This is a genomic window from Hymenobacter amundsenii, assembly GCF_002204745.1.
Taxonomy (GTDB): domain Bacteria; phylum Bacteroidota; class Bacteroidia; order Cytophagales; family Hymenobacteraceae; genus Hymenobacter; species Hymenobacter amundsenii.
Genome location: NZ_NIRR01000002.1, coordinates 168,693 through 226,363, shown reverse-complemented (window position 1 = coordinate 226,363; position 57,671 = coordinate 168,693). Strand labels below are relative to the sequence as shown.

45 protein-coding genes and 1 pseudogene (2 of these 46 cut by a window edge) are annotated in these 57,671 nt (G+C 61.9%); 25 read left to right on the top strand and 21 right to left on the bottom strand.

The features are described 5' to 3' along the window. Positions 1 to 249: the 5' end (the start) of a T9SS type A sorting domain-containing protein gene (locus tag CDA63_RS03070; protein WP_088462976.1), read on the bottom strand. The gene continues 2,247 nt to the left of window position 1, outside the view; 249 of the gene's 2,496 nt are visible here — the first part of the coding sequence; the start codon lies at positions 247 to 249; its stop codon lies off the left edge, out of view. A gap of 124 nt (positions 250 to 373) precedes the next feature. Here CDA63_RS03070 and polA point away from each other — a divergent pair. From polA to CDA63_RS03055, 3 genes and pseudogenes are all read left to right on the top strand, one after another. Beyond that, positions 374 to 3,282, top strand: a pseudogene (polA, locus tag CDA63_RS03065) (DNA polymerase I). Between the two features lie 68 nt (positions 3,283 to 3,350). Further along, positions 3,351 to 3,779: a DoxX family protein gene (locus CDA63_RS03060; RefSeq protein ID WP_088462975.1), complete on the top strand. Its 429-nt coding sequence runs from the start codon at positions 3,351 to 3,353 to the stop codon at positions 3,777 to 3,779. A 31-nt stretch (positions 3,780 to 3,810) separates the two neighbouring features. Beyond that, on the top strand, positions 3,811 to 4,833 hold the full coding sequence (locus tag CDA63_RS03055) for a YpdA family putative bacillithiol disulfide reductase (RefSeq protein ID WP_088462974.1): 1,023 nt from the start codon (positions 3,811 to 3,813) through the stop codon (positions 4,831 to 4,833). A gap of 83 nt (positions 4,834 to 4,916) precedes the next feature. On the opposite strand, the gene CDA63_RS03050 is transcribed toward CDA63_RS03055, so the two are convergent. The 3 genes from CDA63_RS03050 to CDA63_RS03040 all read right to left on the bottom strand — a co-directional run bounded on the left by CDA63_RS03050 (position 4,917) and on the right by CDA63_RS03040 (position 8,638). Next, positions 4,917 to 6,362 (bottom strand): SGNH/GDSL hydrolase family protein, encoded by a 1,446-nt coding sequence (locus CDA63_RS03050; protein ID WP_088462973.1) that lies wholly within the window; start codon positions 6,360 to 6,362, stop codon positions 4,917 to 4,919. A 21-nt stretch (positions 6,363 to 6,383) separates the two neighbouring features. Then, positions 6,384 to 7,634 (bottom strand): OmpP1/FadL family transporter, encoded by a 1,251-nt coding sequence (locus CDA63_RS03045; protein WP_088462972.1) that lies wholly within the window; start codon positions 7,632 to 7,634, stop codon positions 6,384 to 6,386. Between the two features lie 185 nt (positions 7,635 to 7,819). Next, entirely contained in the window at positions 7,820 to 8,638 is an 819-nt protein-coding gene (locus tag CDA63_RS03040) for a cyanophycinase (protein ID WP_088462971.1), read from the bottom strand. A gap of 356 nt (positions 8,639 to 8,994) precedes the next feature. On the opposite strand from CDA63_RS03040, the gene mgtE reads away from it, so the two are divergent. Next, positions 8,995 to 10,380, top strand: a complete 1,386-nt coding sequence (gene mgtE, locus CDA63_RS03035) for a magnesium transporter (protein ID WP_088462970.1) — start codon at positions 8,995 to 8,997, stop codon at positions 10,378 to 10,380. A gap of 172 nt (positions 10,381 to 10,552) precedes the next feature. Beyond that, complete coding sequence (locus CDA63_RS03030; RefSeq protein ID WP_088462969.1) at positions 10,553 to 10,915, top strand: hypothetical protein; 363 nt, start codon at positions 10,553 to 10,555, stop codon at positions 10,913 to 10,915. 186 nt (positions 10,916 to 11,101) lie between these two features. Here CDA63_RS03030 and arfB read toward each other — a convergent pair whose 3' ends face one another. Next, positions 11,102 to 11,500, bottom strand: coding sequence for an alternative ribosome rescue aminoacyl-tRNA hydrolase ArfB (gene arfB / locus CDA63_RS03025; RefSeq protein WP_317044030.1), 399 nt, complete (start codon positions 11,498 to 11,500; stop codon positions 11,102 to 11,104). 79 nt (positions 11,501 to 11,579) lie between these two features. Further along, complete coding sequence (locus tag CDA63_RS03020; protein WP_088462968.1) at positions 11,580 to 12,005, bottom strand: hypothetical protein; 426 nt, start codon at positions 12,003 to 12,005, stop codon at positions 11,580 to 11,582. A gap of 125 nt (positions 12,006 to 12,130) precedes the next feature. Here CDA63_RS03020 and CDA63_RS03015 point away from each other — a divergent pair, with 125 nt between their 5' ends. Both CDA63_RS03015 and CDA63_RS03010 read left to right on the top strand, forming a co-directional pair. Next, complete coding sequence (locus tag CDA63_RS03015) at positions 12,131 to 14,182, top strand: M13 family metallopeptidase (RefSeq protein ID WP_088462967.1); 2,052 nt, start codon at positions 12,131 to 12,133, stop codon at positions 14,180 to 14,182. 130 nt (positions 14,183 to 14,312) lie between these two features. After that, complete coding sequence (locus CDA63_RS03010) at positions 14,313 to 15,020, top strand: head GIN domain-containing protein (RefSeq protein WP_088462966.1); 708 nt, start codon at positions 14,313 to 14,315, stop codon at positions 15,018 to 15,020. A gap of 187 nt (positions 15,021 to 15,207) precedes the next feature. On the opposite strand, the gene CDA63_RS03005 is transcribed toward CDA63_RS03010, so the two are convergent. Then, a complete protein-coding gene (locus CDA63_RS03005; protein ID WP_088462965.1) occupies positions 15,208 to 15,783 on the bottom strand; it encodes a hypothetical protein in 576 nt (191 codons plus the stop codon). 162 nt (positions 15,784 to 15,945) lie between these two features. Between CDA63_RS03005 and CDA63_RS03000 the strand changes: the two genes are divergently transcribed. Next, positions 15,946 to 16,893 (top strand): 3-oxoacyl-ACP synthase III family protein, encoded by a 948-nt coding sequence (locus CDA63_RS03000; protein ID WP_088462964.1) that lies wholly within the window; start codon positions 15,946 to 15,948, stop codon positions 16,891 to 16,893. Positions 16,894 to 17,045: 152 nt separating this feature from the next. On the opposite strand, the gene CDA63_RS02995 is transcribed toward CDA63_RS03000, so the two are convergent. Then, positions 17,046 to 19,130 (bottom strand): matrixin family metalloprotease, encoded by a 2,085-nt coding sequence (locus CDA63_RS02995; protein ID WP_165768172.1) that lies wholly within the window; start codon positions 19,128 to 19,130, stop codon positions 17,046 to 17,048. A gap of 169 nt (positions 19,131 to 19,299) precedes the next feature. Between CDA63_RS02995 and CDA63_RS02990 the strand changes: the two genes are divergently transcribed. After that, positions 19,300 to 20,010: a hypothetical protein gene (locus CDA63_RS02990; protein WP_088462962.1), complete on the top strand. Its 711-nt coding sequence runs from the start codon at positions 19,300 to 19,302 to the stop codon at positions 20,008 to 20,010. A gap of 39 nt (positions 20,011 to 20,049) precedes the next feature. On the opposite strand, the gene CDA63_RS02985 is transcribed toward CDA63_RS02990, so the two are convergent. The 3 genes from CDA63_RS02985 to CDA63_RS02975 all read right to left on the bottom strand — a co-directional run bounded on the left by CDA63_RS02985 (position 20,050) and on the right by CDA63_RS02975 (position 23,278). Next, positions 20,050 to 21,081: an LLM class flavin-dependent oxidoreductase gene (locus CDA63_RS02985; protein ID WP_088462961.1), complete on the bottom strand. Its 1,032-nt coding sequence runs from the start codon at positions 21,079 to 21,081 to the stop codon at positions 20,050 to 20,052. A gap of 193 nt (positions 21,082 to 21,274) precedes the next feature. Beyond that, positions 21,275 to 22,063, bottom strand: coding sequence for a hypothetical protein (locus CDA63_RS02980; protein WP_126546706.1), 789 nt, complete (start codon positions 22,061 to 22,063; stop codon positions 21,275 to 21,277). A 300-nt stretch (positions 22,064 to 22,363) separates the two neighbouring features. Beyond that, entirely contained in the window at positions 22,364 to 23,278 is a 915-nt protein-coding gene (locus CDA63_RS02975; RefSeq protein WP_088462959.1) for a DUF72 domain-containing protein, read from the bottom strand. 381 nt (positions 23,279 to 23,659) lie between these two features. Here CDA63_RS02975 and CDA63_RS02970 point away from each other — a divergent pair, with 381 nt between their 5' ends. The 4 genes from CDA63_RS02970 (at position 23,660) to CDA63_RS02955 (ending at position 28,192) form a co-directional block, all read left to right on the top strand. Next, positions 23,660 to 24,472, top strand: a complete 813-nt coding sequence (locus tag CDA63_RS02970) for a septal ring lytic transglycosylase RlpA family protein (protein WP_088462958.1) — start codon at positions 23,660 to 23,662, stop codon at positions 24,470 to 24,472. 149 nt (positions 24,473 to 24,621) lie between these two features. Continuing rightward, a complete protein-coding gene (locus tag CDA63_RS02965) occupies positions 24,622 to 25,206 on the top strand; it encodes a hypothetical protein (protein ID WP_088462957.1) in 585 nt (194 codons plus the stop codon). A gap of 98 nt (positions 25,207 to 25,304) precedes the next feature. After that, positions 25,305 to 27,797, top strand: coding sequence for a penicillin acylase family protein (locus tag CDA63_RS02960; RefSeq protein WP_088462956.1), 2,493 nt, complete (start codon positions 25,305 to 25,307; stop codon positions 27,795 to 27,797). Between the two features lie 41 nt (positions 27,798 to 27,838). Further along, positions 27,839 to 28,192, top strand: coding sequence for a hypothetical protein (locus CDA63_RS02955; RefSeq protein ID WP_088462955.1), 354 nt, complete (start codon positions 27,839 to 27,841; stop codon positions 28,190 to 28,192). A 172-nt stretch (positions 28,193 to 28,364) separates the two neighbouring features. Here CDA63_RS02955 and CDA63_RS02950 read toward each other — a convergent pair whose 3' ends face one another. Further along, the gene (locus CDA63_RS02950; protein WP_242434523.1) at positions 28,365 to 29,606 is read right to left on the bottom strand and encodes an alpha/beta hydrolase family protein; all 1,242 of its coding nucleotides are present in this window, start codon (positions 29,604 to 29,606) and stop codon (positions 28,365 to 28,367) included. Between the two features lie 252 nt (positions 29,607 to 29,858). Here CDA63_RS02950 and CDA63_RS02945 point away from each other — a divergent pair, with 252 nt between their 5' ends. From CDA63_RS02945 to CDA63_RS02930, 4 genes are all read left to right on the top strand, one after another. Beyond that, entirely contained in the window at positions 29,859 to 30,299 is a 441-nt protein-coding gene (locus tag CDA63_RS02945; RefSeq protein WP_088462953.1) for a BlaI/MecI/CopY family transcriptional regulator, read from the top strand. Then, the gene (locus CDA63_RS02940; RefSeq protein WP_088462952.1) at positions 30,256 to 31,983 is read left to right on the top strand and encodes a TonB family protein; all 1,728 of its coding nucleotides are present in this window, start codon (positions 30,256 to 30,258) and stop codon (positions 31,981 to 31,983) included. The genes CDA63_RS02945 and CDA63_RS02940 overlap by 44 nt, the downstream gene beginning before the upstream one ends. Then, positions 31,940 to 33,298 carry an energy transducer TonB gene (locus CDA63_RS02935; protein WP_088462951.1) on the top strand — a complete coding sequence of 453 codons (1,359 nt, stop codon included), beginning with the start codon at positions 31,940 to 31,942 and terminating at the stop codon, positions 33,296 to 33,298. Before CDA63_RS02940 ends, CDA63_RS02935 begins: the two co-directional genes overlap by 44 nt. Before the next feature lie 179 nt (positions 33,299 to 33,477). Next, a complete protein-coding gene (locus tag CDA63_RS02930) occupies positions 33,478 to 34,515 on the top strand; it encodes a hypothetical protein (RefSeq protein WP_199797481.1) in 1,038 nt (345 codons plus the stop codon). 219 nt (positions 34,516 to 34,734) lie between these two features. On the opposite strand, the gene CDA63_RS02925 is transcribed toward CDA63_RS02930, so the two are convergent. From CDA63_RS02925 to CDA63_RS02910, 4 genes are all read right to left on the bottom strand, one after another. Continuing rightward, positions 34,735 to 36,306, bottom strand: a complete 1,572-nt coding sequence (locus tag CDA63_RS02925) for a DHA2 family efflux MFS transporter permease subunit (protein ID WP_088462950.1) — start codon at positions 36,304 to 36,306, stop codon at positions 34,735 to 34,737. A gap of 168 nt (positions 36,307 to 36,474) precedes the next feature. Beyond that, entirely contained in the window at positions 36,475 to 37,575 is a 1,101-nt protein-coding gene (locus CDA63_RS02920; protein WP_088462949.1) for an HlyD family secretion protein, read from the bottom strand. Between the two features lie 93 nt (positions 37,576 to 37,668). Beyond that, positions 37,669 to 38,094 (bottom strand): universal stress protein, encoded by a 426-nt coding sequence (locus CDA63_RS02915; RefSeq protein WP_088462948.1) that lies wholly within the window; start codon positions 38,092 to 38,094, stop codon positions 37,669 to 37,671. A gap of 96 nt (positions 38,095 to 38,190) precedes the next feature. Beyond that, positions 38,191 to 39,516 (bottom strand): TolC family protein, encoded by a 1,326-nt coding sequence (locus CDA63_RS02910; RefSeq protein ID WP_165768171.1) that lies wholly within the window; start codon positions 39,514 to 39,516, stop codon positions 38,191 to 38,193. 222 nt (positions 39,517 to 39,738) lie between these two features. Here CDA63_RS02910 and CDA63_RS02905 point away from each other — a divergent pair, with 222 nt between their 5' ends. After that, the gene (locus CDA63_RS02905) at positions 39,739 to 41,838 is read left to right on the top strand and encodes a sigma 54-interacting transcriptional regulator (RefSeq protein ID WP_088462946.1); all 2,100 of its coding nucleotides are present in this window, start codon (positions 39,739 to 39,741) and stop codon (positions 41,836 to 41,838) included. Between the two features lie 6 nt (positions 41,839 to 41,844). Here CDA63_RS02905 and CDA63_RS02900 read toward each other — a convergent pair whose 3' ends face one another. Beyond that, positions 41,845 to 43,233, bottom strand: a complete 1,389-nt coding sequence (locus CDA63_RS02900) for a thioredoxin domain-containing protein (protein WP_088462945.1) — start codon at positions 43,231 to 43,233, stop codon at positions 41,845 to 41,847. A gap of 217 nt (positions 43,234 to 43,450) precedes the next feature. Between CDA63_RS02900 and CDA63_RS02895 the strand changes: the two genes are divergently transcribed. Both CDA63_RS02895 and CDA63_RS02890 read left to right on the top strand, forming a co-directional pair. Further along, positions 43,451 to 44,782, top strand: a complete 1,332-nt coding sequence (locus tag CDA63_RS02895; protein WP_088462944.1) for an AAA family ATPase — start codon at positions 43,451 to 43,453, stop codon at positions 44,780 to 44,782. 223 nt (positions 44,783 to 45,005) lie between these two features. Further along, the gene (locus CDA63_RS02890) at positions 45,006 to 46,055 is read left to right on the top strand and encodes a 5-methylcytosine restriction system specificity protein McrC (RefSeq protein WP_088462943.1); all 1,050 of its coding nucleotides are present in this window, start codon (positions 45,006 to 45,008) and stop codon (positions 46,053 to 46,055) included. 102 nt (positions 46,056 to 46,157) lie between these two features. Here CDA63_RS02890 and CDA63_RS02885 read toward each other — a convergent pair whose 3' ends face one another. Further along, positions 46,158 to 48,470, bottom strand: a complete 2,313-nt coding sequence (locus CDA63_RS02885; RefSeq protein ID WP_165768170.1) for a T9SS type A sorting domain-containing protein — start codon at positions 48,468 to 48,470, stop codon at positions 46,158 to 46,160. Between the two features lie 231 nt (positions 48,471 to 48,701). Between CDA63_RS02885 and CDA63_RS02880 the strand changes: the two genes are divergently transcribed. The 4 genes from CDA63_RS02880 (at position 48,702) to CDA63_RS02865 (ending at position 55,141) form a co-directional block, all read left to right on the top strand. Further along, the gene (locus CDA63_RS02880; RefSeq protein WP_088462941.1) at positions 48,702 to 50,351 is read left to right on the top strand and encodes a TldD/PmbA family protein; all 1,650 of its coding nucleotides are present in this window, start codon (positions 48,702 to 48,704) and stop codon (positions 50,349 to 50,351) included. Between the two features lie 216 nt (positions 50,352 to 50,567). Continuing rightward, a complete protein-coding gene (locus CDA63_RS02875; RefSeq protein WP_088462940.1) occupies positions 50,568 to 51,902 on the top strand; it encodes a TldD/PmbA family protein in 1,335 nt (444 codons plus the stop codon). Positions 51,903 to 52,066: 164 nt separating this feature from the next. Beyond that, positions 52,067 to 53,716, top strand: a complete 1,650-nt coding sequence (locus CDA63_RS02870) for a TldD/PmbA family protein (RefSeq protein WP_088462939.1) — start codon at positions 52,067 to 52,069, stop codon at positions 53,714 to 53,716. 99 nt (positions 53,717 to 53,815) lie between these two features. Beyond that, positions 53,816 to 55,141: a TldD/PmbA family protein gene (locus CDA63_RS02865; RefSeq protein WP_088462938.1), complete on the top strand. Its 1,326-nt coding sequence runs from the start codon at positions 53,816 to 53,818 to the stop codon at positions 55,139 to 55,141. Positions 55,142 to 55,229: 88 nt separating this feature from the next. Here the strand turns inward: CDA63_RS02865 and CDA63_RS02860 are convergent, their stop codons facing one another. After that, positions 55,230 to 55,889: a porin family protein gene (locus tag CDA63_RS02860; RefSeq protein ID WP_088462937.1), complete on the bottom strand. Its 660-nt coding sequence runs from the start codon at positions 55,887 to 55,889 to the stop codon at positions 55,230 to 55,232. 170 nt (positions 55,890 to 56,059) lie between these two features. Between CDA63_RS02860 and CDA63_RS02855 the strand changes: the two genes are divergently transcribed. Further along, positions 56,060 to 56,683 (top strand): DUF4159 domain-containing protein, encoded by a 624-nt coding sequence (locus CDA63_RS02855; protein ID WP_088462936.1) that lies wholly within the window; start codon positions 56,060 to 56,062, stop codon positions 56,681 to 56,683. A gap of 21 nt (positions 56,684 to 56,704) precedes the next feature. Here the strand turns inward: CDA63_RS02855 and CDA63_RS02850 are convergent, their stop codons facing one another. Then, positions 56,705 to 57,379, bottom strand: coding sequence for a hypothetical protein (locus tag CDA63_RS02850; protein ID WP_126546705.1), 675 nt, complete (start codon positions 57,377 to 57,379; stop codon positions 56,705 to 56,707). An 83-nt stretch (positions 57,380 to 57,462) separates the two neighbouring features. Continuing rightward, a protein-coding gene (locus CDA63_RS02845; protein WP_088462934.1) for a hypothetical protein crosses the window boundary here: on the bottom strand, positions 57,463 to 57,671 show its 3' end. 415 nt of this gene lie beyond the right edge of the window; 209 of the gene's 624 nt are visible here — the last part of the coding sequence; the start codon falls outside the window, past its right edge; it ends in the stop codon at positions 57,463 to 57,465.

The following is a 57,671-nucleotide window of genomic DNA, read 5'->3' as shown; positions in this document are numbered from 1 at the left end:
CCCGGCATCGGGTTGGCCGGAAGGCAGGTAGCGGGCCAGCCCGGGGCTGGCATGACTTTCAGCCCGCGAAAAACCGTTGGCCAGCACCCGGGCGCCGTCGCTTTGCTGAAAGGCCACGTAGGCGGAGGCCGCCATGTACAAGGCGGGTGGTGCAAAGGTGGGGTCGGGGGTTTGGGCCCAGGAGGTAACCGCCAACAACAGGCAGCCCAGCAACACGCCCAGCACCCGACGAACTTGATAAACAATCATTCTATAAAGAAAGTAGAAGCCCAGAGTAGAAGCCGTAACAAGGTACCTACTTGCTTCGCAGCTACCAAGTGCCTTCCCCCTGAACTTATCCTGACAGCCCCGCCTTCCGTACCTTCGCTATCCTATGACCGACTCCGCCGAAACGACCGCCGCCGCCCTGCCCCACAAGCTGTTCCTGCTCGACGCCTTTGCCCTGATTTACCGCGCCCACTTCGCTTTCAGCAAGAACCCGCGCGTGAATTCCAAGGGCCTGAATACCGGCGCTATCCTGGGCTTCACCAACACGCTGGTCGAGGTGCTGCAAAAGGAGAAGCCGACTCACATTGGGGTGGCATTTGATGCAGCCAAGAAGACGTTTCGCCACGAGCAGTACCCCGAGTATAAGGCCCAGCGCCAAGCCATGCCCGAGGATATCGGCCTGGCCATTCCGTATATCAAGCAGATTATCAAAGCCTTCCATATCCCCATTCTGATGGTGGAAGGATTCGAGGCCGACGACGTGATTGGCACGCTGGCCGGCCGGGCCGAGCAGCAGGGCTTTGGCGAGGTGTTCATGATGACGCCCGACAAGGACTACTGCCAGCTCGTGACCGACTGCGTAAAAATCTACCGGCCGGCCTTTATGGGCAACGCCGCCGAAATCCTCGACGTAGCCCACGTGCTCCAGCGCTTTGAGATTGAGCGCGTCGAGCAGGTGATTGACATTCTGGGCCTGCAGGGCGACGCTTCCGACAACATTCCGGGCATCCCGGGCATCGGCGAGAAAACGGCCAAGAAGCTGATTCAGGAATACGGCTCGGTGGAAGGGCTGATTGCCAACGTGGATAAGCTCAAGGGCAAGCAGCAGCAGAACGTGCGCGAGTTTGCCGAGCAGGGCCTCATGAGCAAGGAGCTGGCCACCATCCACCTCGACGTGCCCATCGAATTCGAGGCCGACAAGCTCATCCTAGACCAGCCCGATATGGAGGAACTACGCCGCCTGTTCGACGAGCTGGAGTTCCGCCAGCTGGCCGCCCGCGTACTTGGCGACGGGGCCGGCAGCGCGGCCGGTGTTACCACCGGCGGCACTCCCACCCCGCGCGGGCCCGGCGGCCCAAAGTGGCCGACGCCGGCCAGGGCAGCCTGTTTGGCGCGTCGTCTGATGCGGCCGTGGCTATCGGGGCCGAGGAGGGCAGCACCGGCACGGCCGGCGCGCCTACCGGCCCCCGCCGTACGCTCGAAGACGTGGCCCACCAATATCACCTGATGGATACGCCCGAGCTTCGGGCCGAGCTGCTGAAGTTTCTGTTGTTGCAAACCGAGGTCAGCTTCGACACCGAAACCACCGGCCTCGACACTATGACGGCCCGGCTCGTGGGCCTCTCGTTCTGCTGGCTGCCCGGCGAGGCCTACTACGTGCCCGTGCCGCAGGCAGACGACGCGGCGGCCCAGGCGCTGGTAGACGAGTTCCGACCGTTTTTGGAGGCTAAAGGCATTACCAAAGTCGGCCAGAACATCAAGTACGACCTCACCATCCTCAAGCATTACGGCGTTGAGATTCGGGGGCCATTGTTTGATACCATGCTGGCCCATTACCTGCTGGAGCCCGACATGCGCCACGGCATGGACGTGCTGGCCGAAACCTACTTGCACTACTCGCCGGTACCCATCACGGCCCTCATCGGCCTCAAGGGCAAGAACCAGAAAACCATGGCCGACCTGCCGCCCGCCGAGGTGTCGGATTACGCCTGCGAAGATGCCGACGTGACGCTGCAGCTCAAGCACGTGTTTGAGCCGCTGCTCAAGGAAGTGGGCCTGCTCGATTTGCTGAACGAGGTGGAAAACCCACTGGTGCCGGTGCTGGCCGCCATCGAGTACGAGGGCGTGCAGATTGACTCCGAAGCCATGGGCGAGTATTCGGCCGAGCTGCAGGGCTACATCACGGAGTTGGAAGGCCAGATTTACCAGGAGGCCGGCGAGGAGTTCAACATCGGCTCGCCCAAGCAGCTGGGCGAAATCCTGTTCGATAAGATGGACCTGGGGGGCAAGAAAATCAAGAAAACCAAAACCGGCCAGTACGCCACCGGCGAGGAAATCCTGAGCCAACTGGCCGGCGACGCGCCCATTGCGGGCCTGATTCTGGAGTACCGCCAGCTCAGCAAGCTGCGCTCCACCTACGTCGAGGCCCTGCCCCAGCTGGTGTGCGAGCTGGATGGGCGCGTGCATACGAGCTTCAACCAAGCCGTCACGGCCACTGGCCGCCTCTCCAGCACCAATCCCAACCTGCAGAACATCCCCATCCGCACCGAGAAGGGCCGCGAAATCCGCAAGGCCTTCGTGCCCCGAGACGCCAACCACGTGCTACTGGCCGCCGACTACTCGCAAGTGGAGTTGCGCATTATGGCCGACTTCGCGGGCGATAAAACGATGATTGAGGCCTTCCGGCTGGGCCAGGATATACACACGAGCACGGCCAGCAAGGTGTTCAAAGTGCCGCTGAGTGAAGTAGATGGGGAGATGCGGCGCAAGGCCAAAACGGTCAACTTCGGCATCATCTACGGTATTTCGGCCTTTGGATTAGCCCAGCGCATCGGCATCGGCCGCAAGGAAGCCGTTGATATCATCGAAACCTACTTTGAAGAGTTTCCGTCGGTGAAGCAGTACATGGACGAGAGCATCAACCGGGCCCGCGAGTTGGAGTACGCCGAAACGCTGCTCGGCCGCCGCCGCTACCTGCGCGACATCAACTCGCGCAACGCCACGCTACGCGGCTACACCGAGCGCAACGCCATCAACGCTCCCATCCAGGGCACCGCGGCCGACATTATCAAGAAGGCCATGATTAACATTCATGAGTGGCTGCGCGAGGAAAAGCTCGGCACCCGCATGATTCTGCAGGTCCACGACGAACTCGTATTCGATGCCCCGCGCGAGGAAGTAGCCTACATCACGCCCAAAATCAAGGAGCTAATGGCCACCGCTCTGCTGCTGCCCCACGGCGTGCCGCTGGAAGTAGAAGTAGGCACCGGCGAGAACTGGCTGCAGGCACACTAAGTCCTGTTATCCGGTTGGTGACGCGAGCCGTATAGCCCGAAGCTGGCCCTCTCCTCCGGCTTCTCTCTATGCCCCAACAACCCCACACCACCACCCTGCAAAACGTAGCCCGCAGCCTATTGGGCACCTTTATGGTAGTAGCTGGCACTGGCCACCTCACCTTCCAGCGCCTTGCGTTTCAGGCCCAGGTTCCCGATTTCGTGCCGTTGGATAAAGACACGGTCGTGCTGGCTTCGGGCGTGGTGGAAATTGGGCTGGGCCTGAGTTTGCTGCTGCTAAAGGGTGAAAACCGGATTCGGATGGGCATCGGGCTGGCGGCTTTTTACGCAGCCGTATTTCCGGGCAATATCCACCAGTATACCCACCACCTATCTGCCTTCGGACTGGATAATGACCAGAAACGGCTGGCTCGCCTTTTCTTCCAGCCCGTGCTGATTGGCTGGGCGTTGTGGAGCACCGGGGCCCTGCAGGCACTCATGGCCCGGCGGCCGCTTTAAACAGAACCCCGCCGCTGCTCGTTTACCCTGCATGAATCCTTCTGATACCGAATCTTCCTTCGATGTGGCCGTAATCGGGGCCGGGCCCGTGGGGCTGGCCTGCGCCCTGGAAGTGCAGCGGCGCGGCCTGAGCGCGGTAGTGCTCGATAAGGGGGCGCTGGTGAACTCGCTGGTGGGCTACCCCACCAACATGGAGTTCTTCTCGACGCCCGAACTACTTGAAATCGGGGGTCACCCGATGGCGACGCTGCACTACAAGCCCCTGCGCGAAGATGCCCTCGACTACTACCGCCGCGTGGCCTTCACCGAAAACCTGACTTTACGCCTCTACGAGCGGGTAATCGGCCTCGAAGGCGCGGAAGGCAACTTCACGGTAGTCACCGACAAAGGCCGCATCGGGGCCCGCTTCGTGGTGGTGGCCACCGGCTTCTACGACCTGCCCAACTACCTCAACGTACCCGGCGAAGACCTGCCCCACGTCACGCACTACTACAAGGAGCCCTACGCCCATGCCGACCAGGACGTGGCAATTATCGGGGCCAAAAACTCGGCGGCTAAGGCCGCGTTACAGCTGCTGCGGGCCGGCGCCCGCCCCACCTTGCTCGTGCGCGGCCCCGACATCCCCGACTCGGTGAAGTACTGGATCCGACCCGACCTCGTCAACCGCATCAAGGAGGGCCGCATCGGGGCGCTGTTCAATACCACCGTTACCAGCATTACGCCCGGCACGGTGGAAGTAGCCACGCCTGAGGGGCCGCGCACGTTGCCGGCCCAGCACGTGTATGCCCTCACCGGCTACCACCCCGATTTCTCGTTTCTGGCGGCTCTGGGAATTACTTGTGGCACCGATACGGCCCAGACGCCCAGCCACGACGCCGACACACTCGAAACCAACCGCCCGGGCCTCTATCTGGCCGGTACCGTCTGCGGCGGCCGCAACACCAGCCGCTGGTTTATCGAAAACGGCCGCTACCACGCCCAGCTCATCGCCGCCCGCCTCGCCGGCGAAACCGCCCCCAAGCTCCCCGAGGTGCTGCAACAGGTGCAGCTATAAGAGCGTAACTACATTTTACTCCACAAAAAAGCGCCCGCCTCTACTGAGGTGGGCGCTTTTTTGTGGAGCAGTAGAAGGCCCCTTTATGGGAACTTCACGCCCCGGTAGTCGTTGGCGTTCACCGTAGGTACCTTGGCACCGTAGGTGTTGTTGATCACCTTGATGAACTCGTTGGCAATGATGGCGTAGCCGCGGGGCGTGGGATGCACCCCGTCGAGCGAGAACAGGTTGCCGCTGATGTAACCGGCCGTGTTGTTCACGCCATTCGTGACGATACCATTGGTGGCAACCTGCGCGAAGAACGTGTTGGCATCGAATACGCCCAGGCCTTTCTCGGTGGCTTTGGCTTTGATGGCGATATTGAAGTTATTCGTGGCGTTTCTGACGAGCGTCTGCTCGGCCGCGTCCAGCACCAGTATGCTAGGGAAGGGGTTACCCGTCGACTGGCCAAAAGCCTTCGTGGTATCGATCTGCATAGCGGCCAGGAATACCGATAGGTTAGGAACCGTGGCTGGCAGCGTCGGACGTGCCTGCGCGTAGAAGTCGCGCCAGTACTTGCCTGAGGGCTGGCCGTACAGCGCCAGGTAAGGCGAAGCGGTCAGCGTCAACAGTAATGCACCAGTACCCGAAGCGTCGCGAATGGCCGCGAGGGTAGAAGTCGTCCGGACGTTAGGCTGGCCAGGAGCCAGGGTGCCCGTGGTATACACGAAAGGCGCGGCGCTAGGCACATTGGCTGCCGCCAAAGTGGCACGGAACGATGGCCCAATAGTGGTGAAGAACGGAATGTTGGTTACATCGGGGATGGTAGCAACCACTCCCTTGGCCCCGTTGGCAGTCAGGGCATCGACGATTTTAGCGTTTTTAGCCGTGAAGTCGGCCGTAGTCGTCAAAAAGCTGGCACCCCCGCCGGCCGTGGCATAGCCCAGCACGTCGTTGTTGCCCAGCCAGTTGGTGAAGAAGGTAGGGCTGGAAGCCGCCACCCGGGCCAGGTAGGTCTGCGTGGCCTGGGCGTCGGGCGTGATGCGCTCGAAGAAGGGGTTACCTTGCACGCTGCCGTAGCCGGCTGTTTCCACGTCGGAGAGCCGGATACCGGGCACGCCCAAGTTGTTGACCGAGCCCACAAACTTGGTGTACAGCGGCTTGGCCGCCGTGCCGCCACGCACGGCCAGATTGGTCGTTACGTTGGCCGTAATAGGGTTACCAGCGGCCGTGAAACCGGCTAGGCGCAGGTAGCCCGAGCCGTTTTCCTGGCCCGCCGTGAACAGGGGCTGCACGAACTCGCCGCCGCCCACATTTTTGAACTGCTGAGCCAGCAACGCTGGGTATGACTGCTGCTGGCCTTCGAGGTAAAGGCCTCCATCGGAGTAGCCCGCCGTGAGCGAGTTGCCAACGGCGATGTAGTTGGAAAAATCAGCCGAGCCATTGCTCGGGCTGAAGTCTTTTTCCAGATCTGGCTGGCAAGCCGTCAGACCCAAACCGGCCAGCACAGCCAACGGCGCAGCTTTGCGGAATAAATTAGAAGTATTCATGGAGTCGGAGAGTGAGTCGGGTTAGAAGGAGTAGTTCAGGCCCAGGCCGGCAACTACCACGTTGGTTTTGTAAGTACCGGCAATGCGGTCAGTCGTGCCGTTGTTGATTAGATCATCCTGGGTCTGGGTGCGCTTCTTGATGCCGATGTACTGGCCCGAAATGTCGACGCCAAACTTACCGAAGCTGTACGAAGCGCCGAGCGTGCCGCTCAACCGGTCGTTGTCGGGCGTTTCGGGCGTCACAAAGCCGTCTTTCACCGGGCTCTCGTCATACACGCCGCCGGCCCGTACGGTCAGGCCGCTGGTGAGCTTGTACTGGCCACCCAACCGGAAGGTCAGGGCGTCCTGGTACTCGCGCCGCGACTCGCTGAACGTGGAGCCGTTTACCTGCTGGTCAAAGTCGAAGCGCAACGTTTTGTAGGCGCTCCAGTTGGCCAGGCTGGCATCGAAGCCGATGGTCAGGTTCTCCGTAGGCATAACGCCGAAGCCGATGCTGGTGGTGGCAATCAGGGGCAGCGTGGCGGCAAACTTAGTAGCCTGGAAGCGCGGCTGGAATACGGGCGAATTAATACCGCTGAACGTGACGTCGCCATCTTTTACCTCGGCGTCAATTTTCGAGCGGTAGTTGATGCCGATGCTCAGCTTGTCGGAAGGTTTGAAGAACACGCCGGCGTTGAAGCCCAGCTTGGTTTCGGCTTTGCCGTCGAGCTCCACGTGGCCAAACGAATCCGGCAAGGGAATGTCGCGCTGCAGGTTCACCGAACCATGGGCCAGGATCACGAGGCCCGCGCCCACGCTCAGCTGGTCGGTAATGGCGTAGCTCAGGGTTGGCTGCACGAAAACCGACTTCAGGTCGATGTCGGTGAGCGAGGTGCGACCCTCCCAGCCATCAGCGTACTGGAGCTTGCTGCCGAAAGGCGTGTACACGCCAATACCCGCCCGGAATTTACCCTCGCTCGGGCCGAAAGCCGCGAACAAGCCGATGGGCGTGGTAACAGTATTGCGCAGCTCCCGCTGCTGGTTGCCCCCGGCGGCTACAAACGAGTTGCGGGCAAAAGTGCCATTGGCCCCGATGTGTACGCCGCGCTCTTTCACCATTGCCAGGGCGCCGGGGTTGTAGAACATGGCCGCCTGGTCGAGGGAGAGCCCCACGCCGACGCCGCCCATGCCGTTGTTTTTCTGCCCGGCCAGCGTTACCTGATAGCCACCCGCCGAGGCTGCGGTACCCGTCAGCAACGCACTTCCTGCAAGAAGTAGAGACTTAAATTTCATACGAAAACTGAGAAAATGGTGAGTTTTGGGGCTTATTGCCCTAAATGTAAGGAAAAAGACAAAGAATAGTAGGCAAGCCGAACAAATTCTTGCCCCCGCTGTCGGTGGGTAGGTGAGTACTTGCTCAACACCATTTGAAATCGGGCAAAAAGCCCTTCGCCACGGCTCTGCTTGGGAGGGGCTAATCAAGTGAAATTGCTGACTTGCCTCGTTAGTAAGTCGAACTGCTGGCCGGCCACGAGCAGGTGCACCCGCAGGTCTTGCCCGCTGATGGGTTCGCCTTGGCCGATGCGGCCCAGGTTGGAACCATGCAGCGTGTGGCCATCGAGCACCATCACTACGCCGTCGCCGAAAACATCGGCGGTGCGCCCGCCCCGGATCACGACGCCGGTTTCTTCGGCCAGACCCAACCCCAGGCACATGGGGTGCGAAAGCAACGCGTGGGCCAGCCGCCCGAAACGGCCCCGCTCGGCAAAGTGCTGGTCGATGAGTAGGCGGGGCAGCAGGTTCAGGCCGGGGCCGGTCTGGATGCCGCCCTTGCGTAGCGCCCGCCAGCCATACCCATCAACCACCATCTGCTCGGGCAGGGCGGCGGCCCCAGCGCTGGTGCCAGCCACCACAAAAGTGGCATCCTCATAAAAGCGCTGGCGCAACTGGCGGGCGAACTCGGTGCCGGCCAGCAAGTCGGTGAGCCGCTCCTGGTCGCCGCCGGCGAAAAACACGAGGCCGGCCCGGGCCAGGCGGCGCAGGGTAGCGGGGGCATCGGCGGGCTGGTGCTCGCTCAGGGGCAAGTAGCGGGCGGCCGGGCAGCCCAGCTCGCGCAACGACTTCTCATAGGCGGCTCCGGCCGGGCCGGCATTGCGCCAGGAGGCTGCCGTAATGATTTCAACTGGCGCGCCGGGATTCGGGAGCAGGTCGCTGAACAAAGCCAGCATCGCGTCGTCGTCGCCGCCACCGAGCGCGACGAGGGTGCCCAAGGGCGAGGCAGCAGACGGGTGGGGCATGGCAGCGGGTAGGAACTCAGTTCAAAAGTACGTTTCGCCCGCGATTCGGCAATCTTTTATAACAAGAAAGCTAACGGCGGCTAACATACCATACACTATTGTCTCCCGTCCTCAGAAACCAGAAGCTGGCCTCCCAACTTCCAAGAAGAGAAAGCCATTTCTATGCTTCCAGCACCGGTTCTATAGCAGCAGCGTCTAGCCGGACGCCGGCGGCGGTTCCGCGACGTAAGTGCGCGCCATAAATTTGTGGGCGGCTCAACCGTTTCGCCTTGGAAAGCCGTACTTTTGCGCGCCGGTTCGGCCCCCGCTCACCAATCCTTCTGCCTAGCGAGAAACTGCTTCTCTTCCCCTAGTTCATGCATCAGCACCCGACCCTCGAACACATTACGTCCCTGATTCAGGAGGGCGAGTTTTTCAAGCTCAAGGAAGCCCTTAAAAACTTCGAGCCCAGCGAGGTAGTAGAGCTGATCGAAGAAGAAGAAGAGCGCGAGCAGCTTATTATTTTCCGGCTCCTGCCGCTGCAGCTGGCCACGGAGGTGTTCGAATACCTCGACCTCGACATTCAGAAGCACTTTCTGGCCAACCTGAGCCAGGATAAGATTTCGGACATCCTCAACGAGATGTCGCCCGACGACCGGACGGCGCTGCTCGAATTTCTGCCCGACGATTTGGTGCGGGAGCTCATCCAGACGCTTTCGGAGCCCGAGCGTAAAGTCACGCTGGAGCTGCTGGGCTACCCCGAGTATTCGGTGGGCCGCCTGATGACGCCCGACTATATTGCCATCCGCGAAACCTGGACCGTGCTGCAGGTGCTGGAGTATATCCGCCGCCACGGCGGGCAGTCGGAAACACTGAACGTGCTCTACGTGACCGACGAGCGGGGCAAGCTCATCGACGACATCCGCATCCGGGAGTTTCTGCTGGCCGGGCCCGAGGTGCAGGTGAGCGAGCTGATGGACCGACGCTTCGTGTCGCTGAGCAGCATGCAGGATCAGGAGGAGGCCATCGACGAGTTCCGGCGCAACGACCGGGTAGCGCTGCCCGTCATCAACGACCAAGGCATCCTGTTCGGCATCGTGACCATCGACGACATTCTCGATATCCGGGAGGAGGAGGACACCGAGGATATCCAGAAGCTGGGCGGCTCCGAAGCCCTCGACGAGCCGTATCTGGCCACCTCCATCTGGAACATGGTGAAGAAGCGGGCCGGCTGGCTCGTGATTCTGCTGCTGGGCGAGATGCTCACGACCTCGGCCATGCACCACTTCGAGGACGATTTGCAGCGGGCTGCCGTGCTGGGTTTGTTCATTCCACTCATCATTTCGGCGGGCGGCAACGCCGGCTCCCAGGCCACCTCACTCATCATCCGGGCCATGAGCCTGGGCGAGTTCACGGTTTCAGACTGGTGGATGATTCTGCGGCGGGAGTTGCTGTCGGGGCTGCTGCTGGGCGTTATCCTGGGCGTGGTGGGCTCATTGCGCATCGTGCTCTGGGCCAACTACGTCGACCCCGGCTACTTCGGCCCCTACTGGTCGCTGATTGCCGTGACGGTGGGCTTCTCGCTGCTGGGCATCGTGCTTTGGGGGGCGCTGGCCGGGGCCATGCTGCCCATGCTACTCAAGCGCCTCGGCCTCGACCCCGCCACCTCCTCAGCCCCCTTCGTAGCCACGCTCGTGGACGTTACCGGCCTGATTATCTACTTTTCGGTGGCTACGGCCGTGCTGCGCGGCACGTTGCTGTAGCACGATGTAGGGGCGGGGCTTGTCCCCGCCCGCCGTTGAATGATACCGTTGAAACGATGCGCATGGCGGGCGGGGGCAAGCCCCGCCCCTACATTATTCTACTATAAAATTTAGCCAACTTTGGTTCGCCTATTTTCGTTAGCAACGCAGGTATCCACTTAGCATTGCAATCATGAAAATTCCAGTTGAAGAAGGCCAGGAGAAAGGTTTCCTGTCCGACGGCCGCCACACGGTCGAAATCACAAACATCGAAGAGGGCAAGAGCGAAAAACAGGGCATTCCCTATTTCGCCGCCCGCATGGAAAACGAGGAAGGCTTCGTGTCCCAGCGCTTCTACCTCTCCGACGCCGGCCGGCCCGTTATTATGGGCCTCTACGAAATGGTCGGCATCGAGCCCCAGGCTGGTCACGACCTCGACACCAAGCAGCTCATCGGCAAGAAGCTCTCGGTAGAAGTGGGCGACTACACCTACAACGACCCCAACTCGGGCAGCGAGCGGACGCTCCGCCAGGCCTCGCACTTCCAGCGGGTGTAGCAAACTGCTGAATTAACAGCGCCATCATATGATGAAGCCCCAGCCTCTTCCGCCACGGGAGCAGCTGGGGCCTTCATCATATGCTGACTTGCACAAAAGCGGGCTGTCTGGCTGTAGCGCGAAGCTGGAGCTTCGCGCTACAGCCAGACAGCCCGCTTTTGCGTGAATACGCGACAACTCAGAAATCTACCCGGCCGCGGTTGGCTTTTTTATCGCCGTGTTTCTTTTTGGTTTCCAGGCGTTTGCGGACGCACCTTTACCGGGCTTGGTGGGGCGGCGGGTTTTGGGGCGGTGCAGGGTTTTGGTAAGCAGCTGATGAAACTTTAGCAGCGCCGTTTCGCGGTTGCGCAGCTGGCTCCGGTCTTCCTGGGCCGTAATGAGCAGTTCGCCCTCGGTGGTGAGGCGCGAAGCCAGCTTCTGGAGCAGCGTCTGCTTCTGCTCGTCGGTGAGCAGCTGGGAATCGGCCACCCGAAAGCGCAGCTCCACCCGGCTTTCCACCTTGTTCACGTTCTGGCCGCCCGGCCCGCTGCTGCGGCTGGTCTGGAACTGGAGTTCGGGCAGGAAATCGGCGGCGGGGGGAAGCATGGTTTTTACCGTGGGGAGATTTGAGGGGGTGATATAGTGTAAAGATACTGTCATCCGGAGTGAAGCAGTTTTATGCTGATTACCACATCAAATAGCCCAGCAAAGCCATCCGGGCGGTCCAGGCGAGGGTGCGGGGCCAGTTGGTGCGTACAAGGCCGTCGATGGTTACGTAGTTGTAGCCGCCAGCAAGGCGGTTATGGAACGGGACGGTGATAAAGAACGTGCTGGCCCACACCAGCAGCACCAGCGCCAGCTGGCCCCACCGGGCCACCGGGCCCAGGGCTTCGCCCTCCCAGGCCAGCCACCCGGCCGCGCCCAGCTCCAGCAGCATGGGCGCCATCACGACCCAGCTGATGCGGGTGGAATGCTCGCGGTGAAAGTGCACGAACTGGGCCGGCTCGACGCGGGCGAAGCCGGGGTAGTGCACCAGCTGCACCGTCCAGATGAGGCCGGTGAGGTAGGCAGCGAGGCCAAAGTTGAGCAGCAGCAGGTGGGGTAAGGTCATAGGTTATTCGTTTTTTGTTGCTCGGTATTCGCTTCTGCCTCTTTAGAGGCGGTTGCCTAGCCGACAGTTACTCCTATCTTTCCCTGGCAAACGAATACCGGGCAACAAAAAACGAGAAACGAACTATGAAGCATCTTCTGCGTCCCTGGCTGCTGGCAACCCCGCTGCTGAGTCTGACCTTTGTTGCCTGCGGGCCCAACGCTAAAACCGGCGCAGCCAAGCCCGATTTATTGCAGGCCAACCTCGACACCACCGTGCGCCCCGGCGACGACTTCTACAACTACGCCAACGGGGCCTGGTTTAAGCAGCACCCGATTCCAGCCTCGGAAAGCAACTGGGGCATCGGCAAGGAAGTACAGAACGAAATTTGCGGCCGCCTGCGCAAGCTCAACAACGACGCGGCCAAGGCCACCGCTGCCGCCGGCTCGACGGAGCAGAAAATCGGCGACTTCTGGGCCACCGGCATGGATAGCACGGCCATCAATAAGCAGGGCGTAGCCCCACTCCAGAATGAGCTAACGCGTATCCGCAACATCACGACCGTGACGGGCGTGCAGGCGGCTATTGCGCGCCTACAGAAACTAGGTGTGAACGCGCTGCTGGGCCTCAACGTGAGCCAGGACCCCAAAAACAGCGACAAAATCGTGCTCCAGCTTTGGCAATCGGGCCTGGGGCTGCCCAACCGCGACTACTATTTTAATAAGGATGCCCGCACGGCCAACATCCGCCAGGAATACCAGAACCACCTAACCAAAATGTTTGGGTTGCTGGGCCAGGATGCGGCCACGGCGGCCGCCAACACGGCCCGGGTGCTGGCCCTGGAAACCAAGCTGGCCGGGGCCTCGCGCAAGCTCGAAGCCCTGCGCGACCCCTACGCCAACTACAACAAAATGAGTTTGGCCGGCCTCGACCAGCTCACGCCCGACCTCAACTGGAAGCCCTGGCTGGCCGAAATGGGTTTGGCTAAGGCCGATACCGTGATTGTGGGCCAGCCTGAGTTTTATCAGGAAGCCGGCCGCCTGCTGCGCACCGCTTCGCTAGCCGACTGGCAGGCATACCTGCAGTGGCAGCTGGTGCACACGTATGCTTCCACCCTGAGTCAGGATTTCGACCAGGAGAATTTTCGCTTTTACGGTACCGTGCTGCAAGGGGCCAAGGAGCAGCGCCCCCGCTGGAAACGGGTACTCGATGCCGAGGAAAACGCCATGGGTGAGGTGCTGGGCCAGCAATTCGTGAAGGAATACTTCACGCCCCAAACCAAGAAGCGTTACGAGGAGCTCACGGCCAACATCGTGGCCTCGTTCCGGGAGCATATCCAGGCCCTCGACTGGATGGGCGACTCGACCAAGCAGAAGGCGCTGGTAAAGCTGGCCAAAATCACGCGCAAAGTGGGCTACCCCGACAAGTGGAAGGATTACTCGTCGTTGGAAATCAAGCGCGACTCCTACGCGGCCAACATGATGCGGGCCGCCGAGTGGCGCTACCGCTACGAAGCCCGCAAGCTGGGCCAGCCCGTCGACCGCACCGAGTGGGGCATGACGCCCCAGACCTACAATGCCTACTACAACCCCAGCAACAACGAAATCGTGTTGCCGGCCGCTATTTTCGCCGTACCGGGTTTGCTCGATGCCGACGCCGACGACGCCATTATTTACGGCTACGCCGGGGCCAGCACCATCGGCCACGAGCTCACCCACGGCTTCGACGACGAAGGCAGCCAGTTTGATGACAAGGGCAACCTGCGCAGCTGGTGGACCAAGGCCGACCGCCAGGCCTTCGATGAGCGGGTAAAAGGCATCGTGCGCCAGTTCAACGACTACCGCGTGCTCGATTCGCTGCACATCAACGGCAAGGCCACGGCCGGCGAGAACATTGCCGATTTGGGTGGTATCGTTATCGGCCTCGATGCCTACAAGAAGACCGACGAGTACAAGAAGGGCGAGAAAATTGGGGGTCTTACGCCCACCCAGCGCTACTTTTTGGGGTACGCCTTAGGCTGGCAGGTACACCAGCGCGAGGAGCGCCTGGCCCAGGCCCTGCTCACCGACGTGCACTCGCCCGCCCAGTACCGCATCAACGGCCCCTTCGCCGATGTGCCCGCCTTTTACGAGGCCTTTGGGGTCAAACCCGGCGATAAGCTCTACCGCCCCGATTCGGCGCGGGTGAAAATCTGGTAGGAGCCGCTTTGGGCCAGTGCGCAAAACCCATTTTATGTAGCTCGTTTCAGATTCTTTTTCAGCCTAGGCAACGGTAACCGCCTGGGCGGCATCTGCTCTCGCAGACATTCACCCTAAACTTTCTGTGGTTATGAAAATGCTCCGCTTCCTGTTGCCCGGCCTGCTGCTGGCCCTGTTGCTCACCGCTTTCCGACCCGCTGACACCCGCGAAACGCGCACGGTGGGGGCCTTTACTGCCGTCAGCCTGGGCGGTTCTACGCGCGTGGTGTTCCGCCAGGGCAGCCCGCAGAAAGTGGAAGTGGTAGGAGAAACCGAGGACTTGGCGCACCTCGAAACCCTTGTGGAGGGCAACCAGCTCCGCATCGGGACTAAGCGCGACGGTCGGTTTAGCTCCTACAGTTTCCGCAAACCGGTTACCGTGTACGTCACGACGCCCACCGTCACGGGCCTGGCCGTGAGCGGCTCGGGCAGCTTGCGGGCCGCCGAGCCCATCCGGGCCACCAAGCTGAAACTGAGCGTAAGTGGCTCGGGCAATATTGAGCTGGCCAGCGTTGCGGCCGATGTCCTCGATTCGTCGCTGTCGGGCTCGGGCAACATTGAGGTGGCCGGCGGCTCGGCACCCAGCCAGGAAATCAGCGTGAGCGGCTCGGGCGGCGTACGCGCTGAACAATTGGCCAGCAAAACGTGTACCGTCCGGATTGCCGGCTCGGGCAACTGCCGGGTACGCGCCACCGAAACCCTCGACGCCCGCATTGCCGGCTCGGGCGGCGTCTACGTAAGCGGTAACCCCCGCGTGAACAGCTCCACCGCCGGCAGCGGCCGGGTGCATAAGCTGTAGCCCAGAGAAGTGAGAAGTGAGAAGTGAGAAGTGAGAAAAAGAACGTCATTCTGAGCGAAGCCGGAGGCGAAGTCGAAGAATCTCTACTGCAGTGCTAATCCTGTCGGCCGCAGCAAAGTGGTAGAGATTCTTCGACTTCGCCTCCGGCTTCGCTCAAAATGACGTTCTCTCCTCTTCGCTCACCTCCTCAGAGCCCAAACAGCCCGCCGCCCTTGTTCTTGTCCTTCTTTTTATTCTTGGATTTCTTCTTGTCCCTGCCATCGAAAACACCACCCAGGAAGCTGGTTTTTTCCTTAATAATGATATAGCGCACCGAAATGGCGGTGGGGAACCGGGCCCAGTCGGCGCTGTTGATTTCGATGGTGGGTTTGAAATCGGCACTCAGTACCACGGGCAGGAAAGCCACTTTGTACTCGGCCCCGATAATAGCGTCGAAGCCGCCGAAGCCGCCGTCGTCTTTGTGGCTGCCCAGATGAGCGCCGCCCCCTAAGTAATAGTTGAGGCTGGGGCCCAGAATGCCGAAGTGGCGCTCGATCAGGACTGTGCCGCTTAGCTCGCGGGAACTGGCCAGCGCCAAGCCTTCGAGGGTAGTTTTGGGCAGAATTTTCTGCTGGACTGTGAGGCCGTACTGGCCCCCGCCAAGGCGTAGGCCGGCGGCAGTAATGTATTTCTGGGCGTGCGCCTCGGCGGGGGCCAGCGCTAGGCAACCGGCCAACAGGCACGCAGCGAGGCCACCGGCCCGTACTGAATTTAAAAAGGTCATAATGTTGTTAGAAAGCGGCTGAACCTGCGCCAATTGCCCGCGTTGCAAGACGTGGGGGGCTCGCAAAGTACGGCCCGCTGGTACAATAACGGGGCAATCGGCTTAAACCCCGTACCTTTCTGACTTCTTTTTCGCTTCGCCTTCATACTCCTCTTCCCGCCCGTGTACATTCATCAGGTGGCGGCTTATCTGCCCGCCGAAGTTATTGACAACGCCCACTTCACCCGTCTCAACGGGCTTTCGCACGAATGGATAACCGAGCGCACCGGTATTCGGGCCCGCCGGAAGGCCAGCCCTGGCGAAAACACGAATACGATGGCGGTGGAAGCTACCCGCCGGGCTCTAGCTCAAACCGACGCCTTCGCTGCGACCGATGTGGACCTGATTGTGGCCGGCACCTACACGCCTCACGACACCATTTACACCGTGGCCCACGCCGTGCAACGCGAAATAAACGTGTCGGATATTCCGGTCGTGAGTATTTCGTCGGCCTGCTCGTCGCTGCTCAATGCCATGGAAATTGTGGAGGGCTACTTTGCCATGGGCAAGGCCCGCCGGGCGCTGGTTGTCGTGAGTGAGCATAATACGGCCTACAACAACGAGCTCGATACCGTAGCCGGCCACCTCTGGGGCGACGGTGCGGCGGTGCTGCTGGTTACGCAAGACCGCCTCGCCCCCACCGACTTGCAGGTGCGCGACATTCGCACGGGCGGAGCCGGCAACATCGGCAAGGCCGACGAAGCCGTAACCCTCAAGCCGGTCGACAAAGGCATTGTGATGCCCTACGGCAAGGATGTCTTCATCCACGCCTGCACCTACATGACCCGGGTAACGCAGGAGATTCTGGCCCGTAACGAAGTGCCCATCGAGGAACTGACCTATCTCATTCCGCACCAGGCCAACCTGCGCATCACCAAAAACGTGCTTCAGCAACTCGGCCTGCCCGAAGATCGGGCGGTGTCCAACATCGAGGAACTCGGCAACACGGGCTGCGCCGGCGCGGCCATTGCCCTGGCCACCACCTGGCCCAACCTGGAACCCGGCAACCAGGTTGTCGTCACTGTTTTCGGCGGCGGTTACTCCTACGGAGCGATGCTGCTGGAACGGTAGGAGAAGTTGGAAAAGGAACGTCATTTAGAGTGAAGCGAGGAATCTCGCGTGCTAATCGTTGAAGTAATCCTCAACATCAGCACGCGAGATTCTTCGTCTCTGGCTCCATGCGCCACATGCTCTGAATGACGTTCCACCTCTCTGTACTCACCCTACTGCACCAGCAGCGGCACGGTGCCTTTAGGGCCGTTCGAATCGGTCCAGCGGAGCAGGTAGTAGCCGGGCTTGAGGGCGGCGGGTGGTTCGGTGCGCAGCAGGTTCAGGCCGGGGCCGTAGCTGAGGCGGGTGCCGCCCATGTAGCGACCCACTGCATCGTAGTACAACACTTGCAGCGTTCCGCTTGCCGTGCCGGCCCCGTATTGCAGGCCCAGCGGCGAGCCGTCGGCGGGTAGCGGATTGGGGAAGGGCCGCAGGGTGGCCGTAGCGCCCGTTTCATCGGTTACGAGCAAGGGGCGGGCCGCATCACTGGAACCGTCGGGGCGGCGCACCCGCAGGCGGTAGTAGCTCAGGCCGGGCAGCGGCTGCGGGTCGAGGGTGCGGTACCGGTTGCCGCTGCCGCCGGCCGCCACCGTAGCCACTGGCTGCCAGCCGGCCGTGGTATCGAGCGGAGCCCGCTCGACTACGAACCCGCTCAGGTTACATTCGTCGCGGGTCGTCCAGTCGAGCGCAACGCCGCCGCTGCTGGCCGTTGCTTGCTGGACGATGAGGGGCGCGGGCAGCATAGGAGCCGGCCCACAGGGGTCGGGCCGGAAGCTGCGGGTGCGCAGCACGTAGCGCCCCCCGGCCACGTCGCTGGCCGGGTTCAGCGCGCGGCTGCGCTGGCCGCGGGCAATGGCGTAGTGCATAATAGCGGAAGGCAGAATCAGGTGCGAAAGCTGCTGGGCATGGCCCAGCTCGTGCACCGCCACCGTTTCAAAATCGATTTGCGGAAATACCGGCGCGGCCGGCCCGAACTGCCAGTTGGCCGCATCGTCGAACTGCGTGTCCACTTCGTGCACGTAGAAGGCCACCGAGCCATCGGGACGGTAGCAGCCCTGGTAGTAGCTGGTGGTACGGCCCAGAACGCCAGCCGGCAGTTGGGACCCAGTATCGAATCCCACCGAATTTTCGCCGTCGTCGGCCACCCCGGTTTTGGTCCGGGTTGGCCCTAGGGTCCAGTTGATGCCCGTCTGGCAGCGCCACGTATCGAGCGCCCGCTGCCAGGAAGCCGCGGCGGCGGTATTGGCGGCGAAATCGGCCTCGAAGCGGAACGTGAGGCCGCCCTCACCATTTAGGTCGCGGTGGCCAGCTACGGCTCGCTGGTTGGTTTTGGTATCTCGCACATTGGTGGCGGCAAAAACGATGGTTACTATACCTGGGCTCAGGGTGGGTAGCTGGCCGGCCCCGTTCGGCGTGACGCGCACCGGGCCGGTACCGGCGGGGTTGCCAGTGGCACTTAGGGCCGGCACCCGCACCTGAATGCGGGTATCGGTCCAGCTCAGGTAGTCGTCGTCGTTGAGGCGAGTGTAAGTGGCCCCACCGTCGTCGGCGTTGCGGAACTCCACGAGGCCGGTGCCTCGGCTACTGCCGAAACCCGCACCGGTGATGGTGAGCACGGCCCCGGTGCCGGCCGTGAGGCTAAGCGGAGCAAGCCCGGTGATAACGGCTGCCTGAGGCCGGGCGGCAACCGGCTCGGCCAACAATTGCCGGGCTGCGGCCAGCGCCACGTTGGGCTGCACCAGCCGGGGCGCGGCGGCCGCCACTGCCGCGTAAAAGGCGTCGTCCAGCGCCTCGTAATGCCGGAAGGGTTCAGCGGCCGAAAGGTCCGTCAGGTCGTAGCGCACGAAGCCCTGTTCGCTGCCGTACACCTGCCACTCGGCGGTGGCGCCGGGGACGGTGGCGGGTTCCAGGAAGAAGATGCCCTGCTGGCCGGGTTGCAGCTGCAACGTGTTGGTGAGCACCTCGCGGCGCAGACCCACCGTGCCACCCTCAGTCAGTACCATGAGCGTGGCGGCGGCCGGGCCCTTAAACTGCCGGAATACCTGCAGCTGGTGGCGGGTGTAGATGCGGCCATCGGTGGCCCGGAAGCTTTGGCTTTCGGTAACGGCCGCCTCCACGATGCGGCTGGCGCGGGCCACCCGCGCAGCGGGGCTCAGCGGTACGAGCAGGCAGTGGGTGGCAGGTGCCGTTTCGGGCGTTTGAGCGGCCAGCGGCCGAGTAGCCAGCAAGGCTAGCAACAGAAAGAAGGGAAGCTTCATAGAAAATGATGCGCGAGAAAAGGCCACGTAGCCCGACCTCAAATTACTACATTTAGCCGGGGCTTTACTGCAGAGTTCGAGGCTTTTTTCGAAGGCTTTACTACCCCATGCAACCCGCGCCGTCCCCTTTAGCTCTCCCATACAAATCATTTATTTTTCAACTACCCTTATGCGCCTTTCTTATTCATTCCTGGCAGCGGGCCTAGCCGTTGCCGGCCTGCTTGCCGCCGGCCCCGTAGCCCTCGCCCAGGAGGCTCCCGTTCCGACCCCAGCGCCGACGCCCAACGCCACCCCGGCAGCCGCCGAACCACCCCGCGTGCTATTCAAACTGGGCACCGGCGTTGTCAACGGCTCCGGTTACGGGGGCTACGGCGGCCTAACGCTACCGGTTATTCTGGGAGCCGAGTGGCAGTTTGCGCCGGGCTGGTCGGCGGCGGCCAATGGCTCGGTCAGCTGGAACGTCGGGCCGCGCCGGTACTACGGCGGTAGCAGCTCCGACCGTTGGCGCCCGCTGCTGGCCCAGGGCAACCTCGACGCGGCCGTCCGCCATTACTACCATCAGGAAAAGCGCCAGCAGAAGGGCCGCCGCACGGGCCCCTACCAGGGCCCCTACGTAGCCCTACAGTTCAACAACTACTTTCAGCCCAACTTCCCCAACGGGTACAACAACTCCCGCCGCCTGGGCTACGACTACAGCAGCCTGAATTTACTCTGGGGAACTCAGCGCCGGGTGGGCGGCCACGGCCTGCTCGACACTTACATCGGGGCCGGAGTATCTAACAACAAAACGTATTATTACGACGGAAACGGAACTTCTGGCCGGCGCCAAGCCAACCTACACTTCGAGTTGGGCCTAAAAATGAGCCTCGTTAACAAATAACACGCCCCCGGACGCGGTGCCGAATATAATGGACAAAAATCAGCGGGCATCCCGCAGCAGCGGGGCCACGCGGGTGCCAAGCAACTCAATGGCGGCCAGCAGTTTTTCGTGGCCCACGGCGGCAATATCCATCTGGAACGTTACCCGCGCAATGCCGCCCAGCGCCTCGCTGTGACGCCGGATTTTGGCCGCTACTTCTTCGGGATTGCCAATCAGTAATGCCCCTAGCGGGCCGAGCTGGGCATCGAACTGGGCCCGCGTAACGGGCGGGCCGCCCCGCTCCCGGGCCCGCTTGCTGAAGGTGTGGGCGTAACCGGGAAACGACTCCTCGACGGCCTGCCGGGTGGTTTCGGCCACGTAGCCCAGCGAATGCAGGCCCACCGGCAGCTGCTCGGGCGCGAAGCCCGCCCGCCGGCCCGCCTCGCGGTACAAATCTACCAGGGGCCGGAACCGGTGGGTGTCGCCCCCGATAATGGCCACCATCAGGGGCAGGCCCAGCGTACCGGCCCGCACAAACGACTCGGGTGTGCCGCCCACACCCAGCCAGATGGGCAACTGCGCCTGCATGGGCCGCGGGTACACGCCCTGCCCGGTAAGCGCGGGCCGGAACTGGCCCTGCCAGCGTACGTTTTCCTGGTCGCGCACTTGCAACAGCAGGCCCAGCTTCTCGGCAAACAGCTCGTCGTAATCATTCAGATCGAAGCCGAACAGCGGAAAGGCTTCAATCGAGGAACCCCGGCCCACTACCATTTCAGCCCGCCCCCGCGAAATCAGGTCAAGAGTCGCGAATTGCTGAAACACCCGCACCGGATCGGCGGCCGACAGCACCGTGACGGCGCTAGTGAGGCGGATACGCTTGGTGCGGGCGGCGGCGGCGGCCAGAATCACGGCCGGGGCCGAGTCGAGGTATTCGGCGCGGTGGTGCTCGCCCAGCCCGAACACGTCGAGGCCCACCTGGTCGGCCCGCTCGATACGGTCGAGGAGCTGCCCGATGGCTGTCGCGCCGTCGATGGGCGCGTCGGTGCCGTTGTCGAGCAGGTTCATGGCGAAGGAGTCGATGCCGATTTCCATAGGGGTTGCGGGCTAGTTTGGTAGGTGTTGGTAGGTGACTTCGCGAACCGGAGACACCCGATGTAGAGGCGCGTGTTTGCGTCGCGTCGTTGAACGGAATTAGGCCGGCGGCGCGAACGAACAAACGGCGAATACGCGTCTCTATACTAGCCAAGTTGCACCGTTCACGAAACCATTATAGCTAGACAGAATACTACTTGTATTCTTGTGGCTTCAGCATAACATTGTATCCTTTGTCTTTATCTGGATCATAAAAAGACACACCAATATCTTTTAATAGTTTTTTATCCATTTCCTTGAACTTGGACCGCGCCTTATCAAGGTATCCATTTCCAATTAGATATTTAGCAAATTTAACTGCTATCTGTTTAAACTCATTTTCTTTGACACTGCTATCCTCAGGCAGTTTCATTTCTACTTGAATAGCTAAAAGGCCCTTCTCTTTCTCAAAATGGACAATATTTATTCCTCTTACTTTGTAAACAACATCATCTATCGAGATAGTGGACGCACCCTCCAGCTGGGTCTCCTGACCTGCAGTAGTGGAAGCAGTGGAAGCAGTGGAAGAATTTGAATCATGCAGCGGTATATTTTCTACCGATACCAGTCTTTTAGGACTCACTCCTGCCACCAGATTCGCATTCTCAAAAAATAACAAGTCTACATACACATCAGCTCCAGCTTCTTTATTTTTTGATACACCTTTAAAACTATAAAAATTCATTTTTTTATTGCCTGTATTTTTTATTCCGCTCATTGATAGCTCGTACACATTAGCAGTAGATAATATGTTTCTTATTTGCCCGAAGGCCGCATTGAATTGTTCTTCGGAAAGATTGGGAACATTCTTTTTATCGAAAAGCTGCCATGCTTCCTCCTTTTTTCCAGCAGAAACAAGCGTTATGAATTTCTTGCCAATAGCTACCTGCTCATTGTCTGACTGCTGCCCTAGCGCCATATTAAAGGTTAGCAACAAGCTCATAATTAAGATTATTTTGAAATTTCTCATAGGTTCTTCCGGTCAATGTGAAGTTGTGTATTCTACTGCTTGAAGGTATAGCCGTTTCGTGAACGGTGCAATCCGGCTGGTATAGAGGCGCGTCTGCTCATTCGCGCCGCCGGCTTGGTTTCGTTCAACGACGCGGCGCAAATACGCGTCGTTACATCGGGTGTCTCCGGTTCGCGAAACCGCTGTAGGTGTTGATTGTCAGTTGTCGGAGGATAACCGACACGCTGAACATGACGGTTCTTTTGCTTCTTCTGCGCCGACTGCTTAAACCACTCAAAACAGGCTTCCCTGCACTGGTTGCGGGATGATGCGGGGCGGGTGCACGGCCATGCCGGTTAGCTCGTGGAGACGGCGCAGGAAATGCTCGGCCCAGAGGGGCGAGTGCAAAATGTCTTTCTGGTGGATGAAGACGTAGGCCGTGTGCAGGCCCGCTTCGAGCCAGGCGGCAACCCGGGCGGCCCAGTCGTCGGCGCGGCGGAAGTCGGAATCGATTAGGCCGTGGCCGTTGAGGCGCACGAAGGCTACGGGCGTGGTCAGGCGCTGGTGCAGGGCATCGCGGCGGCCGGCCACGTCACTAATCACCAGCGGCTTGCCCAGCGCTTCGAGCATGGCCGTGATGGTAGCCAGCAGGCCGGCGTCGGAAAACCAGCCGGGGTGGCGCAACTCCACGGCCAGCGGCACATAGGCCGGAAAATCGAGCAGGTAGCGTTCCAACCGCCGCAGGTGCTCGGGGCCGAAGGTGGGCGGCAACTGCAAAAAAGCGTGGCCCAGCGTCGGCCCCAGCCCCTCGATGGCCCGGCAGAAGGCCGTGGTCAGGTCGTCGGCGTTGTAGAGGGCCCGGTCGTGGCTGATAACCTGCGGGATTTTGGGGCAGAAACGGAACGCGTCGGGCACGGCCTCGCGCCACTTGCGCACGGTGGGCGCATCGGGAATGCGGTAGTGGGTGGTATTGAGTTCGATACTATTGAACTGCCGGGCGTAGTGGTGCAGGTAGTCGGCATCCTTGATGCCAGCCGGAAAGTAGGAGCCCAACCAAGCTTTATTAGTCCAGATGGGGCAACCCACGTACACGGCCGGCGGGGCGGGCTGTGCGGGCAGTGCCTGGGCCAGCACGGCGGCCGTTTCGGGGTGGTCGGCGGGCAGCCGAAAATCAACGTAGCGTAGGTCGGAAAGGCGGCCAAAATCCATCCCCGAAGATACTCGATTGTTCGTTGCCACTGGTAACAGATTATGGGTAACTCACCACTGGCAACCGGCAACTGTTCTTACCACATTTTCAGGACTTTTGCAACCGGGCTGCGGGCGGAAAAGACTGGCTAGAACCAAATTTTTTCAACCAGCGGATAGTTGTATTTCCATGGATAACTACCAAGCGTCTGAAAAGAGTACAAAAAGTGTATCAACTAAACACAATCAATCATTTGGCTATACACAGACAGATAATTTAAATCCAAGATTTATAGAAATAAGTCAATTCTAACCCTGCCCCCACTAGCTACTTATTTCCGGGCTTGGGCTTGCTTTGGTAGGTGCTTCTAGATTTGTCGCACTCACCAACCGTGCCCCCGGATGAAAGTGCTTCTACGACGGTATGTATCAAGCTTGCTGCTAGTTGGCCTGACGGCCCTGCTGACGGTCGGTTCCGCCACCGCCCGGCCTACCCGGCCCGACGACGACGAAAAAGCTGCTGCCGCCGCTAAAAAGCACACCGTTCTGCGGGGCCGCGCCTCCTGGTACGGCCGTGAATTCCAGGGCCGTCGCACCAGCAACGGCGAACGGTTCGACCGCAACAAATACACCTGCGCCCACAAAACGCTGCCTTTCGGTACCCGCCTGCGGGTATCGAATCCGGCCACGGGTGAGGCTGTAGTGGTACGGGTATCCGACCGGGGGCCCTTCCGCCACCAGCGCATCCTCGATCTGGCCGAAGTAGCGGCCCGGCCGCTGGGCATTATCACGCACGGAGCCGTATCGGTGGTAGCCGAAGTGGTACCCGAAACCACCCCCCTAGGCCCCACCAACGCGCCCAAGGACTTGCAGGAACTGGCCGCCGACCCCATCGATACCGCCGAGTTGCACACCAACATTGCGGCCGGCGCGGTGGAGGCTGCCGACGTGGCCCTGCGGGCCGAGCCCACCGCCACCTACGTGGTGCAGGCCGGTACCTTCGGCGACGTGCGCAACGCCCGCGCCGTACTCGACAAAATCCAGGGCTTGGAGCCCCAGCTACCCGTAACCACCATCAGCGGCACGACCAAAGGCAAGGCCCTTACCCGCGTGGTAGTGGGCCGTTTTGCCACGGCCGCTGAGGCCGATGTGGTGCGGCTACGGCTGGCCCGCTCGGGTGTGGCTGGGTTGGTGCGCCAGGCCGAGAATCTGTAAAACAACTTCCTCTGTGTAGATTGACCAGCGCGCCGCTTCCCGTTCAGGGAGGCGGCGCGTTGCTTATCAAAATTTAGTTTGTGCTATACTTGAGCAGAGCCGAGAGGCGTTAAGCGGGCACTTTGCCTCCTCAACGTTTCTCTTTTATTATGTTCAAGACCTATTTGCTACTCCCGCTGGCTTCCCTGCTGACTGCGGGTACTACACTACAAGCACAGACCACCAAAGGCACCCGCGTGCTGGGGTTGAGCGGCGGCGACTTCACTTTCGAAAGATCCCACCTGGAAAAACGCTTTTCCGGGACGCTGATTCCCTCAGCGGGCGTTTTCGTGGCCGACAATCTGGCCGTGGGCGCATCGGTGCCGTTTGGCTATTCGCGCTTCAAACTAGCATTAGCTGATGGTACAACCAATCGGAATGTGAGCCTGGGGCTGTTGCCCTGGTTGCGCTATTACCTACCCTCAGAAAGCAAACACCGGGTGTTTGGTGAATTGAGCGTGGGCGGCGTCTTCAATAGCGAACGTGTTGAGGGAGGTATTGCGGGGGATGTGTATTCCGATAGTAGTGTGAAATTCCAAGCTAATGTTGGCTTAGGCTATTCTTACTTCATCACCCCAGCCGTGGGCCTGGAGTCCTTACTGGCTTACAGAATCAACGGGGCCACAAGCCGGCAGTTTGGGGGCACCGCGCTCAACCTCAACCTGGGCTTCCGGATATACTTGCCGAAAAGCTAGGTGGTAGTTTGGGCAGCTACCTTGTCGGCGCAGCCCCAGCGGCCTTCACGTAACGCAGCATTTGCTACCTTCCGCCTCCGCGAAAATCAGGATAGCTTATGCTGCGTTATGTGAAGGCCGTACTGGCCCTGCTTACTACGGTGATACTCGCTTGGGTGCTGAACACCAAACAAGGCGACGTGCCGCCAGTGGCCCGGCTGCTGAGCCCCTACCAGGGCTTCTGGCGCAACGGCGAAACGGCCACCGACTTCCCCGCCCAGCAAACCCTGCACCTGCCCGGCCTGCACCAAACCGTGCGGGTGCGCTTCGACGACCGGCGGGTACCCCACGTATTCGCCCTCAACGACCACGACCTGTATTACGCCCAGGGTTACCTCACGGCCCGCGACCGGCTCTGGCAGATGGAGTTTATGACCCGGGTGGCGGCGGGGCGCATTTCGGAAGTCGTGGGGCCGAAAGCGCTGGAGTACGACCGGTTTCAGCGGCGCATGGGACTACCGCTGGGGGCCGCAAACTCGCTGCGCGAAATGCTGAAGAACGACACGACCCGGCTGGTGCTGGAGTCGTACTCGGCGGGCGTGAATGCGTACATCAGCCAGTTGCGCCCCGCCGATTATCCGTTTGAATACAAGCTGCTCGATTACGCGCCCGAGCCGTGGCAGCCGCTCAAGTGCGCGCTGCTCCTTAAGCTGATGGCCTGGGACCTGAGCGGCCGCTCCGACGACTTGCGCCTGAGCAACATTCTGAGCAAGTACGGCTCCGAAGTCACCCGAGACCTGTTCCCCGATTATCCCGTCCGCGAGGACCCGGTAGTGCCGGTGGGCGCCCCGCTTGCTTTTACACCCCTGCCCGTGCCCGCTGCTCCGCCCCTGTTTGGCGCGGCCGTGTCGGGCCTGGTGCCGGAGCGGGAACCGGATGCCGAGCTGGGCTCGAACAACTTTGCCGTGGCGGGCAGCCGCTCGGCTTCGGGCCTGCCACTGCTGGCCAACGACCCGCATCTGCAGCTCAACCTGCCCAGCATCTGGTACCAGATTCAGCTCAGCGCGCCTGGCCAGAACGTGTACGGCGTGACCATTCCGGGCGCCCCGGCCATCATTATCGGCTTCAACGAAAGCGTGGCCTGGGGTGTGACCAACGTGGGCGGCGACGTGCTCGACTGGTACCAACTCAAGTTTCGGGACAGCACCCGCCGCGAGTATTGGCACGATGGCCGCTGGAAACCGGTGCGCCGGGTGGTGGAGCACGTGGCCGTGCGCGGCCGTCCCGACGTGCTCGACACGGTGCTGTATACCCACCACGGCCCGGTGGTGTACGACCACGACGAAAAGCCCTTCAATGCCCAGACGCCCGTACGCCACGCCCTGCGCTGGACGGCCCACGAAGGGGCCAACGAGGTGCTGGCCTTCGTGAAGCTCAACCATGCCCGCAACTACGCCGATTATGATCAGGCCCTGCGCACCTACGCCTCGCCGGCTCAGAACTTCATTTTTGCCAGCAGCCAAAACGACATTGCCATCCGGCCCAACGGCCGCTTCCCGCTCAAGTACCCCGACCAAGGCAAATTTATCCTCGACGGCTCCGATGCCCGCCAGGACTGGCAGGGCTGGATTCCGATGAGCCAGACGCCCCGCGTGAAGAACCCGGAGCGCGGCTTCCTGTCGTCGGCCAACCAGCATTCGGCCGGCCCCGATTACCCGTATTATTTGGGCTGGGACTACGCGCCCTGGGACCGGGCCCACCGCATCAACGAGCAGCTGGCCACCATGCACCACGCCACCGCCGACACGTTGCGGCGGCTTCAGAACGATGATCTGGGCATCAATGCCCAAACGATGCTACCCTGGATGCTGGCTATGGTGCAGGCGGGCGGAACACCGGTCAGCCAGACGGGCGAGCGGGGCGGCTCCTTGCAAACCGCCGTGCTGCAAACCTTGCAGGGTTGGAACTACCACTATACTGCCAAGGCCGTTGCCGCCACCGTTTTTGAGCTTTGGTACCAGGAGTTGGTCAGGCGGCTTTGGGAAGATGATTTCAGCAGGGCCGCTACCGGCCTGGAAATGCGCTACCCCGCCCGCGACCGGACCAACCAACTACTCCTGAACCAATCGGGCAACCCGGCCGCCAGCTTCCAGGGCGCCAGCCCCTGGATTGATGACCGCCGCACACCTGAAAAGGAAAACGTTCACGACCTGCTGACGGCCTCGTTGCAGTTTACCGTCGATTCGCTGACCCGCAAATTCGGGCCCCTAGGCCCCGGCTGGGCCTGGGCCAACCAGAAAAGCACCGACATCAACCACCTAGCCCAGCTACCCGGCTTCGGCCACCAGGATATTGTGTGCCCCGGCAGCCCCGGCACCGTGAATGCCACCGGCGCCCGTAACGGCCCCTCGTGGCGCATGGTGGTGGCGCTGGGCCCGCAGGTGAAGGCCTACGGCATCTTCCCCGGCGGCCAGAGCGGCAACCCGGCCTCGCGCTACTACGACGACATGCTGGAAAGCTGGCGCACCGGCCAGCTCGATGAGCTGGTGTTCCTGCGCGCCGCCGACGAAAACCACCCCCGCCTGCAAGCCGCCTGGCGGCTGGAGCAGTAAGTCCGGCCAACTTTATTTTCCTGCTTACTGATTTCAGCCCGATGAAACCCTTTCTCCTGCTTTTCCTGCTAATTTTTCTGCTTTCCAGCCTGGCCCAGCTCTGGCTGCCGTGGTGGGTTATTATTCCAATTTGCCTGGGGCTGGCGGCGTGGCAGCGGGCCGCGGCCGGATGGGCATTTTGGGCCGGGCTGTTGGGCGTGGCCCTGAGCTGGTGGCTGCCGGCCGCCTGGCTGAACACCCACGGCGCGGAGTTGCTGGCCCACCGGCTAGCCACGCTGCTCCCGCTGGGCGGCAACTCCTGGCTGCTGGTGCTGCTTGGGGGGCTGCTGGCGGGGATGGTAGGCGGGTTGGCCGCCCTGAGCGGCGCGTGGGGTCGGGGCGCGGTGAGTGCGTGAGCCGGATCGGACCATCCATTTTTGAGCGAGACATCTTTTATTCAGCACAAAGCCCCTGACGACCGTACTGGCGTCAGGGGCTTTGTGCTTATTGCGGTGCTGAACTGCACTCAGGATGAGCTGCTTCGTGCTGCTTTCAGTAACCGAACGGTTCACGCATTTCTCATTCCACTTAAAATTGCGAGATGAACGCGTAGGCTGACAGGGTGTAGGGTGCAGCAGACGTGAAGTGCGTGCCACCCTGAATTGGGCGTAGCTCTACGCGCGTAGCCCCACGGGCGCGCATGGCCTGGTAGGCATCCTGGGAGTTGAAGTAGGGCACGTAATCGTCCTGGGTGCCGTGGAACAGGGCTACCGGGGCGCGGGGGAGCCAGTCGTAGATGTCGTTGGCGCGCAGCGAGGCCGTGAGGGGAGCGTCGGAATCGGTGAGGACAGCCTGGCGGAAACCGGGCGCGAACAGCTCGGCGGGCTGCCGGGGCACGGTACCGAACGGATCGGCCTGGAGGCGGGTAGCGTAGGGCTCCTGGTAGTAGTAATTGAATGGGCGGTTGAGTTGGTACACCCGGTCGTAGGTGCGTAGCACCCACACGTAGGTACTCAGGAAATTCAGGGGCTGCGAGGAGTCCATGATGTACTTGGCGAAGGCCGATTTGTGGTAGGCCCCGGCCCCTGGCGCGCTGGCCGTAACGGGCAACTCGGTGGCGTATTTCTCTTCCAGCAGCTTATGCAGGGCCATGGTGGCATAGCCGCCCTCGGAGTAGCCAAGCAGGAAGTTTTTCTGGTTGACGCTCACCTGCTGCTTCGCGCAGAACTCGCGGGCGGCCCGCAGCATATCGGCCGAGGCGGAAGCCAGCGAGGCGGCGTGCTCGTAGGGGTGCGGCAGGCTCTTGGAAGCGCCGTAGCCGATGTAATCGGGGGCCGACACCACGTAGCCCGTGGCCGCCAGCACCGAAACAGCCGACCAGACTTCGCTGCTCGAACTGTAGTACGATGGCGCGCGGGTTTCCTCATCGGGCTGCAACGTGCCGTGCTGGTAGCTGATGACCGGCACCGCTGCCGGGACCACCGGCACCAGCAGGGCCCCGGAGGCCGTTATGACCTGCCCGTCGGTATTGCGGGTAGTGTAGGTGAGGCGGTAAACTTTCACCGAGTACCGGGCCAAAGAACCCACCAGCGGAATATCCGAAACCCGTTCGGCGAGTTGGGCCGGGGTGTACTCGCCGATGAGGCTGCTGCCCACCAGCACAGTAGCGGGCGGGGCTACCGGTGGTGGCAGGGGGGTAGTGGGCGCGGTGGCTATGTTGGGCTCCGGAGAGTTGCTTTTGCAAGAGGGCACCGCGCCCAGCACCAGCATCCACAGGAGTAAACCGGCCCAGCCGGGCACGAAAGAGCGGGAAACAGGAAGTTTCGACACAGAAAGAAGTTAGATGAGAAGCGAGGCCTGCTGTTCAACCGGCCCGGATTCCGTCAACACCCTGGCCCGCGCCGACGTTCCGCAGCCCCAACCAGTAGCCCAGACTTCAGTCCGCAGCCCCTTGATAAAATGACTCCCTCGGGCTAAGGGCTGAAGTCCTTACCACACCCGTTTTTTCTTCTTCTAAGATATTAGTTTTATAACTAAATAAATAGTTATAAATTCAGTCCATCAACCCCACAACCCTACTACATGGCTGATTCTTCTTTCCCCGAACTGACCCGCGCCGAGGAGCAGGTGATGCAGGTACTCTGGCAACGCGGCCCGTCTTTCGTGAAGGACGTGGTACCGGAGCTGCCCCCGCCCGCCCCCGCCTACACGACGGTTTCCACCATCATCCGCATTCTGGAGCAGAAGGGCTTCGTGGACCACGAGGCCTTCGGGCGCACCCACCGCTACTTTGCCCTGGTGGCCCGCGACGAGTATCGGCGCTTCTCGCTGGGCAAGCTGCTGGGCGGCTACTTCGGCGGCTCGTTCAGCCGGCTGGTATCGTTTTTCGCCCAGGAAGAAAACCTCGACGCGGCCCAACTGGAAGAGCTGCTCCGCCACGCCCAAGCTGCTTCGCCTACCACCACTAACGAAACGCCCGATGCTCCTGACCCTGCTTCCGACCACGACGGCCGCCCTGCTTAGCTGGGGCCTGCAAAGCACGCTGGTGCTAGGTGCGGGCTGGCTGCTCTACCGCTACGCGCTACGGCAGGAGCGGTTCTTCGACTTCAATCGGCGGTTCCTCCTGGTGCTACCCTGGGTAGCGCTGCTGGCCCCGCCCCTGCTGGCCGTCGGCGCGCCGGCGTTAGCCAGCTGGCTTCCCACCTGGCAACCCACCGCTGGCCCGACTGCCGACCTGGTCGGCGGCAGCCTGCTGCCGACTATAACGGTACGTGGTGCCCCCGCTGGCCCGGCCGCTACTGACCCGCTGCCCTGGCTGCTGGGGGTTTATGGGGCGGGCGCGGCCCTATTGCTGGTGCGACTAGCGGCCCAACTCTGGCACCTACACCGCAGTACCCGCCACTTCCCCCGCGAACCCGGCCCCGGCTGCGTGCTGGTGCGCACAGGCGGTCAGCTGCCCATCAGTTCGTTTGGCCGCCTCGTGTTTTGGGATGAAGCCGACTTAACGCCCGCCGAAGCCCGGGCCGTGCTGGCCCATGAACTGGCTCACGTGCGCGGCCATCACACCCGCGAGCGGCTGACGTTGGAAATCGCCCGGGTACTGCTCTGGCCGGTGCCTTTAATGCACCTGCTACCTCCGGCTCTGGCCCAGCTTCACGAGTTTCTGGCCGATGCGGCGGCGCTACGAGCTTACCCTGCTGGCACTGCTTTCACCGCCCTAGCAGCCACGACCTATCCCGCCCTGCTTGCCCGGCTAGCGCTGGCCCAATTCGGGCCCGATTTACCCCTTGCGCATTCGTTCACCCAATCCTTCACCTTAGCCCGTATCCGTATGCTAACGACCTCCGCCTCCCTGCACCGCTGGAAACGCTGGCTGCCGCTACCCGTAGCAGCCAGCTTACTACTTGGCTTAGCTGCCTGCAACAAGGAGCTTGTTGTTGCCACTCCGCTACCCACGCCAGTCGGCGTTTACACCTATGTGGAGCAGATGCCTCAGTACCCCGGCGGGATGCCGCAGCTGCTGAACGACTTGGGTAAAACCGCCCATTACCCAGCCGCTGCGCTGGCCACCAATACGCCGGGAAGAACCTTTGTGCGGTTTATCGTGGGAACCGATGGCACGGTGCAGGCGGCCGAAATTACACAGGGTGCGGCCAAGCCTGGTATGGATACGGAGGTAGCCAGGCAATTCGATGCGGCGGCCCTCCAGGCCGTGCGCGAGCTGCCGGGCAAGTGGACCCCGGGCCAACAAAACGGCAAGGTGCTACCGGTTTATTATACCATCCCGGTTACGTTCGCCAACCAAGCACCTAGCAATGCCACCCCACCACCATCGTCGGCTTTGCTGAAAGCTGGACCCACCACCAGCAACCCGGCGGGCACCAATGTGCAGCCCATAACGTCGCCGCCCAGCCGGGCTCGTTCCTTCGGCTTCGATGTGCCTGGCTCCTACCCCACTCCGAACTACCAGCCCGGCGACATTTACTCGGAGCAAATTATGATCGAGCTAAGAAAAACATTTAAAGATTTGCCTGCCAAGCCGACAGACGCGCCGATCAGTCGAACATACATAAGCCTCATTGTGGGGGCCGATGGGATAATCCAGTCCGTTGAGACGCGGAAGTACTTGGTCAAGCCTACTCCCACCACTAACGAAACGCCCGATGCTCTTGACCCTGCTTCCGACCACGACGGCCGCCCTGCTTAGCTGGGGCCTGCAAAGCACGCTGGTGCTAGGTGCGGGCTGGCTGCTTTACCGCTACGCGCTACGGCAGGAGCGGTTTTTCGACTATAACCAACGGTTTCTTGGGCTGGTCCCGTGGCTGGCGCTGCTTGGGCCGCTGCTGGTGCGGGCCGCCTTGCCCACGCTGCTACGCCAGTTGCCAATAGCTGCCACCGGCGCGCTGGTACAGGCCCAGCTACCCGGTTTCACGGTGCGGGCCGAGGCCACGTTGCCCGGCGAAACCTTCGATTTCGCGCAGTATCTGCCGACGCTGTATGGGCTGGGAGTGGCCCTGCTGCTGCTGCGCCTGCTGGGGCAGGTAGCCCACCTCTGGCTGACCACGCGGCGGTTGCCCCGCACCCCGGGGTCCGGTTACGTGCTGGTACACACCGGCGGCCGGCGGCCCGTCAGCTCGTTTGGGCGCTGGATTTTCTGGGATGAAACAGCCTCGCTCACGCCCGCCGAGGCCCGCACTGTGCTGGCCCACGAGGTGGCCCACGTGCGCCAGGGCCATACCCGACAGCGCCTGCTGCTGGAAGTAGCCCGGGCGCTGCTTTGGTTCAACCCCTTCGCCCACCTGTTCCCACGGGCCCTGGCCCAAACCCACGAGTTTCTGGCCGATGCCGCCGCCCTGCGCACCCTGCAACCCGCCCAAGCCGCTTCCGCCCCGCCCGATCCGGCTCGTTATGCGGCCCTGCTGGCCCGCTTGGCCCTGCGGCAGCTGGGTCCGAACCTAGCTCTCACCCATTCCTTTACCCAATCTCTCACCTTAACCCGGATTCGTATGCTGACTAGCGCCGCCCCCATCCACCGCTGGAAACGCTGGCTCCCGCTGCCGCTGAGCGCCGGCCTACTGCTACTCGTAGCCTGCGAACAGGACCTCGGAAACGCTATTCCCCCGCCGCCGCCGCCACTGCTCGCCTATACCTACGTGGAGCAAATGCCCGAATATGCCGGTGGCCAAGCCCAACTCCTGACTGATGTCGGCAAGCTTACAAGATACCCGGCGGCGGCCCTGGCGGAGAAAATTGAAGGCCAAATATTCGTGAAGTTTATCATCGGGGCCGATGGCACAATGCAGGCCATTCATCTGCATAAAGGCATCGGTACAGCGGTTATCAACTCCGACAACCCCGGGGAGGAACAGGCGGCCAGCGCGGCAACTCCCGGTACGCAGGCGCTGCACCAAGCTGCCCTCAACACCGTGCGAAACCTACCTGGAAAATGGACGCCGGGCCGGCAAGATGGCAAAGCAGTGGCGGTGCAGTACATTGTACCTATCACGTTTTCGCTGAAGTAAACGCCCATTACTCGGTCTTACAAAACGCCGCCCGTACTGCTTCGAGCGGCGTTTTGCGTGATGGCCGAACCGGCAGGACGGCTCATTTTACCGGGCCAGCTGTTGGCGGGCGTATGCTGATTTCGGGCGGAAACCTCCTACCTTAGCAGTTCCATTCGCCTTTAATACCATTTGTTTTAGTGCCTTACCTTTCCACGCTCACCCGCCTCACGGCCCCTGCGCTAGCCTCATTAGGCCTTGCCTTCGCCCTGACCACCCTGCCCGGCTGCGGTTCGCGCTCGGCTACCGACACCGAAGCCGCCGCCATGGCTGCCGATACGGTGCAGCAGCCAGTTGTAGTCGATTCGGCCCAACTGGCCCGGCAGGTCATGCAGCGCGACTCGCTCAAGGCCGATTCTATTGCCAAGAAAAGCGGCCAGCTGCCCGGCGCTATTTTGCCCGGCCACCGCATTGTGGCCTTCTACGGCAACATCCGCTCGAAGGGCATGGGCATTCTGGGCCGCGAGCCCAAGGAGCAGATGTTCCGCAAGCTGGAGAAGGTGTTGGGCGAGTGGCAGGCCGCCGACCCCAGCCGCCCCGTGCAAGGCGCCATCCACAACGTTGCCATCACGGCCCAGGGCACGCCCGGCAAAGATGGCAAATGGCGCCTGATGAACTCCAAGGCTACCATTGAGGAAGTTATCAGGTGGGGCAAGGAGCACAATGTCATTGTGTTCCTCGATGTGCAACCCGGCCACAGCACCCTGCAGGCCGAGCTGCCCAAGTTGGAGCCCTACCTCAAAGACCCGATTGTGCACCTGGGCATCGACCCCGAGTTTTCGCTCGCGACCATGCCCGGCGTGCGCCCGAACCAGAAAATCGGCACCCTCGACGCTAAAGACATCAACTTCACCATCAACTTCCTGGCCCGCATCGTGAGCGAGAACAAGCTCCCGCCCAAGGTGCTGACAGTGCACCGCTTCACGCGCAAAATGGTGAGCAACTACAAAAACATCAAGCTTGACCCCCGCGTGCAGGTGGTTATGCACATGGACGGCCACGGCGACCCGACCCTTAAAAAGGACTCCTATAAGGCCTACATCGTTAATGAGCCCGTGCAGTACACCGGCTTCAAGCTCTTTTACGAGTACGACGCCCGCCCCAAGCCCCACCACATCATGACGCCTGAGGAAGTCATTGCCCTCACCCCCTCTCCGCTCTACGTTCAATATCAGTAGAGGAGCATAAATGAAGTGGTGGTTGAGTGACGGTTTGGTCGTTGCGAGGACGAAGCAACCTGTCCTTTTCTGAGCCCGAAGCCCTTATCCAGCGCAAAGCCCCTGATGTCAGCAGACGTCAGGGGCTTTGTGTTTATGCTAGATGCTGGAGTGCGTGAAGGGCCGATTGCTTGGTCCCCCATCTTCGCAATGACCGAACTGTTACCTATTCACCGCACGCTAGTGCGCGGCGTTCAGGTCGACGGGGCCGGCGTTGCGGATGCGCTTGATGAACATCAGGAGCGGGATGCAGGCCAGGAAGAACAGGCCCAGCATCGTGAACGTTTGAGCGTAGGTGATGAGGGAGGCCTGCTTCATAATGGTGAAATCGAGCACCTGGTAGGCCTGCTGCCGGGCCTGCTCGAAGGAGAAGCCCTTGTTCATGAAGTTCTGGGTAAAGGCCTGTAGCCGCTGCTGGGTTTCAGTGTCGTAGAGCGACACGTTGGGTAGCAGCGCCACCCGGTTGTAGGCCACGTTGCGCTCGAGGTAGGTACCCACGATGGCCACCCCGAACGAGCCGCCGAGCTGGCGCAACATGCCCGTCAGGCCCGCCGCCTGGGCCCCGTCCTTGCCCCGCAGCCCCTGTAACGACATGGTGGTAATGGGCAGAAACAGCAGGCCCAGGCCCACGCCGCGCAAAATCAGGGGCCAGAAGAAGTCGTCTTCGCCGGCGGTGGGCGAAATTTTCTGGCTCATCCAGAACGTGAACAGGAAGAAGATACCAAAGCCAAAGGGCAGCATGAATTTCTGCGGTACGCCCGCCTGCAAGGCCCGCCCGATCAGGGGCATCATCAGGCCCGCTACCACCGCGCCGGGCAGCAGCATAAAGCCCGTTTGAGCGGCCGTGAAGCCCAGAATCCGCTGGGTGAAAATCGGGAAGATGAACACCGAGGCAAACAGACCGAAGCCCAGAATAAACGATAGAATGGCCCCCAGCGCCAGGTTTCGGCTGCGCGTGAGCACCCGCAGGTCTACGATGGGGTTTTTGGCCGTGAGCTCCCGCCAGATGAAGCCCACCACGCCCACCACGGCCAACGCCGTGAAGGCCAGAATCATACCCGACTCGAACCAGTCCTCGGTTTCGCCTTTTTCGAGCACGAATTGCAGCGAGCCTACGCCCAGAATCAGCAGGAAAATACCGGCCCAGTCCAACTCCCGCAACGGCCGCGGAATGGCGTTAGCAATGGATTCGGGGTCCTTGATGAACAGGAAGGTGAAGATGGTGGCCAGTATGCCCACCGGCACGTTCACGTAGAAAATCCAGGGCCAGTCGTAGTTATCCACGATGTAGCCGCCCAGGGTGGGGCCGATAGTGGGGCCGATAATAACGCCCATGCCGAACAGGGCCTGGCCCAACGCCAGCTGCTTGGGCGGGAAGGTGTCAATCAGAATCGACTGCGAGGTAGCCATGAGCGCCCCGCCCCCAATACCCTGGATGAAGCGGAAGGCCACCAGCTCCCAGATATTCGTGCTCTGCCCGCAGGCCATGGAGGCCAGCGTAAACAACACCACCGAGAAGCCGAAGTAGTTGCGCCGCCCGAACTGCTCGGACAGGAAGCCGGTCATGGGCACCACAATCACGTTGGCAATGGCGTAGGCCGCAATCACCCAGCTCACTTCCGCGAGCGTGGCCGAGAGGTTGCCCATCATTTGGGTCAGGGCCACGTTCACGATGCTGGTGTCGATCAGCTCCAGGAGCGTACACAGCACCACCGTGATAACGATAATCCACTTTTTAGCTCCGGTTTCCATGTGGTGAATGAGTGATTGGGGGTAATCAGAACGTCATTCTGAGCGCAGCGAAGAATCTCGCGGGCTGACGTTGCATTGGTACTTCTTAGCCGTTGGATGATTTGGCAACGTCAGCCCGCGAGGTCCTTCGCAGGCTCAGAATGACGTTCTTTTCAACTATCCGACTACCTACTTCACCTTCACGATGGCCCGCACGCTCATACCAGCGCGCAGGGGGTGGTCGGGGTCGGTTTTGGTGAGGCTGATTTTGACGGGTACGCGCTGCACCACTTTCACGAAGTTGCCCGAGGCGTTATCGGGGGGCAGCAGGGCGAAGCGAGCACCGGTAGCGGCCGAGAGCGACTCGATTTTACCCTCGAACTCCTGGTTAGGGTAGGCATCGACCTCGACGCTCACGGGCTGGCCTTCGCGCATGTTTTCGAGCTGCGTTTCCTTGAAGTTGGCAATGATCCAGGTGTTGCCGGAAGCCACCAGGCCCATCAGCTGCTGGTTGGGGCTGATGTTCTGGCCGGGCTGCACGTTTTTCTTGCTCACGATGCCGTTGCCGGGCGCCGTGATGGTGGTGTAGCTGAGCTGGAGCTTGGCGTTGTCGAGGTCGGCCTGGCGCTGTTTTACCACGGCTTCGGCCACGGCAATCTGCTGCTGGGCCGCTGCCACCTGCTGCTGGGCCACGCTCACCTGCTGCTGGGCGGTAGCGCGCTGGGCGCTGGTCGATTTGAGGTTGGCCTGCACGGCGTCGTACTCGCTCTGCGGGATGATGTCCTCCTTGCGCAGGAATTCGCTGCGCTTGAGGTCCTTCTGCAGGCGGGCGCGGTTGGCATCACTCACCCCGATGGCGGAGCGGGCGGCGCCCACGTTGGCCTGGGCGGTGCCCACGCCGGCGCGGGCAGCCACCACGTTGGCCTGGGCGGCGGCCAGGGCGGCTTCGGCGGCATTCACGCGCTGCTGGTAGTCGGCGGGGTCCACGGTTACCAGCACGTCGCCCTTTTTCACGCGCTGGTTGTCCTCCACCTTCACCTCGAGCACGGCACCGGTTACGCGGGGCAGAATCGGATACACGTCGCCTTCTACCTGGGCGTCGTCGGTTTCTTCGTGGGCCTGGCCGAACTGGTAGCGCTGCCAGCCGAAATAGCCACCCACCAGCAGAGCCAGGGCCAGAATAATAAGAATAAAGGGGCGTTTGGAGCGGCCTGTTTGCTCCTCAACTACCGGCTCGTAAGCGGCGGGGGGAGTTGCTACGGCCGGGTCGTGCTGAACGGGAGTTGCCATGAGATGAAGTGAGTGAATCGGTGAGTGAGTGGCTCAGGGAATGAGCAAATAGTTGAAAAGGGAATCGGGTGCAAAGAGCGCTCAGTCGCCACCTCACCCCGTGGGGCGCAGGGCCTGGGGGCAGCCGGGTTTCACGAGCAGCGTTACGCAAGGCGCGGTACGGACCACGGTTTCGGCGGTGCTGCCCATCAGGAAGCGCGTGAGGCCCGTACGGCCGTGCGCGCCGATAACAATGATGTTGGCCGGATGGCGCTGAGCCTCGCGCACAATCTCGCGGGCCGCGTCGCCGTGGGCCACGGCCGTGCTGACGGGCGCGCCGGCCTGCAGCGCCGTTTCGCGGTGCAACGCCAGCTGCCGGGCCACATACACGTCGGGCAACGCCAGGGCGGCCGAGGCCAGCTCCGGTTCCAGCACGTGCAGCAACCGCAATTCCGCCCCCGTACCAGCCGCCAGGGCCGCCGCATAGGTCACCAGCGCCTCCGTCGCAGCAGAAAAATCAATCGGACAGAGGATGGTCATGCGGGCGGTGAATGAGTGATTCGGTGAAGTGGTGGGTGAAAAAGAACGTCATGCTTCGGCTGCGTTCAGCATGACGTTCTTTTCTCTTGCTGCCCGCTACCAGATCTGCTCACCGGTGGCGCGCTTGAGCTGGTACTGGCCGAGCGTGTAGTTATAAATGGCCTGGATGCGGGCCAGGCGGGCCTGGAGCAGCTGGGTTTCGGCATCGAGCACGTCGAGGTTGTTGCCCACGCCGTAGCGGTAGCGGGCTTGGGCGCGGGTGAGGGCATCGGTGGCCTGCTCAATCTGCACGAGCGAGTTATCGTAGCGGGCCGCGCTGGCTTCCAGGTTGTTGGCCGCCTGGCGCACATCGGCCCGGATCTGCTCCTGGGTGTCCTGGATGCGCGACTGGGCCCCGCGGATGTTGGCAGCGGCTTCCACGCGCTGGTTCTTGTTCTTGTTGCCGTCGTAAATCGGCATCGAAAACTGCACCACGCCTACCGAGTTAGGCCGGAACTTATCGAGGTTGGGCAGGTAGCCATTTTTGCCACCCAGTTGCGCGCCTACGCCCAATAGGGGCATGTTGCTGCGCTCAATAAGCTTGAGGTTGAGGTTGGCGGTCTGCTCGGCGTCGCGGGCCAGCTTCACTTCGGGCCGGCCTTCAATGCCCCGGGCCAGCGCGGCCGGCACATCTACAGCCTGGGGCTGGTAGGCCAACGTGCCACGCACGGGCACGTCCACGTACTCGGGCTTGTGCAGCAGGCGGGCCAGCTGCACCTGCTGGTTACGGAGCTGGTTCACCAGCTCAATGCGCGAGTTCCGGGCCTGGGTGATGCGCACCTGGGTGGTCGTCACGTCGAAACGGGTGCTTACGCCACCTTCCACGCGCTTTTCCATTTCGCGCTGATGCTGTTGCAAAGAAGCAATCTGGGCGTCCTGCACCCGAATGCTTTCCCGCACGAACAGGATATTGTAGTAAGCCTGGGCCGCCGAGTAAGCCAGGTCCCGGCGGGTTACGTTGATCTGGTCGGTGGCCGTCAGGCGGCGGCTTTCGGCCAGGTTGTAGGTAGCGTCGCGCTTACCGAAGTCCAGCAGGCCGTACTGCACCGTGATGTGGGCGTCGTAGTTGTTGTTGGGGGCCAGCTGGAAGCCGGGGGCATCGGGGTTCAGCTGAATTTTCACCACCGGGTCGATGCGGGTGTAGGTAGCCGTGCCCGTCACCTGGGGCAGGAAACCACCCCGACTCTGGGTGACGCGGCTGGTAGCCGCATTCACTTCCTCCTCCAGCGTGGTAATGGCCGGATTGGCCTCCAGCACCGAGCGCACGGTACCGTCCAGGGTCAGCGAATCAGACAGCACCGGGCCCTGTTGGGCTCGGACCGTACCGGCACTCAGCAGCCCAAGGGCGACAAGCGGCAGGGCAAAAGTTGGTCGGAAAAACATACTCAGGAATGGCGTGGTAGTAACTGCCTTTAACCGAAAGCTGTGCCAACCCGTTAAATCCATTTTAATGCATTGCAAAAAGTGGCTTCACAGCTTGTAAAAAACGTTTTATCTTCCCCTGATCCAAATATTCAATTTAGTATTTATTTATAATATTTCCCGATATATCAGGATATCCTCGTTTTTATTCCTGACATTTGAGGGAAATAAGCGCCTTTTCTCATGCCTGATCAGGATGATTCGTTACTACTCTACCTCAACGAGGCCATTGCCACCACCCGCAATAAAGAGGACCTGTTTCGGAGCGTGACCGAGAAGCTGCGGCTGATTTTCCCCTTCGATGCCATCACCATCCTGTCCCTCGACACCGAGCATCAGTACCGCCGCGTGTTTCTGCGCGATTACCTGGGGGAGTTGCTGCTGTCCTCCAGCGACCTGACCAAGCCCGGGCGTAGCAGCATTGAGAACACGCCCATCGAGAAATTTCTGCGCGCTCCTCAGCTCCAGCAACTCGATCTGGTGGAGCTGCTGCGTGAATACCCCGATTTCCATCCGTTTCAGTCTTTGCTGGCCAGCAGCATGCGCTACCTCACCATGGTACCCCTGCGCACCGGCGGCCACCTGATCGGGATTCTGAGCATGGTAGCGCGGCGGCAGCCCGAATTATCGGAGCAAGACACCGATCTGCTCGACAAGATTGGCAGCTTGGTGGCCGTGGCCGTTACCAACACGCTGGCCTTCGAAGACATTGCCCGCCGCGAGCAGGAGAAAACCATGCAGCTGGCCCTCAACAACGCCCTGCTCAGCATCAAGGAGCGCGACGAGCTGTTCCGCACCATTGCCACCGAAATCAACCGGGTGGTGCCCTGCGACTACTTTGGAGTGCGGGCCCGGGCGTCGGGCTCGGCGGCCCGGGCCCTGGCCGAGTTCAACAAGCAGCCCGATGGCACCTTCGCCGCCCTCGCCAACAACCGCTACGACGACCTGCCCCACCACCAGGATTCCCAGCCGGCCCTCGCGGAGCTGTTTTCGCGGCCCGGCGTGTACGTGGGGCCCGATTTTGAAGTTTTGGCCGAGCAGCACGCACTGCTACACTACATCCGGGAGCAGCGGGGCACGCAGTCGTTGCTGTGCGCCCCGCTAGAGGACAGCAATGAGCCCGCTGCGGCCCTCATTCTGGCCAGCCACCAGCCCCTGGCCTTTACCGAGGAGCATCTGGAACTGATGCAGAACCTGGTGCCCCAGATCCGACTGGCCGTGCAGAACGTGCTGGCTTTTGAGCAAATCGACGCCCTGCGCACCCAACTGGAGCGGGAGCGCACCTACCTCATCGACGAAATAAACACTACTGCCGCCGCCCGCCTCGACGATTTCGTGGGCGGCAGCGCAGCCATGCGGGCCGTGTACACCCGCCTGGCCCAGGTGGCCCCCACCGATACCACCGTGCTGATAACGGGCGAAACCGGCACTGGTAAGGAGCTGGTGGCCCGGGCCCTGCACCACCTTTCGCCGAGGCGCGAGCGGGCCCTCATCAAGCTCAACTGCGCCGCTTTGCCCGCCCAGCTTATCGAAAGCGAACTATTTGGCCACGAAAAAGGCGCTTTCACGGGGGCCCACGACCGGCGCATCGGTAAGTTCGAGCTGGCCGACAAGGGCACGATTTTCCTGGACGAAGTGGGCGAGCTGCCCCTCGATCTGCAGGCCAAACTGCTGCGGGTGCTCCAGGAAAAGGAGTTTGAGCGCATTGGGGGCCGCCGCGTCATTCAGTCGGATGTGCGGGTGATTGCGGCCACCAACCGGGTGCTGGAGGAGGAAGTAGCCGCCGGCCGCTTCCGGGCCGATTTGTACTACCGCCTCAACGTATTCCCCATCCGGCTGCCGGCCCTGCGCGAGCGGCCCGAAGACGTGGAGCCGCTCATGCGCCATTTCCTGGAGCGCTTCACCAAGCAGATGGGCAAGCCCGTGCGCGGCCTGCGCGAGCGGGATTTGCGGGCCCTGCAACAGTACGGTTGGCCGGGCAACGTGCGCGAACTGGAGCACGTGGTGGAGCAGGCCGTGATTGTTAGCCAAGAGAAATTCCTGGAGTTCCAGGGCTTCGCGGCCGGCACCGCCCCGGCGGCCCCGGCCTCACCCGAAGCCGGTGGTCCGCTCAAAACCCTGCGCGAGCAGGAACGCGACCATATCCTGGCGGCCCTGCACCGCACCGCCGGCCGCGTCAGTGGCCCCAACGGCGCGGCCCTCCTGCTCGACATCAACCCCAAAACCCTGGAAGCCCGCATGAAAAAGCTGGGCATCCGGCGCGAGTACCAGGTGGTAGAATAGAGCCTGCTACAGTGTCCGGGACTTGATTTTGCGCAGTACTTCTTGGTAGGCAGCTACCGGCTGGCCTTCCTTTTTGGCCTGAGCAACGGCTTTCTGCTGCGTGACCTCGGCCTCAGTATTCAGATGCAGGGCATACAGCAAGTGGGCCAGCGTGTCGTAGTAGCCGGCGCGCGGGTCGAGGTCGATGGTGCGCTGGCTCCAGCGCATAGCTTGAGCCAGGTAGGCGGTGCGACGCGTGCCGGAGCTGTACACCTCCCAGGCACCATTGTTCAGCTCCGCAGCATACACGTCGCCACCGGAGCGAAATACGCTTACCATCTTCACCGCCGAATCGGGGCGGGCTAGGTTGGTGTAGGGTGTGGGGGCAGTGAAAGGATTTTTCGAGGTGCGCTGGCGGCGGATGGTGTCGGCGGGCGTGGCCATGTAGTGCTGCTCGTAGTGGCTCATGAGCAAAGGCAAGTAGCGGGCCGTGTCGCCCACGGCTTTGTAATAGCGCAGCATATTGCTGCCGTAGGCTTGGCTGGCCCGCTGCCGGTTGGACGAAGCGTTCCAGGAGGCACTGGCGAAACCGGCCGTCTGGGTGGCCAGCTGCACGTCGCGGCTGGCAATAGCGGCCTGCATGGAGTTGGTAATAATGGCACTGTTGATAGCCACGCGCCGGTGCAGGAGCAGCGTAGTATACAGGCTATCTACGAGGCGCTTATTGAGCCGGGCAACGTTGTAGGCGCGGCTGTTCAGCACGGGGCCGTATTCGTGCACAAACACCACTTCCGCGAACTGGTCGAAGGCCTTTACCGGCAGCTCCCGCACGTATTCATCCAGCAGTTCCGGGCTGACGATAGCGCCAACGCTGCGGCGGGCCTGCAGGTACTGGCGCAAAAACGCGGCGCCTCGCTCGCCCCGGGTGTAGCGCTTTTCCAGGCTGCTCAGGTTATCGGGGCTGGCCAGCTTCTGCCGAAACGTTTCGATATCGGCCAGGTAGCGCTGCGGGTCGCGCACGTTGCTGAAGCTGCGGTGCAGCACGGTGCCATCGGGATGCAGGTAGAGATAGGTCGGGAAGGTGCTCACGTGGTAGCGGCGGGCCAAGCGCTGCCCCGCCGGAGTGTTGTTGAAAGCCCGCACCACTAGAAAGTTGGGCTGCAAGGCCTTCACCACCGCCGGATCGTTCAGGGAAGTGCCATACACCCGCTCGGCTTCCTGCCGGCTGAGCTTGGCGGCGCTGGGCGGGAGCGACGTGGTGAGCAGCAGAAACACCGGCTTTTGCAGCCGGGCGGCCCGCTGCAGCACTTGGCCCAGCGAGTCTTTCTCAAACGTAAGCTCCTGGGCGGTGGCGGCCGGGGTGGTAGCCAGCAGGCAAAGCGTCACCAGTAGATAGCGGAACAGTACAGTAGGCATCGGTATAATTAGGCAAGAGATGAAGTGGTAGCTAAAGACTGCCGAAACTACGCAAAGGATTCTTCTGAGGCCGACGTTGGCTGCAGCCTGCCTGAGGCCGGCCCCACAGTGCTCCATTCGTAGAGTTACGCACTGCTGCCCTACTTCTATCTTATTCCTGCGAAGCAGGCAACTGAAAACCCTGGCAACGCTGTTTTGCTTGTACCTTTCTTCCTGCATGCCCGACTCCGCCCCCGAAAACCCGCCCATTACCCGCGAACAGGTACTGCTAGCCCTTCGTCAGCTCGACGAAACGGGGCCGCAGATGCCGCTGAGCACGGTGTACGACCTCGTGTACCGGGGCCGGCGCTACGCCCCGCGGCAGGTGGCCCAGCTGGCCTACCAGCTGGCTACCGGGGAAGCGGCGGCGAAGTGGCCGTTGCGGGCCGGGGCCCCTACCAACAAGGTCCTGGAGGCCCTCGATTTCACCATTGCCACCAAGCGCCCCACCCTCGAAAACTCGCCCCTGCTGGATGGCGACGTGGCCGCCCAGCAGCAGATGCAGGAGCTTTACACCGGCGCGACTCGCCCCGACCAAACCGGCAAGCGCCGGGTTGAGTCGGAGGAATCAGTCGGGCCGACGCGGGCCGAAGTCGGGGAGCCGGTGGTAGCGTATGAACACCCGCCCAGCAGGCCGTACACGCTGGAAATGGCACGGACGGAGCTATTTTTGTCGGCTGACGAGCTGGCGGCGGCGCGGGCGGCCCTGCAGCGGCGGCGTAACCTGCTGCTGCAGGGCCCGCCGGGCACGGGCAAGACGTTTCTGGCCCGGCGGCTGGCCTGGCTGGAGCTGGGGGCCACCGACGCGGCCCGCATCGAGCTGGTGCAGTTTCATCCGAGCTACAGCTACGAGGACTTCGTGCAGGGTTTCCGGCCCGACGGCAACGGCGCGTTTCGCCTCCAGAACGGCATTCTGGTAGACTTCTGCCAGCGCGCCGCCCAAGACCCCGACCACCCGTATTTCCTGCTGATTGACGAGCTGAACCGGGGCCACGTGGCCCGCATTTTCGGGGAGCTGCTATTGCTGCTCGAAGCCGACAAGCGCGGTCCTGCCCACGCGGTGCGCCTACCCTACGCCCCGGCCGGCAACCCGCCGTTTTTCGTGCCGGAAAACGTGTTCGTCATTGGCACCATGAACCTGGCCGACCGCAGCCTCGCGCCCCTCGATTATGCCCTTCGTCGCCGCTTCGCCTTCGTGAGCTTGCAGCCCGAATTCGGGGAGCCGCTGCGGGCACTGCTCGTAGCCCACGGGGTGCCGGCCGCCGTCATCGACCAGCTCACCACCCGCCTGCTCGACCTGAACCGCACCATCGCCGACGACCCCGACCTGGGGCTCGATTTCTGCCTCGGCCACAGCTACTTCTGCCACCCGCCCCCCGACCCCACCCGCGCCGCCGAGTGGCTGCGCCTCATCCTAGAGCAGGAAGTGGCCCCGTTGCTCGACGATTACTGGCTCGACCAGCCTGCAAAGGCCGCCGCGCAGAAAAAGAGGCTGCTGGCCGGGCTGTAGTTGGTCAGTCCACGGAACGTCATGCTGAGCATTCTGCGCATCAAGTAGAGACGGAGCGCAGTCGAAGCATCTCTACCGCCACACTAACCCCGTCGCCCTCTTGCTCTCCATTTCAAATAGAGGGACGGGAGGGGAAGAGATACGCCCGAACGAAGCAATACAGATGCTTCGACTGCGCTCAGCATGACGCGTCTGACAACTGACTAACTGAAAACCACCCTGCGTGATTCCGATTCAGAACCTGTACTACCTGCTGTGCTACGCCTGGAACCGATTGCCGGAAGCGGAGGAGCTGCAGGCGGTGAGTGGGGCGGAATTCCGGCGGCCGCTGGCGCTGCTGGCTCACGTGCTGCTGCGCGGCACCACCCGGCTGCTGCACCAGGGCCTGCCGCTGCGCTACACCGAGCGCACCGAGGAGCTGCCGGAGCTGCGGGGCCGGGTGCTACTTGACCCCACCCTGCGCCGCCAGCTGCTGCCCCGGGGCCGGGCCGTGTGTGCTTTTGATGAGCTAACGCCGTCTTCGCCGTTGGCGGGTCTGCTGCGCGGCACACTTCAAGTGCTGAGCCGAAGCCGGGCGGTGCCCCCGGAATTGCGCCGGCAAATCCGGGCGGGGCTGCGCCGGTTTCCGGCCGCTGTGGAAGCGCTGCCGCTCACAGCCACCACGCTGCGGTTGGTACGCCGGGAGCGGCCCAGGGGGCTGAGCGGGTTTCTGCTGAACGTGTGCGAGCTGGTTTACCGGAGCACCCTGCCCGCCCCCGACACGGCTAGCCCCGCCCGGTTCCGCGACTTCCGCCGCGACGAGCCGCTGATGGCCCGCTTGTTCGAGCAGTTCGTGCGCAACTTCTACCGCCTGGAGCAGCGGCAGTTCCGGGTATCATCAGAAACCATTGCCTGGCAGGCCGAGGCTGCAACGCCCGAGGCGCTGGCCCTGCTGCCGGCCATGATAACCGATACGAGCCTGGAAAGCCCGGCCCGCAAAATCATCCTCGACACCAAGTACTACGCCGCCGCCCTCAAGCGCCACCACGACCAGGCCCGGCTGATTTCGCCCCACCTCTACCAGCTTTACGCTTACCTGCAGAACCAGCCTATGCAGCCCGACCAGCAGCTCGACCAGCAGCTCGAAGGCATCCTGCTTTACCCGGCGGCCGCCCAGGCCATCGACCTGCGCTACACCCTCGGCGGCCACCCCGTGCGCGTGGTCACCATCGACCTGAATCAGCCCTGGGAAGGTATTGCGGCGGCTTTGCTGGGGCTGCTGGCGGAACGCTAAACAAGGAGGCTACTACCCCAACGGACCCACCTGTGCAGGTGAGCCCATCAACGTAGCAGCCTCCTCATTTTACCAGCTCACTGCGAGATGATTTGCCTTATGCTATTCGCGTACGATGCGGTAGATGGCCGTGCCGCCTTCCGTAGTGGCCCGCAGCAGGTACATACCAGCCGGCTGGGCGCTTAGGTCGAGCGGCTCGCGCACGATGGTTCCGGCGTTCAGGGGCATGATGGTGCGCTGGTGCACGACCTGGCCTACGGCATTGATAACCGTTACGTCGACAGCCTTGCGGTAGCCGCTCAGGGCCAGGGTCAGCTGCCCGGAGAAGGTGGGGTTCGGGTACACTTCCAGCGAGGAACCGGCCAGTGGTTTGGCCGTGGCCGTAACTACCAGCGGCGCGGAAGCGGCGGAAGCGCAGCCGGCCGCCGAGGTCGTAACCACGGTGTAGGCACCCGCCTGGGCCGCCGCATTCACCACGTAGGTTGGGGCCGTAGCGCCCGGAATCAGCACGCCGCTGCGGTACCACTGGTTGCCGGTGGGGGCGCTGCTGGTGAGCGTGGCGGTAGTGCCGCTGTACTGGATGCTGACGGTGGGCGTGGCCGGCGTGGCGTTGATGGTCAGGGGCACGCTGCTGGTGCTGGGGCAGGGGCCACCCACGCTGTAGATGACGGTGTAGCTGCCCGGGGTAGAGGCCGCCAAGTTAATGGCGCCGGTCTGGGCGTTCAGGCTCAGGCCCGAACCCGCCGAGAATATGCCCCCACTGGTGCCGCTGATGGTGGCAGCCAGCGGCGCGTTGCTCTGGCAGAAAGCCGCTCCGCTGTACGCAAACCCCGCCGTGGTGAGCGGGTTGACCGTCAGCGTTACCTGGCTGGAGTTGGTGCATCCGTTGGAAGACGCCGTGACGGTGTAGGTTTGGCTGACAGGCGCATTGGTAGTGTTGGTGAGCGTAAGCGTTGGCTGGGCCACGGTAGCACTGCTCAGGCCGGCAGCCGGGCTCCACTGATAGGTGTAGCCCGCCAAAGCCGCCGTACCCAACTGCACCGAACCGCCCGAGCAAAGCGCCTGGGCCGGACCGGCATCGGCCGTGATGGCCGGGTTCACGGTTACGCGCACGGCTTTGCTACCCACGCAGCCGTTGGCCGTAATGGCCGTGAGCGTGAAGATGTAGGTACGCGGGGTAGTGGTGGTGTTAGGCAGCGAAAAGGTAGGCTGGGCGGCCGTGGGGCTGCTTAGGCCGGTCGAGGGCGACCAGCTGTAGGTGAGTCCGGCTACGGCCGGGGTGCCCAGCTGGGCCGACTGCCCGGAGCACAGCACCCGGTCGGGGCCGGCGTCGGGAGTGGGAGCGGCTTCTACGGTTATCGTAACCTGGGCCGTGGCCGTGCAGTTGGTGTTGTCACCGGTTACGGTGTAGGTCGTGGTTTGGGTGGGCGAAGCCACGGGGTTGGCCGAGCGGGGGTTGCTCAGGCCGGTGCTCGGCGACCACAGGTAGTTCTGGGCCCCGGTAGCCGACAACGAAACTGAGGTGCCGGCGCAGATTGTCTGGTTAGCCGACACGGTGAGCACTGGCGTCGCGCGCACGTTCACCGTTACCTGGCTCGTGGCCTCGCAGCCCGATGCATTGGTTACCGTTACGGTGTAGATGGTGGAGGCTACCGGCGAGGCCGTGGGGTTGGCCACATTCGGGTTGCTGAGGCCGGTAGTGGGGCTCCAGCGGTAGCTGCTGCCCCCGCTGGCGTTCAGCAAAACAGATTCGCCGGAACAGATATTAGTGAACTGGGGATTGACGTTGACAATGGGCAGCGCATTCACGGTTACAACTACCGCCGACGTGCTGGTGCAGCCGTTGAGGCTGGCCGTAACGGTGTAGGTGCCGGAACGGTTAACGCCCACATTGGAAATGGTGGGGTTCTGCAGCTGCGAAGTAAAGCCGTTCGGGCCGGTCCAGGCGTAGCTGGCCCCCGATACGGTGGAGGCCGTCAGCAGCAGGTTGTTGCCGGAGCACAGGGGCGAATTGCTGCCCGCTGTTACGCTGCCGATGTTGGTAATGGCTAGGTCCTGGCCGTTGTCGGAGCCGGTGGTGGCCGGATCGGAGGCCACTACCCGCACCCGGTACCCGACGCCGGTTACAATGGAAGCCGGGATGGTGGCCGTGATGGTGCCGCCTGCCGAACCAGCAATTGATCCGATGGCTACCGGTGCGGCAAACGAGCCGGCCTGGTCCGAGAGCTGGGCCGTGAAGACGTTGTTGCCATTGAGCGTGCCATTGCTGACGGTGTAGCTCACGCGGATGGTGGCATCCTTGCAGAAGGCTGCCCCATTGAGCACCGTGCTGGTAATGGTAACGGCCGACGCCGGCCCGGCCCAGGTCAGCAGCAGTAGTAGCAGGGAAAAACAAAAGAGTAAACGGTGTTTCATACGGTAGGAATTGGGAGGTGAGAAAAACGACCATGCGCTGGCCCGGCAGCCGCCGGAACGCCCGAAGGTGAGCGGCGTGGCCGCTTGGAGCAGTTTTATCGAATTAGGTTTAATCGGGCCCGGATAAAAAGTGCAACCTGAGTTGGTTGCCGGGGTCATTCGATTTGCAACGCCGGTTTTTTCCCCCTAAACTGCTTACTGCATTCTCCACTCACCCAAACCCGTACTGATTTGAAACGACGCGACTTTGTGGGCCTCACCGGGCTGGCAACGGGTGCCCTCTGGCTGCCCTCCTTCCCCGGCTTCAGCGGCACCCTCGTTGACCCCGCCCGCCTGCTGGAACCCGGCCTGGATGTGGCCGTGAAAAAACGCCTGGCCGACGCAGCCCTGAATACAGCTAAAGCCGCTGGTGCTACCTACGCCGATGTGCGCATCGGGCGCTACCTCAACCAGAGCGTGTTTACCCGCGAAAAGCAGGTTCAGAACATTGCCAGCGGCGAGAGTTTTGGGGCCGGCGTACGGGTGCTGGCCAACGGCACTTGGGGTTTCGCCTCCACCAATACCGTAACCGAAGCGGGCCTGGCCAAGGCCGCCCAGCTGGCCGTGCAGATTGCCAAGGCCAACAGCAAAGTGCAGAAGGAGCCCGTGAAGCTCGCCCCCCAGAAGGGCCAGGGCGTGGTATCATGGAAAACGCCCATCAAGGTGAATGCCTTCGAGGTGCCGGTGAAGGACAAGGTAGAGCTGCTGCTGGCCGCCAACGCCGCCGCCCTCGACAACGGCGCCTCGTTCGTGAATTCGGCTTTGTTTCAGGTGAACGAGCAGAAGTATTTCGCTTCCACCGACGGCTCTTACATCGACCAGGACGTGCACCGCATCTGGCCCAACTTCTCGGTCACGGCCATCGACCGGGCTTCGGGCAAGTTCCGCTCCCGCGACGCCCTGAGCGCGCCCATGGGCATGGGCTACGAGTACCTGCAGCCCAAGGCCGAAGACAAGATTGCCGGCCCTACCGGCACCGGCCTCATCGGCTACCGCAACAGCTTCGACATGCTCGCCGACGCCGCTTTAGCTGCCCAGCAGGCCAAGCAGAAACTCACCGCCAAATCAGTCACGGCCGGTAAGTACGACCTTGTACTCGACCCCAACCACCTGGGCCTGACTATCCACGAAAGCGTCGGCCACCCTACCGAGCTTGACCGGGTGCTGGGTTATGAGGCCAACTACGCCGGCACCAGCTTCGCCACCCTCGACTGGAAGGCCAAGGGCCAGCCCTACGGCTCGAAGCTGGTGAACATTGTGGCCGACAAGCTGCAAGCCAATTCGCTGGGTGCGGTGGGCTACGACGACGAGGGCGTGCCGACCAAGGAGTGGAACATCATCAAGGACGGCAAGCTGGTGGACTACCAGAAAATCCGCGACCAGGCCCACATCGTGAACCAGAACGAATCGGATGGCTGCTGCTACGCCGATTCGTGGAGCTCGGTGCAGTTCCAGCGCATGCCCAACATCAGCCTCAAGCCCGGCACCGCCAAGCTGAGCGTGGACGATATGATTAAGGGTGTGGACAAGGGTATTTACATTGCCGGCCGCGGCTCGTTTTCGATTGACCAGCAACGCTACAACTCCCAGTTCGGTGGCCAGGTGTTCTACGCCATCGAGAAGGGTAAAATTGCCGGCATGCTCGAAGATGTAGCCTACCAGACCAACACCCTGGAGTTCTGGGGTTCCTGCGCCGCCATCTGCGACGCGTCGGACTACCGCCTGTTCGGCTCCTTCTTCGACGGCAAGGGCCAGCCGCCCCAGGTTTCGGCCGTGAGCCACGGCTCGGCCACCACGCGCTTCAACGCCGTGAACGTGATTAATACCGCCCGGAAAATTTAAGCTGTTCTCCCGTTTCGCCTCACCCCCTAGCCCCCCTCTCCGAAAAAGGAGAGGGGAACTAGCTTCTAATTTTTAGTTTAGCTGTGGCTGCTTTAGAATTAGAAAGCTAAGTTCTAGTCCCCCCTCTCCTTTTTTGGAGAGGGTGCTAGGGGGGGGAGGCGTATGTGAGGCGTACGCTAGAACAACCCAACTACCACGCATCAACGAATCAACCATATGGCCATACTTTCTCAAACCGAAGCCCAGGCAATCCTCAAAAAGGTGCTGGGTTTCAGCAAAGCCGATGAGTGCGAAGTGACGCTCAACGGCCAGTCGGGCGGCAACGTGCGCTCGGCCCGCAACGCCATCAGCACCAGCGGCGGCATCGACAACGTGAGCCTCACAGTGGAGTCGCGGTTCGGCAAACGCTCGGGCGTGGCCACCTGCAACCAGTTCGACGACGCCACGCTGCGCACCTGCGTAACGCGGGCCGAGGAAATTGCCCGCCTCGCCCCCGAAAGCCCCGAGTACATGCCCCTGCTCGGCCCCCAAAAGTACCTGCCCCTGCCCCCAACTTTCGCCAAGGCCACTGCCGACATCACGCCCGATTACCGCGCCGCCCAGGTGGGCAGCAGCATGGTTATCTGCGATGAACGCAAGCTTAGCTCGGCAGCCTTCCTCAACGATTCGGCCGGGTTTGTGGCCAAGCGCAACAGCAAGGGTCTGGAGGCCTACCAGCAGCAGTCAGGCCTGGAGTTCAGCATTACGGTGCGCACACCCGACGGCACCGGCTCGGGCTACGCCACGGCCGACTACAACGACGCCAGCAAGTTCGACGCGAAAACCCTGACCCGCATTGCCGCCGACAAGGCCGCCGGCTCGCGCAACGCCAAGGCCCTGGAGCCCGGCAAATACACCGTTATTCTGGAGCCCGCCGCTCTGGTAGCCAACACCGACGCCTCGCTGCTCCAGGCTTTGATGAGCGCCCTCGACGCCCGCAACGCCGACGAGGGCCGCTCGTTCCTGAGCAAGAAGGGCGGCGGCAACCGCAAGGGCGAGAAGCTCTTTGATGAGCGCGTGACCATCTACTCCGACCCCACCAACGCCGAGGTGCCCGACCTCACGTTTTCGGGCGACGGCCGGCCCCAGCAGAAAGTAACGTGGATTGAAAAGGGCGTAGTGAAGAACCTCTACAGCTCCCAGTACTGGGCCCAGAAGGCCGGCATTCCCGATATCCCGCGCCCCGGCGGCTGGATTATGGAAGGCGGCACCCAGAGCGTGCAGGACCTGATCAAGAGCACCGCCAAGGGCATCCTGGTAACGCGCCTGTGGTACATCCGCCCCGTCGACCCGCAGACGCTGCTCTACACCGGCCTCACCCGCGACGGCACGTTCTACATCGAAAACGGCCAGATCAAGTTTCCGGTGAAAAACTTCCGCTTCAACGAGAGCCCGATTATCATGCTCAACAACCTCGAAGCCATCGGCAAGCCCGTGCGCGTAGGCGGCAACCTGGTGCCCCCGCTTAAAATCCGCGACTTCACCTTCACGAGCTTATCAGACGCCGTCTAGAATCACAGATGATGCAGATAAAGAGGATTCGTTCTGCGGGACCTATCTTCTGCTTTCACCAGAACGAATCCTTTCATCTGCACCATCTGTGATTCATTTGCTCCCAGTTCTCCGAGACGAATCCTTTTCATCTGCACCATCCGCAAAATTTGTGATTTAATTTTATGAAAAGACGTGACTTTGTGGGCCTGACGGGCCTGGCAACCGGGGCGCTGTGGCTGCCCTCTATTCCCGGCTTCGGCGGTTCGCTCGTTGACCCCGCCCGCCTGTTGGAACCCGGCCTGGATGTGGCCATGAAAAAGCGCCTGGCCGATGTGGCCCTGAACACCGCCAAATCGGCCGGCGCTTCGTATGCCGATGTGCGTATCGGGCGCTACCTCAACCAGGGCGTTTTCACCCGCGAGAAGCAGGTCCAGAACATCGTGAGTTCGGAGAGTTTCGGGGCCGGCGTACGGGTTATTGCCAACGGCACTTGGGGCTTCGCCTCCACCAACACCGTGACCGAAGCGGGCATTGCCAAGGCCGCCCAGCTGGCCGTGCAGATTGCCAAGGCCAACAGCAAGGTGCAGAAGGAGCAGGTGAAGCTGGCTCCCCAGAAAGGTTTCGGCGAGGTGTCGTGGAAGGCGCCCATCCAGCGCAACGCTTTCGAGGTGCCGATAAAAGACAAAGTAGATCTGCTACTGGCCGCCAACGCCGCGGCCATGGACAACGGGGCTTCCTTCGTGAACTCGGTGCTGTTTCAGGTGAACGAGCAGAAGTATTTTGCCAGCACCGACGGCTCCTACATCGACCAGGATATTCACCGCATCTTCCCCACGTTCGGCGTAACGGTGGTGGACCGCGCCTCGGGCAAGTTCCGCTCGCGCCAGGCCCTGAGCGCGCCCATGGGCTTGGGTTACGAGTACCTCACGCCCAAGTCCGAGGATAAAATTGCCGGCCCTCAGGGCTCCGATGTGGTGGGCTACCGCAACAGCTACGACATGCTGGAAGACGCCGCCCGCGCCGCCAAGCAGGCCAAGCTCAAGCTCACGGCCAAATCGGTCACGGCCGGCAAGTACGACCTCGTGCTCGACCCGCACCATTTGGGCCTGACCATCCACGAAAGCGTCGGCCACCCGCTGGAGCTCGACCGGGTGCTGGGCTACGAGGCCAACTACGCCGGTACCAGCTTCGCGACGTTGGAGTGGAAAGCCAAGAACCTGCCCTACGGCTCGAAGCAAGTGAACATTATGGCCGACAAGCTCCAGAAGGGCTCTTTGGGGGCCGTGGGCTGGGACGACGAGGGTGTGAAAACGAAAGAATGGATGCTCATCGACCAAGGCAAGCTGATCGATTACGAGAAGATCCGGGACCAGGCCCATATCGTGGGCCAGCAGGAGTCGGACGGCTGCTGTTACTCGCAGTCGTGGCAGGATGTGCAGTTCCAGCGCATGCCTAATATCAGCCTCAAGCCCGGCACCCAGAAAATGAGCGTCGACGACATGGTAAAAGGCGTGGAAAAGGGCATCTATATTGCCGGCAACGGCTCGTTCTCCATCGACCAGCAGCGCTACAACTCCCAGTTCGGGGGCCAGGTGTTCTACGCCATCGAGAAGGGCAAAATCACGGAGATGCTCGAAGACGTGGCTTACCAGACCAACACCCTGGAGTTCTGGAACAGTTGTGCCGGCTCCTGCGACGCCTCGGACTACCGGCTCGCGGGCTTCTTCAACGACGGCAAAGGCCAGCCCAGCCAGAGCTCGGCCGTGAGCCACGGCTCCAGCACCACCCGCTTCAACGCCGTGAACGTCATCAATACCGCCCGTAAAATTTAAGCTGTTAGCTATTAGCTGATGGCTGTTAGCTTCTGTTTTGGAGGCGCAGTCAAAAAGCTAACAGCTAATAGCCATCAGCTAACAGCTTAGAAAAATAACATGGCTATCCTTTCTAAAGACGAAGCCCAGGCCATCCTCAAAAAGGTGCTGGGCTTCAGCAAAGCCGATGAGTGCCAGGCCAGCCTGAACGGGCGCACCACCGGCAACGTGCGCTACGCCCGTAACTCGGTGAGCACGGCCGGGGCCACCGACAACGTGAGCCTGGCCGTGGAAGCGCGCTTCGGCAAGCGGGCCGGCATTGCCACGGCCAACGAGTTCGACGACGCCACGCTGCGCCGCTGCGTGCAACGGGCCGAGGAAATTGCCCGCCTCGCCCCCGAAGACCCCGAGTACATGCCCCTGCTTGGGCCCCAGCAGTATCTCACGCCCACCGCCTACGCCGCCAGCACCGCCGCCATCACCCCCGACTTCCGCGCCCAGGCTGCTGGCGACAGTATTGCGCTGTGCACGGCCAAAAACCTGACCGCCGCCGGCTACCTCGAAGACGGCACCTACTTCCAGGCCCTGCGCAACAACAAGGGCCTGGAGGCCTACCAGCAGAGCACCAACGTGGATTTCTCCATCACGGTGCGCACACCCGATGGTACCGGCTCGGGCTACGCCACGGCCGACTACACTGACGCCGCCAAATTCAGCGCCAAAAACCTCACCCAGATTGCGGCCGACAAAGCCGCCGGCTCGCGCAACGCCAAGGCTTTGGAGCCCGGCAAGTACACCGTTATTCTGGAGCCCGCCGCCCTGGCTTCGGATGAGGGGTTGCTTAACAACCTCATGTACAGCCTCGGGGCCCGCGAAGCCGACGAGGGCCGCTCATTTCTCAGCAAGAAGGGCGGAGGGAACCGCAAGGGCGAAAAGCTCTTCGATGAACGCGTGTCCATCTACTCCGACCCGCTCAATGCCGAGGTACCCAGCGGGGTGTTCGATGGCGAAGGGCTACCAGTGAAGCGTATGGCCTGGATCGAGAAAGGGAAAGTATCGAACCTGTACACCTCCCGCTACTGGGCCCAGAAAACCGGCCAGCAGCCCACCGCCTTCCCCGGCAACTGGATCATGGAAGGTGGCACCCAGAGCGTGCAGGACCTGATCAAGAGCACCGCCAAGGGTATCCTGGTTACGCGCCTCTGGTACATCCGCGACGTGGACCCGCAGACGCTGCTCTACACCGGCCTGACCCGCGACGGTACGTTCTACATCGAAAACGGCCAGATCAAGTTCCCGGTGAAAAACTTCCGCTTCAACGAGTCGCCAGTTATTATGCTCAACAACCTGGAGGCCATTGGCCGCCCGGTGCGCATCGGTGGCAACCTCGTGCCCCCGCTCAAAATCCGCGACTTCACGTTTACCAGCTTGTCGGACGCAGTGTAGGTCGGAGCGTCGCTTCGTCATCAAACCAAAAGTCCCCTCCTGGCGGTGCCGGGAGGGGGCTTTTGACGAATGGCGGCGGCCTGCGACGTTATTTCGGGCCAAAAAAGTAGCCCACCGAAAACTCCAGCACCCGGTTATGCAGGCCCCCGATGCTGTAAGCATCGCGGAATTGCTGCTCCTGCTCGTTGTTGTTGATGTTGGTAAAGCCATAATTGGCCCGGGCGGCCAGCACGAGCCCGTTTTTCAGGTCCGCGCCCAGACCCAGGCACCCGGCCACATCGCCCTTATAACCCTCCGTCACGTCCAGGTCTTCGGTGCGGTAGCCCGAGCCCCCGGAGCCGGTGTAGTAGCCGGTCTGGCCCACCTGGCGCCCACTGAGCAGCAGGCCAAACTGAGGCCCGACCTGTAGGTTCACCACCTTGCCCAAGTACACCTTCAGCAGCAGCGGCACATTGAAATAGGAGAGCTTTATTTTGCTTTCGAGCACCACCGGACCGGCCGGCACCTCACTGTTGGCCCCTTGCTGCGAAAATGTGAACTCGGGCTGGAAGGCGATGCGGGCCGTGGGCCGCCAGCGCAGCATACCACCCGCATGCAGCCCCGATTTATACGTGGCACCCGTGTTGATGGCCCCATCGAGCACGGCCACACTCAGGCCGGTTTTCACCCCTAACTGCACCGTATTCTGCGCCCGCACCAGGGTGGTGCTCCCCGCCAGCAGGGCGAGTAGCAGCGTAACTTTTTTCATGTTGGATAGCGAATGAAATGGTTGTTGAATCGAGGGCGCAAGTAGTGAATAATCCTATTGCTCCCCAAATTTTCCTTTTAGGCCGCCAATCTGGTTGGGGCGGCCGGAAGCCACCTTTGGTGCTCAGCCGCGTCTTTGCGCCATTTCCCGTTACCTTTCCTCTTTGCCCCATGCCTGCTGCCTTCACCTTCGTGCGCCTGCAATACCGCTCCGGCGACTGGGATGCGGTGGATGAACGCATGCCGGCCAACCTGCTCCACTCACTGGTGCAGTACACCAAGGTGGCCGTCGCGCCCAAGGAGAAAGTAGTGGCCCTCGATTCGGAGGAGCTGTTTCGTTACCCGTTCTGCTACCTCTCGGGCCACCGGCTGGTGCAGTTTTCGGCGGCCGAAAAAAAGAACTTCGAGCAGTATGTGCGCGGCGGCGGCTTCGTGTTTGTCGATGACTGCAACCACGACATCGACGGGCTGTTTGCCCGCTCCTTCGAGGAGCAGATGCGGGTGTGCTTCGGGGCCGGGGCATTAAAGAAGCTGCCGGGTTCCCACCCGATTTACTCGCAGTTTTTCCAGTTCCCGGAAGGCCCGCCCAACACCGGCTTCGAGCTCAACGGCTGGGGCGACGACCTGGTGCATGACTACCTCAAAGGCATCGAAATCGACGGCCGCCTGCGCGTGCTCTACTCCAATAAAGACTACGGCTGCGAGTGGGACTACGACTTCCGCAACAAGCGCTTCCTGGCCGAAGACAACACCAAGTTTGGCGTTAATATCATCCTCTACGCCCTCACGGCCTAACGCCGGCGGCCGCACGCCCGGTTAAAAGCGGTAGCCTAGACTGAGGCGGCCATCCGGCACGAAAACAGTATTCTCGTAACTCGTCGGCTCGTCGGTGCAGCGTTTACAGCCTGCCGGAATGTCTGCGGAGCTGTTCAGCTGTTTCCAGCTCATCAGCCCAATGGAGGCATCAAACAGTAAGCGGCCGCTGGGGCCGAATGCCGCCTGTCGCCCTACCAGGGCACCCGCGCCGCCCAGCGTCCGGCGCTGAATAAAGCCGGAGGGTGTGTACCAGAGGAAGTGCGCCCGGTAATCGCGCTTTACCAGTCGCGAGCTGACGGTAGGGGCCACGTAGAAGCCCGCCAGGGCCGTGGGGTAGCGGGGCGAGGCGATGTAGTAGCGCATTTGCAGTGCCAGCCCCGTTGCTCGTTCCTTGGCTTTACTGGCGGTGAGCAGTATTTCGATGTTCCCGCTCAGGTGCTGGCCCACCTGCCGCTCGTAACCCAGCAATAAGGGCAGCACCGGGCTTCCATCACGGATCAAATCAGCCATGCTACGCGTGAGTATTACCAGGCCGTCGAGGCGCACGATATTGTGGTACGCTGCTTGGCCTGCTGGCCGCACCGAATCAGCGGGCGCGGGTTGTGCCTGCGCAAAGGCTGCGCCGCCTCCGAGTAGCACTAAGAATAGGCCAGTCGAACGTAAACGTATTTTCATGGTTTGGAATGCGTTGCTGTTTGGGGAGAATTGGCATCAACATCATGCTGTACGTGCTGACTGCGCAGGGCCTTGGACCGGCCCTAAAACCGGTAGCCCAGGCTCAGACGGCCATCGGCAACCGTGCCGTGGATCTCGTAATAGGTCTGGTAGTAAGCCCCATAATTGGTTGATTCGACCGCATCGAGCCGCTGCCAGTTCATAACGCCCAGGGCCGCGTCCAGCACCAGCCGGCCCTGCTGGCCCAGCGGCAGCTGCACGCCGAGCAGCGCCCCGCCGCCGCCCAGCTGCT

Bases quoted from the DNA above. Each gene is read 5' to 3' on its own strand.
- CDA63_RS03060 (WP_088462975.1), top strand. From the start codon at position 3,351: ATGCCCCAACAACCCCACACCACCACCCTGCAAAACGTAGCCCGCAGC.
- CDA63_RS03055 (WP_088462974.1), top strand. From the start codon at position 3,811: ATGAATCCTTCTGATACCGAATCTTCCTTCGATGTGGCCGTAATCGGG.
- CDA63_RS03050 (WP_088462973.1), bottom strand. From the start codon at position 6,362: ATGAATACTTCTAATTTATTCCGCAAAGCTGCGCCGTTGGCTGTGCTG.
- CDA63_RS03045 (WP_088462972.1), bottom strand. From the start codon at position 7,634: ATGAAATTTAAGTCTCTACTTCTTGCAGGAAGTGCGTTGCTGACGGGT.
- CDA63_RS03040 (WP_088462971.1), bottom strand. From the start codon at position 8,638: ATGCCCCACCCGTCTGCTGCCTCGCCCTTGGGCACCCTCGTCGCGCTC.
- mgtE (WP_088462970.1), top strand. From the start codon at position 8,995: ATGCATCAGCACCCGACCCTCGAACACATTACGTCCCTGATTCAGGAG.
- CDA63_RS03030 (WP_088462969.1), top strand. From the start codon at position 10,553: ATGAAAATTCCAGTTGAAGAAGGCCAGGAGAAAGGTTTCCTGTCCGAC.
- arfB (WP_317044030.1), bottom strand. From the start codon at position 11,500: ATGCTTCCCCCCGCCGCCGATTTCCTGCCCGAACTCCAGTTCCAGACC.
- CDA63_RS03020 (WP_088462968.1), bottom strand. From the start codon at position 12,005: ATGACCTTACCCCACCTGCTGCTGCTCAACTTTGGCCTCGCTGCCTAC.
- CDA63_RS03015 (WP_088462967.1), top strand. From the start codon at position 12,131: ATGAAGCATCTTCTGCGTCCCTGGCTGCTGGCAACCCCGCTGCTGAGT.
- CDA63_RS03010 (WP_088462966.1), top strand. From the start codon at position 14,313: ATGAAAATGCTCCGCTTCCTGTTGCCCGGCCTGCTGCTGGCCCTGTTG.
- CDA63_RS03005 (WP_088462965.1), bottom strand. From the start codon at position 15,783: ATGACCTTTTTAAATTCAGTACGGGCCGGTGGCCTCGCTGCGTGCCTG.
- CDA63_RS02995 (WP_165768172.1), bottom strand. From the start codon at position 19,130: ATGAAGCTTCCCTTCTTTCTGTTGCTAGCCTTGCTGGCTACTCGGCCG.
- CDA63_RS02990 (WP_088462962.1), top strand. From the start codon at position 19,300: ATGCGCCTTTCTTATTCATTCCTGGCAGCGGGCCTAGCCGTTGCCGGC.
- CDA63_RS02985 (WP_088462961.1), bottom strand. From the start codon at position 21,081: ATGGAAATCGGCATCGACTCCTTCGCCATGAACCTGCTCGACAACGGC.
- CDA63_RS02980 (WP_126546706.1), bottom strand. From the start codon at position 22,063: ATGAGCTTGTTGCTAACCTTTAATATGGCGCTAGGGCAGCAGTCAGAC.
- CDA63_RS02975 (WP_088462959.1), bottom strand. From the start codon at position 23,278: ATGGATTTTGGCCGCCTTTCCGACCTACGCTACGTTGATTTTCGGCTG.
- CDA63_RS02970 (WP_088462958.1), top strand. From the start codon at position 23,660: ATGAAAGTGCTTCTACGACGGTATGTATCAAGCTTGCTGCTAGTTGGC.
- CDA63_RS02965 (WP_088462957.1), top strand. From the start codon at position 24,622: ATGTTCAAGACCTATTTGCTACTCCCGCTGGCTTCCCTGCTGACTGCG.
- CDA63_RS02960 (WP_088462956.1), top strand. From the start codon at position 25,305: ATGCTGCGTTATGTGAAGGCCGTACTGGCCCTGCTTACTACGGTGATA.
- CDA63_RS02955 (WP_088462955.1), top strand. From the start codon at position 27,839: ATGAAACCCTTTCTCCTGCTTTTCCTGCTAATTTTTCTGCTTTCCAGC.
- CDA63_RS02945 (WP_088462953.1), top strand. From the start codon at position 29,859: ATGGCTGATTCTTCTTTCCCCGAACTGACCCGCGCCGAGGAGCAGGTG.
- CDA63_RS02940 (WP_088462952.1), top strand. From the start codon at position 30,256: ATGCTCCTGACCCTGCTTCCGACCACGACGGCCGCCCTGCTTAGCTGG.
- CDA63_RS02935 (WP_088462951.1), top strand. From the start codon at position 31,940: ATGCTCTTGACCCTGCTTCCGACCACGACGGCCGCCCTGCTTAGCTGG.
- CDA63_RS02925 (WP_088462950.1), bottom strand. From the start codon at position 36,306: ATGGAAACCGGAGCTAAAAAGTGGATTATCGTTATCACGGTGGTGCTG.
- CDA63_RS02920 (WP_088462949.1), bottom strand. From the start codon at position 37,575: ATGGCAACTCCCGTTCAGCACGACCCGGCCGTAGCAACTCCCCCCGCC.
- CDA63_RS02915 (WP_088462948.1), bottom strand. From the start codon at position 38,094: ATGACCATCCTCTGTCCGATTGATTTTTCTGCTGCGACGGAGGCGCTG.
- CDA63_RS02910 (WP_165768171.1), bottom strand. From the start codon at position 39,516: ATGTTTTTCCGACCAACTTTTGCCCTGCCGCTTGTCGCCCTTGGGCTG.
- CDA63_RS02905 (WP_088462946.1), top strand. From the start codon at position 39,739: ATGCCTGATCAGGATGATTCGTTACTACTCTACCTCAACGAGGCCATT.
- CDA63_RS02900 (WP_088462945.1), bottom strand. From the start codon at position 43,233: ATGCCTACTGTACTGTTCCGCTATCTACTGGTGACGCTTTGCCTGCTG.
- CDA63_RS02895 (WP_088462944.1), top strand. From the start codon at position 43,451: ATGCCCGACTCCGCCCCCGAAAACCCGCCCATTACCCGCGAACAGGTA.
- CDA63_RS02885 (WP_165768170.1), bottom strand. From the start codon at position 48,470: ATGAAACACCGTTTACTCTTTTGTTTTTCCCTGCTACTACTGCTGCTG.
- CDA63_RS02875 (WP_088462940.1), top strand. From the start codon at position 50,568: ATGGCCATACTTTCTCAAACCGAAGCCCAGGCAATCCTCAAAAAGGTG.
- CDA63_RS02870 (WP_088462939.1), top strand. From the start codon at position 52,067: ATGAAAAGACGTGACTTTGTGGGCCTGACGGGCCTGGCAACCGGGGCG.
- CDA63_RS02865 (WP_088462938.1), top strand. From the start codon at position 53,816: ATGGCTATCCTTTCTAAAGACGAAGCCCAGGCCATCCTCAAAAAGGTG.
- CDA63_RS02860 (WP_088462937.1), bottom strand. From the start codon at position 55,889: ATGAAAAAAGTTACGCTGCTACTCGCCCTGCTGGCGGGGAGCACCACC.
- CDA63_RS02855 (WP_088462936.1), top strand. From the start codon at position 56,060: ATGCCTGCTGCCTTCACCTTCGTGCGCCTGCAATACCGCTCCGGCGAC.
- CDA63_RS02850 (WP_126546705.1), bottom strand. From the start codon at position 57,379: ATGAAAATACGTTTACGTTCGACTGGCCTATTCTTAGTGCTACTCGGA.